We start from the raw sequence: 57,671 nt of genomic DNA, 5'->3' as shown, positions 1-57,671 counted from the left end.
CCAGCCAAGCGACACGCCGTTCCCGGACGGGCTCGATATCGACAGTCCGGATGATGACGGCGTCTGGATCGGTACGGACCGGTCGGACGGGCCAATCGCCACCGCAACCGGGCCGATTTGGCTCTCTGACGAGCGGGATTCTGACGGTCAATTCCGGTACGGAAACCCGTTGAACCGACATCTTGAGCGGGAGGTCGCTGAATCATGGCGGAACCTGTACGTCGCATTCACTCGCGCGGCCGATCACGTGTTCTTCGGCGTCTGTACTAACCGGATCTACAACGGCGAGCACACCACATGGATGGCGCCCTTGCGGGATACGATGCGTCCAGACACTGGCTTCACCCCCGGGACGACAACGGTGACGCCAACCGACGAGCAACTCAATGATCTCGCTGGACGACCCGGGAACGCCCACTCTCCGTTCACGCTCGGTATTGATGACATCCCGCTTGACTCGCACGCACAGGTGTCTCACGACCCTGATCCGCTCCCTGATGTCGACGAATTCCTGACCAGCACGCCATCAACGGATGCGATTGACGCCATGCCGTTGCGGCCACAGTCATTGACGGCCACGGCCGTTCACGACCTGTTGTCTTGTCCTCGCCGCTACCAGTATCAGCACGTGCAAGATGTCACCCCGATGTCGCCGCCTCGTGACCAGGATATCTCGCCACCGGCCGATCTCGCACCGGCTGAATGGGGCACCATCGTCCACGACGTGCTCGAAGCACACGTCGTTGCCGGCCGCGACCTTGATACTGAACTCGCAACTGTCCAGGCCCAATACGGAGACGAGGTCGTCGATGAACTCACTCACACGGTGATCCCGAACTTCGATGCAACCGAGACTGGCGGCCGCTTGCAACACGACGTCGCTGATGCGGACGTTCTCGCCGAGGAGACGTTTGACCTGACGTATAAAATCGGCGAGATGACCGTCATGATCAGAGGTGAGATCGACCTCATCTACAACTATGATGGCGAGTGGTATATCGCGGATTACAAAACCGGCGGGGTACGGGCCGACACTGAGTACGAAACTGCACGCTACACCACCCAGCTACAGGCATACGCGTGGTTGCTCACGGAACTCTATGACATCGATATCGTCGGCGCACAGCTCATCTACGTCCACGACGGCGGGACGACATGCGAGGTTCCGGTCGATCCTACCGCGTTCGAAGCATCACTTGAACGTATCCCAGATCAGCTCTCGTTGACCCGCGATAATGACGGTCGGATCATGCTCGCAACCGATCCAGCCCCCGATCCTGAAGTCCATCCAAATCGGGCTGAGCTCAATACGACCACTCGGTGTGGATCCTGTCCGTTTGGAGCGAGTAAAGGAGGGCCGTGTAGATTCGGATAGCGAGTGAACAGTGCGGCACGCAAATCTTCAGATGAATATGAATGAATGCACTCGCGTCACCAGCTTAGTAGTGCAACTGTTATCCCTCCTCAATATAGTTCGCTTCAACCGTCACTCCGCCTCTTTCTACAGAGAAGGCGAGGCGAGTGCCTCGGGGCGTAACCCCGAGGCGGTTCACAGCACCAAACAAGACCATCCCAGCTGGTGAAGTGGTGTTGATAGTGTCATTCAATTTGATGATTGGTGAAGTATTTGATTCAATAATTTACACGTACTTTGGTTGCGACCGAAACAATTTGCTTGATTTACTCAATTAACCTAGTGCCGCTTCAACTGTGAATCGCTAGGTTCATCCGCTACAGAGTCTCTTAGTTGATTGTAGCTGATCAAGCTTGAAGCAGCACTAGCCATCAAAAATAAACAACTACGGGTCGGATGGTTCGTGGAACTCTCGCTGGTTCTTTGGAGGCTCGGGTTGACGGATTGCCGGAATGTGCGTCCTGCCCGTACGACAGCTACATCGCCAAACGCCAGAGTCACTGCCGTCATCCACTTTCACTTCGGTTACTTGAATTTTATATACTCGCGCTAACACTTACTAGTAATGCCTAGAACACGTATCCTCCACATCAGTGACACCCATCTGGGGAAGCGACAGTACGGATCAGATATTCGGCGTGAGGATTTTACGAACGCATTCGAACAGGCGATCGAAGTCGCAATCGAGCGGGACGTTGATGCCGTGATTCACACGGGAGATTTGTTTGACGATCCGGTTCCGTCGCTCCCGACGGTGATGCGGGCTGCTGATGCGTTGAAACCACTCGAAGAACACGGAATTCCGTTTTACGGGATTGTGGGTAATCACGAACGGAAAAACGATGAGCAGTGGCTTGATCTGCTGCGGCGAACGAGCGCTGCTGCTCGACTCGGCAAAGAGCCGACGATGGTCGGCAATGTTGCACTGTACGGGATCGATGCCGTTCGTCCGAGCGTATGGGACAACATCGACTTGGAACTCGAAGAACCGCCTGCGGAAGCAGCGTGGACGATCCTGTGTATGCATGAACTCCTCACGCCGCTTGTTCATGGGATGGGGCGTGTGTACCCCGCCTCTGAAGTTATTGAACGGGCTGGGATCAATCTTGATGGGCTCGCGCTCGGGGATCTTCATCAGCCGGCGAGTTCGGTTGTGGATGGGACCGATGTCTGGTACGCGAGTGCGACGGAACGCGGCGGGAAAGATCAAGAGGAGACGGGCGTCGTACAGCTCCTCGATATCGACAACAGCGGGATTCACCGCCGGCAGATTGAGTTGGAGACGCGACCGTTCGCGGTGTTTGAGATCGCATTCGGTGAGGACGACGGGGCGACCCATGCCCGTGACGTGCTTGAGAGACATGACCTTGAGGGAGCTGTGGCGAAGATTGAGTTGAGCGGCGACCGGGCCGCAGTCACCGCAAACGAAGTGACGCAGATGGCACGTGAAGCCGGTGCTGCTGTCGTAAGCGTCGACGATAATCGTGGACGCGTCGACCTTGACGTGGAATCAATTGAGGCCATGTCGCTACAGGGACTTGACGGGGCCATTGAGGAGAAACTCGCGGATGAGGACTTTTCGACGGTTGCGCTCGACGTCGATCAGCAAGTTCGGAAAGCGGATGAACTCGACACGAACGTGAATCGTGTCGCGGACAGCTTTGCTGAGTCGCTCCGTGATGCACAGCGCGAAGCGTTTGACGATGCCGGGCCCGAGGAAACACCGGTGGGCGTCGAACCGATGGAGGCCGACGAATGAAAGTCACTGATCTCCACCTACGGAACATCCGGAGTTACGAAGACGAATCGATCGCATTCCCCGAGGGAACAATGCTCGTTCACGGGGAGAACGGTGCCGGGAAGACGACACTGCTCATGGGGATTTTCGGTGGACTCTTCCTCTCGAATATCCGGAATGTCGGGGCGAACGATTTCAATCTCGACGATATCGTCAGGCGAGGCACGAGAGAAGGCGAGATCGTGTTGACATTCGAGGTGGCAGGGACACCGTACACCGTCACGTGGTCAATCGATACGGAGGGCCAAAACAGAGCAGAGCTTGACTCGCCCGCCCTCTCGGAGCCCATCTCAGGGATTCGTGATGTCAGTTCAGAAGTCGTCGATGTGGTCGGGATGGACGAGGACAGTTTCTCTCGTTCAGTGTACGTACAGCAGGGAGAGGTCGATAGCCTGTTTGACGACGACGCTCGGGCAGAACTCATTGATGACCTGCTGGGACTCGATCGGATTGATCGATATGAGCTTTGGGCAAAAGGGGCTCGTCGTGCGATGGGTCGCATTGCGAGTGAGAACGAGCAATCCGCTGAGAATCATCGTGAGACCATCGATGAGCAGTTCGATCATGACGTTGAGGGCTACGAGGCTGCCATCGCCGACAAAGAGGCGGAGATCTCGGAGCAACAAGCAGAGATTGAAGAAGTAGAGGAGTTCCTACAGGATCTCCGGGACGCAAAAGAGGACGTCGAGCAACGGCTTGAGAATCACGACGAGTTACAAACCGAGCTTGAACAAGCCAAAGATGAGCGCGAGGAACTCGTCGAAGAGCGAGCAGCGAAACAACGTGAAATCGAAGACGCCCAGACGGCAATTGCGGAGACTGAAACGGAGGTTGACACACTCCACGGTGATATCGATGAGAAGCAAGAAGCACTCGACCAGCTCGATGATCCATCCACGACAGATCCGATAGATGCCGATCTGTCGACGGAAGAGCGTGCTGAGGAGGCGCTGAGTGCCGCACAAGACGCGGTCGAGACGGCACAGATCGAACACACAGATCGGGAGGGAACGCTTGACCGGGTGGAGACCGAGCGAGACCGACTCATCGACGAACGAGATGCGTTACGCGAGGAGGCGGAAGAGCTCGAAGCAGACCTCGATCACCTGCTCGAAGAGAAGGATAGTATCTCGGATGATGTCGAAACCGCGGAGGAAGACGTTGCGGCTGCTGTCGAGAAGCGAGACGCTGTAACCACCGATTTCCTCCCAGACGAGTCCTGTCCGGACACAATTGCTGACGAGACGCGGGAGACTATCGAGACACGCGTTGAGGCGTTGACGACAGAAAAGAATGAACTGTCAGAAGAGCGCGCAGCGGCAGAGGCGTCTCTTGAGGCAGCCGAATCAACACGTGAACAGATGCAAGCAGCCGTCACAGACGCACGTGACGAGAGAGACCAGTTGTCGGACGACATCGCAGAGGTGGAGTCAGAGCTCGAAGCCGCACGTGAGGCGAAAACGGAGGCAGAAAATCAATTCGACGAGGAGCTACAGAGTCTTGATGCTGATCTCGCCACCGTTGAGTTGAGTGTGTCGGGTGACACGCTACAGAGTCTCATCGACAACCAGATCCCAGAAGCAAAAGGAGAGATACAGGACGCAATCGAGACGGCGAACACGACAGTCACCGAACTCAAGGCCCGTCAAACGGCGCTTGAGGAGGACCGCGAGGAGCTACAGGCACTCGATGGAGTAGCGACGTGCCCCAAGTGCGGCCAAGACGTCGATCCGTCTCACGTTGAGACCGAACTCGCGGACATTGAAGCCGAACTCACCGAGATTGAATCCGACCTTGCCGAGGCGAGAAAAGAGCGCGATGAACTCCTCGACCGGCGGGACGCTCTTGACGAGTGTCGTGAAGAGGCGATCGAACTCCGGGGCTTCCGTGACGACATGGTTGAGGTGAAAGCTGAGCGCGTGAGTACACTCGAAGACGAGTGTGAGTCGTTACAGGACGATCATACTGAAGCCGAGTCCGAGCTCGCCGACGCTGAGGCCAAGCTTGAGTCTGCAGAGTCGGAGGTCAACGATCTTGAACACACGATCGCTGACCTCAACTCTGACATCGAGTCGCTCGAAGCGGAGATTGAGGACGGCGAAGAGGTTGTGGCGGCCTTCGAGACCGTCGAAGAACGTCGACAGGAACGGGACGACCTTGCGGACGAGCTTGCTGATCTCGAAGCTGAACGAGAGGAGCTTGAAGCAGAGATCGCTGACGCTGACACAGAACTCGACGACTACGACGAGCAGATTGAAGCGCAGCGCGATGCGGTCGCTGGGGCCAAAGCAGCGCTTGAAGACGCTCAGCAAGCAGTTCACACCGCGATGAAACAGCGCGAACTCGTTGTAGACGTGGTGGATGCATACGACGAGATCGACGAGTTAGAGACGGCGATCGCAGGCCATCAGAAAGATATCGGTCATGCACAGGACACGATCGAGAATCTCAACGCACAGATCGCTGGCGTTGAAGACAACATTGATGAACTCACCGAGGAACTCGGATCGATCGACGTCGAAGCACAGAGAGACAAGTTAGAAACGGCATCACGGAAGATTGAGGAGCGCGAGGCCACGGTCGAAGAACTGAACGCCGAACTAGACTCGCTCAAGGAAGCGCGGACAGTGCTCGAAAACGATCTTGAAAATCTAGAGTACTTCCGCGAGCGACTCGCACTCGAAGAGGAAAAACGCAAGTGGGCGGAAGAGCGTTCTGACGAGTTCGATCGCATGATGGCGGTGTATCGAAGTACGAAGGCGGACCTCCGTGAGCAGTACCTCGCCTACATCAACCAGTACACGAACGACATATTCAGCGACATCTACAAGAACAGTAGCTACCAGCAGGTACGCATCCTTGAGGAAGGGCCTGATGGGACGCCGTACGCGATTCAGTTGCTTCGTGACGACGGGACGCTCGAACACCCGAGTAACGCCAGCGGCGGGGAACGCGCCATCGTCAATCTCGCGCTCCGAGCCGGTATCTACAAACTCATCGCCGAGATGCGCGAGGGTGACAGCGGTCGCCTCCCACCGTTCATCCTCGATGAGCCGACGACGTTCCTCGATAAGGGCCACATCGGACGTCTCGAACAAATGCTTGACAGCATCGCCGAGTGGGATGTGCCGCAAGTGATCGTCGTCTCCCATGACGAGCGACTCATTCAGGGTGCTGAACACGAGATTGAAGTCTCAATCGACGAAGAAACGAACGCCAGTAGAGTTGACGTACATCGAGGTGGACGCATCCCAGGTGACGAGTAAATGGACGAACGCGCTTTCGACGTGGTGCGACAACTCGCCGAACGCGTTGATGCTGGTATCCCACGCGAGGTGGACGATCAGGCCGCACACGCCCGCGATCTGTTCAACCTGCTCACCCATAACGGGGGGACGGTCGAACCGATCGGTGAGCCGGAGTATTTCAAAACCCGCAAGGCGGAACTCGGGACGTGGACTGATGACCCGTGGAGCGAGCCGACATACGGTGTTGATGCTAGCACGACCCGGCCGTTGGAATACAACAATGGACTCGTCGTCGACACCGCACACGCAAAACTCGGGGTAAGTGGTGCTGACAGCGATCGAGATGCCGAGCGGCGAGGGACTGTGATCACTGGGGTGTATCTCGAAGACGACGACGTGACGCTCCACAACGAACAAACCGAGCGCGGGAGTGTCGAAGGAGAGATTATCCGCATCCCCGAGATGCGCCAACGGGCGAACGTCACCTCGATACTCACGTCCACCGTACAGCGGCTTGCAGAAGGGAAACACGCACGGCGGTGTCTCGATGTGGTGGACGGCCCACTATTTCTCGACGGCTCTGTGTACCCGCTCAGCGTTATTTATTGGACGCTGCTCGACCGTGCCGGACAAGGCGCACCGATCGGTAACTGGGACCTTCCCACTGACGTCATCAAAAACTACGTCACAGTCGTTGATGCATGTTTTGAACGCGATGTCCCAGTGTTAGGCGTCGTGAAAACCTCGTCCATGGGTGAGCTCACAGACTCACTCCGAACGAAGATCAGTCGGCACGATCTCCGAGGCCCATACGGGACGCTACACGACGTTCCATGGCTCCGAGACCACCAGTTCATCGGAGAAGTACTCCGCGATGACAGCCTTGACCACCTCACGTACACCTCCTGGTTCGTCCAAACAGACGTCGAACTCCGAGGCAACGCGTACGACCTGCTGACAGCCGTATCCGACGAACTCAGCCACGGCCAACCAGACGCATACCGGCGGGCGTTCGCGTATGTTCGCACGCCGAAAACGGGGAACGTGTTCCGAATCGAGACGCCAGCACTGTTCCTCACTGACGACGACCGTCGAGAGCAGATCCTCTTAAAAGCGCTCAAAGAGATCGCTCGTCAGAGCGACGTACCGCGAGCCGTCGCGCGTGCCGACCGCATCGCACGCATCAGTCCCGACAACCGCGAAACGATCCGCGACACGCTCCAAACCGTCGAGTCTGCGTTTGACTACAACCGCGACGGCCGTTGGAGCCACCTCGAAGATTCCCGAAGCTATGAGTGACAACATCGACGACATTCTCGACAACGACCCGGTCGCAAACGACTCCGAAGAGTCCGAACAGACACGAACTGACGAACCAGGTGCGACGGACACCGAGTCAGACAGCACTGCGGTGCCGGAAAGAACGGTCCCAAGTGGCGTGTCCACACCTACAGATGACGAACTCGGGCACGTCCTCGCAAGCGAGGAGATACACGTCAGCAGACGTGACTATCAAGTGAACGCGTTCATTCGTACGGGCGCGAGAGAGGGGATACGCCTCGGTGATTACGTACAGATCCCGTATCCGGACGATGGGAGTGAGTTGTTCGCAGTGACGGATTCGCTGCGCTATGAGCCGTACACTGATCTTGACGACAAATCTGACGCGCACAACCAGATCAGCGCGCATGTTGACCTTGACGAGTCAGAGTTCGTCCAAGTTGCGGAGTTGGAACCGTTGGCTATTCTCAAAAACGTTGGCTCGGATGACATCGAGAGCGGCATTGTCAATCGGATTCCGAAACCGAACTCCCCAGCACGGCTGGCTCGTGATGAAGACTGTCTCCGAACGGGACTGAACATTCCGGGCGAGGGGATCTTCACCGGATGGCTCTCTGTCGGCGGCGAGCCGATGACGGTTAACAACGACAACTTCCCATACTACCTCAGCAACCCCGGGATCGATCGAGAGACGGGAGACGTTGAGGACGGTGAGCCCGCCGTGTTCAGACACGCTCTCGTTGCGGGTTCGACCGGGAAGGGGAAGACCCATTTTACGAAGAACGTGTTGCGACAGTTCGTCTCTGAGAAGCGCTATCCAATTCGCCATCACGAGACAGGTGAAGAAGAACAGCGACGGCTCAATCTCGTTATCATCGACCCCGAGAACGAGTACTGGGAGATGCGCGAGGACAGCGACGCTGTCGTGAACGATGACGCGATACAGCGAGAACTCCGCCGACACAACATCAAACACGGCGGCGTCGACGACCTCAACGTGTTCGTCCCGCAGGTTGCCGGCACGAACGCCCCCTCGACGATGGAGAGTCGTGAACTCTCGATCCCCTTTGAGATCGTTCGCGGTCGGCCGGAAATGCTGATGCCGTACACGCCGACCGAGGTCACGCGCGGCGCAATCGAAGACTGCATCAACGCGTACTTCTCGTGCTTCGATTCGCAGGGTGGCTACCCGGACCGCTCCGTGGACCGTCCGAAGTATATTGATTTCCTCGAGTTCCTCGACGAGCACGATGACGATGAGAGCCGACTACGCGAGGAGAACAACATTGGCGGGGGAACGTGGAGTGCAGTGAACCGGCGTGTCGACCGTGACACGTTCCGGCAGGTGTTCGATCAGGGGACTGCGTTCCTTCCAGACATCTCCGATACGGTGTTCCGCGAGGGGCAGGTGACGGTGATCCCGACGAGTCACCTCAACGGCGGGAAAGAGAGCCTGACCGTACTGTCGATCCTCTCATACATCATCGAGAACAAAATTGATGATTATCAGGTTGATCCGGCGGTTCGTGACACGCCTATGCTCGTCGCGGTTGACGAAGCGCATAATTACTTAGCGAGTGCGAGCAGTCTCCGCGAAGAGTATATTCTCCGACGGGCGCGCGTCGCCGTCAAGCAGGGTCGAAAATACAAGCTTGGACTGTGTCTCATCACACAGAACCCCGATGACGTGGATGACGACGTAATCAAGCAAATTAACACGAACATCTTCCTTGGACTGAAGGCAGAGGTCGTCGATGACGTGCCATCAATCCCTTCTGAGTTCAAAAAAGATCTTCCGAATTTCGGCAAAGGACAAGCCGTCGTGAAAGCACCGGATGTAGAGGCTGTTGAAGTGAAAGGCCTCCCGTACTGCGTCACCCGACACGGTAATTAACGATTCCGGCCAGTGGGGTGTTGGTGGTTCGTGAAAGTGGCGTCAGGTGTTGTGTGTATTTGGATGCCGATCCCACCGTCGCTCCCAGTGGGTGTTGTCTCCCCGGATTTCGAGGTATTGGATGGGTAAATCTCCGGTTGTGAACCATCGGATGTCGATTCTGGCGCCAGCGATCGCGTCGGGATATCATTCAGGTGTACTGATAAACACTCGCCAGTCCCCGCAGGTAAGAATATCATTCCAAAGGGTGATATACTTATGTTTCATACGTTGACTTGATGCCAGACTCTGCGCCGGCGTTCGATGATGTGAACGAGCGCGCCAAGAAAGACTGGAAGCGTGAGACCAGTCCTTTCGACCGTGTGCGATCAGTGATGCGCACGGCGTACGAACCCATGAGCGCGGCGACCGTTGCCGACAACGCCCTCACGTCAGAGCAGACAGCCCGCAAGCACCTTCGCTCGTTAGCCGAGCACGGCTACGTGGCAGAGACCGCGTCGCCGGACTCGACGGGGACCCTGTATCAGCGAGCCAAGGACTCAATCGCTCTCGAACAGGCTCGGCGTATCCTCGACGAGACGGACACCGAAACGCTCTCGGCACGCGTTCTGGAGATGCGCGAGGAGCTTCGAGAGTACGGCGATCGGTTCGGCGCTAACTCGCCCGATGACGCCGTCCGATCCCACGCGGATATCGACGCAGAGACGCTCCTGGAGTGGCGAACGACGCGGCGGAACCTCGCATTCGCGGAGGTGGCGCTCGCGCTCAGCGCGGTCGAAAATCCCACTGATGCCGCAGAAGCAGTTTGATGCAATTCGACGATGGAGACGGCGAGTCTCACACACTTCGAGGTACGATCGACGTGACGAAACTCGATGCGTTCCGAGAGGCATTCACTACCATCGAACCGATGGCTTCAGGCGAAATCGATGATCGACTCAACCCGCGAGAACTCCGGCTCACGATACCGTATGCCGTCGGGGAGGCAGAGACAACGATATTCACGGTTCGATGGACGACGGCGAACGACTACAATATTCACTACTCAGATACGTCCGGGCGCAACCTCCGGTGGGATATCCACCCTCACGACTTTACAGCACCGTCCGACGATCGACACTTCCACCCACCACCAGACGCATCAAGCGCGGATACCCACGTAGAGCAATCGTGCCTCAGGGAATACTCAGTTGATGTCGTTGCCCGGGCAACTCATCTCTTGTGGCGACAGGCACTTGACGAGGGGTCAATGACGAACATAAACGCTGGAACGAACCAGCCCTGAACAATGTCATCGACCGGGAGACGACGGGACACCGGAAATCGTGCCCGATACGCTTGAGTTGTATCCACTAGATGCCGTTGGCTTTGAGCCCACATATTGCTGCACGTGCGGGGTGGAACTCGCTTCGTGGCATGATGTCCTAGCACACTTCAAAGAAGTCGTGAACAGCGGTGAAAGTTCTGGCAGCCGGAAAAGATCCAGCGAACGGGAGATCCCTGGGGAGCAGGCAACGCTCAGCGATATTTGACAGGCATCGTTGTTGCGATGCCTGCGAGCGTAAGCATCCCGAACTCGGTTACACACAGCTCTTTTTTCAACGTAAACGTCGCGCGTGAACACCCGTTGAACAAATAAAATTATAAAATCATGATTAGTAAAATCCTGATTTAGATATTCGACATTATTATGGATGGTGCCAACGTGGGAAGCATATGGTACAACCACAGTTCGTTGACCGGCGCGACGAACTCGATTTACTCCGTTCACGCTTCGAACGTGAGGAAGCAGATCTCATCGTTATTTACGGGCGCCGTCGTCTCGGGAAGAGTGCGCTCGTTCGAGAAGCGATCTCCGACCGCGACGGCGCAGTCTACTGGCAAGCGACCGAAGAGACCCCTGAGGTACAACTCGCCAACTTCGTCGATATAGCGAGTGAGACGTTTCCTCTTCTCGGAGACATTCAGCGGGACTGGGAGGCACTGCTCCGTACGCTCGGCCGTGAGGATGCCGTCGTGGTACTTGACGAATTCCCGTACCTCATTGAGTCGGACGACGCCCTGCCTTCGAAAGTCCAGCGCGTCTGGGATCTGCATCTCGCGGATACCGAGATGACGCTCGTGCTCGTTGGGTCGTCGATTAGCATCATGGAAGAGAAGGTGCTGGGTGGTGGTAGCCCGCTTTATGGACGACGGACCGCAACAATTGATCTGCCACCACTCGACATCAGGGACGCCCGAGCGTTCTATCCGAGCGACGATCCCGATGGCACCGTCCAGTCGTGGGGCGTCTTCGGTGGAACTCCCTACTATCTCCGCGCCCTCACGGCCGAAGCGTCGCTGGCGGAGAACATCCAGACACACGTGCTCTCCGAACACGGTATCCTCCACAACGAGCCCGAATTCCTTCTCCGGACAGAGTTCGGTATTCGAGAGCCACAGACCTACTACACGGTCCTTCGGGCCATTGCCACGGGCCGACGCGCAGCAAACGAGATCGCGGATTTCGCAGGTGTCGATTCGAACGCGCTCGGATCGTACCTCTCGAAGCTTCGCCGACTCCGTCTCGTCGAACGCGATATTCCGGTGACTGCGAATCCGAACGCTACGCGGAAAAGTCGATATCGGTTGAAAGAGCCGCTGTTTCGTTTCTGGTTCCGGTATGTGTACGGTCAGGAGGGGAAGATAGCTCAGCTCGGTGAAGAGGCGTATGAGGAGCTTGTCGCTCCCTCTTTCACAGAGTACATGGGACCGATGTTCGAACTCGTCTGTCAGAACGCGCTTCCGGACCTTGTGTCGAAGACGTATCGTGGAATCGGTTACTGGTGGCACAGAGATCACGAGCTTGATGTTGTCGGTCTCGCAAGCGACGACACGCTCGTCGTCGGCGAGTGCAAGTACACGACGCGGGAGATGCACGAGGGCGATCTCGCTGATCTTGAACGGAGCGCCAGGCAAGTAGACTGGACACCACCAGAAGGCGGGGAGCCCGACTATCACTACTGCTGCTTCTGTCGCTCCGGATTTTCCGACGGGTTGTGCCAGACAGCTGCCGACCGCGACGATGTTTCGCTGTTTGTACCTGAGGATATCGTCGGAGAAATCAACAACAGACTCTGAACATTCCACCCAGACACTCCAACCTCCGGTCGCTTCTTCATATAGATGCCAAACATGATATGAGTCGTCCCAATGTCAGCAGCTCCGAGGACAACCTCTGACGAATAGAATCGGTCAACTCCGTCGTCAGCGGTTGAAGACTGACCCATTCTGCGCCTCGGAAGGATCCTTCGGGTGAATTTTCCGGTGGGCTTCGTGAACGACATGAGTAGCCGAGGTACTCGTCAGGGCAGTGATCGAGAAAGTCGTGCTACGGGCTAATCGTCGGAGTTGACGCGAGTAGATTAGGAGCGAAGGCTCCGTTGATTGTCCTTGCGGGATCCGTGCGATCAAGTTCCGTTGTGAGTAGAAACGGGTGAGGGAGTACCAGAAGCATCGATCCACTCAAGGAGAGCACGGAAACAGACTGATGAGAGAGACTTACAACATGTTCTCCTGACTGGGAGCACGATTGTATCGCCGAGCAGCCCCCGAGTTCTCATTTGTGGATGGCGGAACTCTGACTTCCTTACTGAGCGATGGTATCCAAGATGAGGAGTCATGTCGATTGGAGCCTGACCGAGACGCGAACGATTCGTTGAACGTGTTGCAGAGAGGTTTCCAAATGAGGACTGGAGTGGTTGACTCAACATCTGTGCGGGCTGCGCTGAGTACAGGCGTCGAGGCCCGGAAGATCCGTCTCTAGCATGTCGGCTACGGTGCGGTAGCCGCCGTGTCGTCGGCTTCTGGATCGAACGGCAGGTTGATAACGAGTTCGTCGAACCAGACAACCGGTCGCTTATTCTGTCCGTTTTCCTCGAAGAAGATGATGCCCAGTTGGGCGAGCCGACTGAGTTCCTCATGGACGTTCTTCACGTCCCGGTCAACGACCCGTGCAGTTTCGTTGATACTGGCTGGTTCTTCTTGGCGGACAGCTTCGATGAGATCGAGCACGCGCGGCGTCAGCGTCTTCATCAGATCGTCGTAGCTGGTGAACGAGAGCGTCGGCGTGGAATCGACCGCGTCCCCCTGTTCAAGCGCCTCGATCCCGTTGCTAACGCTGTCGTGGAACTCGTTGGATGACTTTACAGTCACGACGAGGGTTGATTTGGCCCGCAGCTGTTCGCGTTCCATCGGGTGCATTGGTGGGGTGGTATCAGTCATGGGTATCACTGTGGTGTGATGGCTTCACGTGACATTGAACTCGGGTTTCGAAATCTCGCTCCAGAACCGGTCCCAGAGTTCGACCATCCTGGGAAACTTGATGATGTCTGGGTTATGGTTTGGTGCCACGTGTAGTTCGTGCCCTTTGGTGTCCTCGTGCGAGTTGTCATACCGACGAATCGTTCCATCCTCAAGCGTGCGGGGCGGGTCCGGCTCCGTTGCGCCGTAGTGGAGCTTGACGCCCATTCAGACGGGTACGCGTCACGATTCGTCCGCATGCAGAACACACGGACGACCGTCCCGTCGGGGTATGCTCGTCCCTCACTCACGCCATTAAGCTCGTCGTCGGTCAGTGAGCCCATCCTCGTTTATTGGTAGACAGACCAATGCAATAAGATTATTGGTTCAAATACCAATAGAAAGTGTTAGCGATTATTCGAGCAAGCCCCGAAAATTTTCCTCACTGAATACCCCCAGTAACTGGGACTCTTGGATAACGTGCCGATCGAAAAAGTCGTGCTACGATCCAATCGTAGGGGTTGACGTGAGTAGGTTGGTTGCGAATGACCGGAGTACTGCGACATCTGCGGTACGTAGGTCGCCACCGTTCAGGTGGGTGATGTCGTCAGCGATACCGTCTGTGGAATAGCCATTGGTTATGAGAAGACTGGTGATCGGCACGTTTGGGTTGTCGACGATGTAGCCGTCGTAGTGAGCAAACCGGCGGTAGGTAGCTAGCTCTTCGAGACCTTGCCGGAAGGTTTGCGCTCTGGATGAGTACTTGACCTCGCCGATAAGCACCGCAACCAGTTCGTCGTTTGAGGAACTCGTGTCGTAGATCTCGATCACGATGTCAGGCCGCCCCCGGTACAGCACAGGATCTTTCTCGGCACCAGTCAATCCACGGAGCGCATCAGTATAATCGACGAGCGCGTCCTGATAGCGTCTAAACGTCGAGTGCTCCGGCACAATTTCCGGGTTAAGAGTTTCATGGAAGTCGATCGCGCCGTTCTGGTCATGGTAGACTTCGATACGTCGGTCGTCGGTTTCGAGCTGGGCCAGAGCAGTGGTTTCACCAGCGATTGGGTGCAGTTGAACGCCTGTAGTTTCGTCGTTAAGATACCGGAGAATGCGGAAAATACAAAATAGTTCGAAGAGCGTTGGCTCGGATGCAGGTATGATGAGCGTCTCGGTCAGTAGCTTGGTGATGTCTGGATCGAACCGGTCGGCCTGTAGTCGCTGGTATCTGTCGAGCAGTTCGTAAGCGTCCGTGTACAGGTCAAGCCGGGAGCGCCGCGCCGCCGTGAGATCTTGGTCGGTTACGGTGATTTGCTGCCCGGCAGCGATCCGGTTCAAGTGGACGTTGTGCTTGTAGAGCCGGTCAAAGCGGTCGATTTGGTTACCGGTCCAGTACTGGCGACGCCAGTCGTACTTGACACCGCGAAGGTCGGTCGTGACCGTACGGTGGATATGCCAAAGTAGGCGTTTCAGTACCCGATTTTCCGCGATGTCGTACTCGGTATAGGGCGTATCGCAGACGAAGCGACTCCGATCAGCGTAGCCGGTGTCTGCCCACGTTCGTAGCGTCCCGCTCCAGTTGATCGAACCACGGACCTCACCTTGGGTATTGACGTGCTGGCGTTGGTTTTCGGTTTTGATCCGGCGAACGCGTTCCGGGAGCTTGGCGATGAATTCGTGAACGTCCTCGCTTAGGCAGAAATGAATGCGTTTGAGTCTCGCCCAGTCGTCGATGTCGAGGCCTTCGTAATCGAGCGACTCTGCAAGCGCGCGTGTGTTGATCGCGCCGCTTCGAAGGTACGTAGCGAGTTCTTCGGTCGTGGCGTCGACGAGCTCGTCGGCAGTCAGGCTACGCGTCATCGTCGAAACTGATGCCGAAGAAGTCCGCGGCTTTCGTCTGCAACCGCTCCTCGTCCAAATTAAGATCAACTTCTCCGTCTTCAGTATCTATCCCTGTACCAGTGAGCGACCGGATCAGTCGTTTTTGATCCTCGGGGCGCATCCCTTCGAGTTGTGGGTACACGAGTGAGACGATAGCTGACGAGAGCGCATCACGCTGTGTTCCGCCAGCGTGCTCGTAGGAGTCTAGGTATCGCATGATGTCGTAAACGATTGACGGACCGATCACGCGGTATTCGTTGATACGCTGCCACAGAACTGCGATAGTTGGATATGCTCTCTCAAGTACGGGGCGAAGATCTGGGTTATCGACGAGCCACGCAGCCGAATAATTGTCATCAGCATCCGGGTCCAGAAGCGAGGTACGGACTGCGCCGTCGTCGGTCTTCAGTGGCGGGACGCCGACGTGAATGAAATTGAAGCGGCGCATGAACGCATAGGACATCTCGTACAGCGAGGTTTTGTCGTACGTATTCATCGTGGCGATGAGCCGCCACGACGGCGTCACAGGGAATGCGTCCGGGTTCGCAATAATCTCTGAGAGTTTATTTTGGCTTTCTTGTCCGGTCACGGAGAGCAGTTTGACGGTGCGTTCGCGTTCGTATGGAAGTTCCGGCGAGTCACCGGATAGCACCGAGAACAACTGCCCGAACGCTTTGTCGATGTCGGACCGATTGATTTCGTCAATGATGAGCCACTCGTTGACGATACGGTCCTGCCGAAAGCACTTCAGGAACAGCCTTGGTTCAAACAGGAGCTCCTGACCACCATCGCTCGTGGACGGGACGTACCCACCGATCGTGTCGAAAGCGGTCCATTCTGAGGTAGCCGTGGTAAATCGGTACCCGTCTACTTGCTTGTAAGCTGTCGCTTCGTTACAAACCGCTTTGGCGAGCTTGGTTTTCCCGGTTCCTGGCGGCCCGGTGAAGATGATGTGTTTGCCAGAGCGGAGCGATGCTTCGATTTCGCGTCGCAACCGGTCGTTGTCTTCGAAGTAGAGTGTCTCTGGGATCTGTGCTTCAATCTGCGGTGGGGTGAGCTTCTGTTTGAACCGGTCAAGTACCTCTTGAGTAACACCGTCCACTGCAGGCTTTGTTGGCGGCGTATTTTCATTATTGCCAGTAAATTGTTGAGCTCCTGATTTGTCATCTTTATTATCTTCCCTTGGAAAATCCTGTTGGTTCATCCAATTGAAGAAGCTATCTAAGTGACGGAAATCATCTTCAAACGGATACTTCTCTTTTACTGTCCAAAATTTACTAGTGTCTTCAACGTATTGATTTAGCCGACTAGATATTTCGAAATCAAAATATCTTTCCATTGCATTCCGTGATCGCTTGTTGCTTATCGGATATTTTTCTGGGTGGATAAAATATAGAATGGCAGATATAATTCCAGCTTGGATTCCATCTATGTTCAACGAAGCAAATTCATTGATTGCTTTGTCAATTGTTTCCTTGTCATCGGATTCAATTACTTTTTTAAGAAATTCGTAGGATTCCTGCTCATATCCTTCTATTGGCACCGTAAATCTCCCTTTTCCTACGATCCCTGTTCCCGCATCAATACATTGTTTTATTTCACTTTTGGCGTCTTGATCGATCTCAATATTTTCAATCCGCTCTTTCTTTTTTTCTGGAGTCAGTGCGCGGTCATTCTGACACAGATTGTAGACCGTTCGCATCGCATACTCGTCGATCGATCCAGTATCGACAATAGCGCGGACAAGGGTTTGTACAGCCTCGGATGTGTTCCTGACATGTGCTTTGTCTTGCTCCCAGTCTTTTTCGCTAGTGTACTCCTTTACGAGAGCGTTAATGTCGAGCGGTGAGCCAGCCTCGCTCATTACACACATTGAACACGAGGAAGTCATAAATACGTACCTGTAGATCCACGAGGCTATCGTGGCTGAGTTCAATAGAAGAGATAGTGGCGAGGTTTGCTGAGGGTGATCGTGTCCTAGTCGACATCCCGGACGAGACAGATCCAGAACACTAGCAAATATGATAGGGAACATGGAAAGGAAGTTACGGTTCTTAATGATGACGCAGAGGTAGTTACTCCGGACGAACGGGATTCTCAGCTGTATCGTGTCGCGCTTGAAAACGGCGAGATAGTCGACTTCCGTTGGCAGGATCTACGGTCACCGTTCGATGAATCGGTGTAGGCGTGATATAGCCCCTTATTTTGTTGACACAGTATTAAAAACCTACATCGGCTGTCTCTGTCAATAATAACCAGGAGACCGTTGAACCGAATGCGGCCTATAACTAAGAAGTAATTTCCTTGAGTGCCCACTGGGCCATGTCTCTTGTTTCAGGATGTGGGTCGTGTTCAGCAAGTCGTTCAAGGATCTCCGTTGGGACTGTCGGTTGAGCGTTGCCGATCAGGACGCAGGCGTTTTTGCGAACTTCTGGCTGGTCATCAGTTAGCGCGTGTACGATCTGGTCGCTTTGCTGTCGAATTGCGTCAGGATCGGCTTCACCGGATCTGACGAGGGTGATTGAGGCATTTCGGCGAACGTGAGGTTCCTCGTCGGTGAGACACGCAGCGATTGTAGCTGCATGCACGACCACGTGACGCTGATACTCTTGTGCAGTATCACCGAGCAGGCCGACAGCGTTCTTCCGGATTATCGGATTGTCATGGACGAGTAATTCGGCGATCTCATCTACCAGCCCAGCTCCGACGTGTGGGTATGCAGAGACGATTCGTCCCAGAGCTGCTAATGCATTCACTTGACTCTCAGGACTGTCTCCAGTTGCCCCGTCAATGAGTGTATCAAGAACCGGAAACAGCGCATCAGGATGAGTTTTTGAGAGAGATGAAAAATAGTACATGATCCACTGCTGTGTGTCCTCTTCGGCTGTAGTATACGAACTCGCCACGAGCGGCAGTGCCTCAAGCGCTTCTTCTGGTTCAGCAGTCGCCAGCATCGCTAGATACTTGATGGCTAGCGAAGACCACGGGGGTTCGTTTACGAGCTCGGCGATCTGCTGTATTTCGCTGGCGGCCGTCTCAGAGTCAGCATCGATCGATGCTCCCTGTATGATCAGGTTTCGAAGCCTCTCTCGATCCGTCTCAGAGTGTTCCGAACCGATTTCGACAACTGGGATATCATTGGGAAGCGTCTCATCCCGGTGGTCCACTGGTGATAAGTCTGGATCGGTATTCTGGTTTGCATCCGCTGGTCGGTCGTCCGAAGTGATTCGCGGACGAGATTCGCGGGGTTCCATCAACCCATGTCGGACGTAAAATTCGTTGAGTGTGTCACAGTCGTAGTGATCCAGGAACGTTATCCAGCCGCCGAATCGGTACCGTCGCCAACACTTGTGGCCATCAATGAACACGGGGTTTTCCCCATCGTCAGGCGGTTCCACGGATGTTGACTCGTCCATCTCTGCTTGTGTGTCCGGGGGATACCCTGTCCAGGGCGTCTCCCCATCTGCATTCACCGCCCGCTGATCGCACTCCTCACAAACCTCTACAGGAAACTCACCACGTGGTCTCATCGGGCCGTCACGGCAGAGCGGACAGGGCATAACACTACTTGTGTCGTTACAGTAATACATCTTATCCGGCATTCACTATGGAACGGATACGGGAAATTTTGTGAGAAGGAATAAATTCAGACGAATTGAAAGGTAGGGCATGAGCGATGAAGATGATGACGAGGATGATGGTGAAAGAACACTCGAAGATGCGCTCGAACACATGCGGGAAAATGCTGGGAAGGCACCTTCGGATGCTCCAGAAGAAAATAACGAATCTCGTTCCACACTTGATCGTGTCCGTGACGCAAAACGAGCGGCATCACCTGACACGGGGTATCGTCTCGCCGAATGGGATATGCTCAAACCACCGGCAGAGCGGATCGGGCAAACGAGTCGATGGTGGCTGAGACTCTCCGACGTGTCTATTCCACCAAGTTCCGAATTCACCGACTGGTCGGTGTTCGATCGGTATACGAACGACTACGTGAGCCGAGATTTTCAAAATCTCCCGGAAGAACCAGATCCAGAAAGCGTCTCGGAAGCGGTTTCGACGATTGAAGACGGCGACACCAAGGATGTGAGGATCGAGTTAGTCCGTATCAGGCGGATCGCCGAGCAGTCTCCTGGCGCTTGCGAACCAGCCATCCCCACCCTCGTCAACATACTGCCGTCAGCTGACATTGCAGTGCAGGCGGAAATCCTCGGGATCTTTCAAGAACTCGCCGACGAAGAACCGGAACTCGTTAGCCCGGTGATTGACTCGCTGGGTGGGTTTCTCACCGCAGAGATCGATGATCGGCTCCGTAAAGACGCTATCACGATACTCAACACTATCGCTGAGAACGACTCATCTGTCGTTACTGATGTGGTTCCGAAACTTGAGGTGTTACTGAAAGATAAGACGAACGAAACCGGAGCGATACTGCGGCTACTGTCACGAGTCGCCAAAGCCCACCCGGAAGCTATCCTTCCCATTGTTCCGACCTTAATCGACCAGGTAACAGACGTGTCTCGTGATCATCGTGTCGGTGCACTCGCGGTACTGGGACACGTTTCGAAAGCATACCCGAACGTAGCTACAGAAGTCATCCCGACGGCCCACGAGTTACTCTCGGCAGACAACGACAGACTTCGAGCAAACGCAGCCGGGTTGCTTGCGGATCTAGCCGGTGAATATCCTGAACACGTACAACCGGCCGTTCCTGATGCGATCGAGTTGCTCAGTGACGAGGACGACTACGCGCGGTATAATGCCACGTCCATCCTCGCTCGAGTTGCGAACGAGAACCCGGAACCAGTTGAGCCTGCGACCGCGGCACTCATCGATGCCCTCAACGTGGACCGTCCGGAAGCACGCGAGAATGCTTGCTGGGCTCTCGGGTATCTCAGAGCAACGACGGCCGAGCAAGCGCTTACCTCACTTGCTGAGTCCGACCCGAATGAACGAGTTCGTCACGTCGCATCACAGGCGCTTGACGAAATCAGAGGATCGTGAACCCATCCGTGCTGGATCCTGAGCAGTATCACTCCTTAGCGGATTCAAGCCGCTGTAATGCTCTGTGGTATCTGATTTGACGCTCAGCAGTCTCTTGAGTAACGTCTGAAAGCCGTGTGAGGTCCATGTTATCTTTGATGTCTGCCTCTTTGACTCGGCGAGCGATCTCATTCTGTGCGCATCGTGAAATAAACTCCTCAATGTACGCCTCACCCTCACGTTTCGTCAGCGCATCGACAGCGTCACGCACATCTGGCCCGAATTCATCCTCGATGTCTTCGAGTTCGTACTCGGAATCCTCAACTACGTCATGAAGGACCGCGACGATCCGCTCCGTCTCGGAGTCCATCTGTTCCATGAGGCGAAGTGGATGTCGGATATAGGTCGCACCCGCTTTGTCGGTATCTCCGGTATGCGCAGTCAACGCGATGTCAATTGCACGCTCCAGATCGTTCATACCGGAATATAGACACACAGTAGCATAATTGATGTCGTGCATATTGGATGCCAATCGTCGAAACGCAGTGTCATGATCCAGTTTCGAGAACAGTCACACTGAATCTGTGTCATCTAACTGCAACCAGTTCTCGTATATGTGTGATGCATACAAAAATATAATAGAGTATAGCAGGTACTCTCGTGTATGACTGACTCTGGTCTCGGCTCGTGGAGTGATGATCTCTCGGCTCGGGAGCGTGTCAGAGAGATCGCCACGACGCTCACTGAACCTCGTTCCGTTGAGTGGGTTCGGAAAGAGGCGCAGATCTCGTCGTGGCAAACCGCGAAAGATGAGTTGGAGATGCTCGTCGAATTCGGGCAAGTGCAGGCCGTTGAAGGCGACGACGGGAACACAAAGTACGCACCGAACTACCAAATTCGGTACTTCACTGAAGTAGCCGAGTTAATCAATACCCACACGCGTGAGGAACTTCGTGCAGAAATCGCATCCATCCAAGAGCTGATCGACGAGTGGAAGGACGACTTCGCCGTTGAATCACGAGACGAATTAGAAGAAACACTCACCGATGATGGCCTCAACAGCGAAGCGATCCGAGAACGCAACCGTGTGCTGCGGAAGTGGGAACGGTACGAGGACAACAAACGCCTGCTCAAACACGCGCTAGAGCTCTACGATGACGCCCGCGAACTCTCCCCCGGACAGGATAATCCACCGGATTCCTCGGTCTCACTTTCCCAGTAACCCTGCCTGATGATTTTTCTCGCCAATCGCGCCAATCTCAATAAACGAACGCTACTCACCCGCATCCACAACCGGTTACAGACACAAGCATCAAAAGCAGCGTCTCCCGTTGAGCGCGTCTGGTATCACACGTCTACAGGGAACAAAACCGGTGTTCGAGCGACACTGACACCGGAGACATTTCTCGATACGTCCTATCCAGTCGCTGAAGCGGAGCTGCACGTCTCCTTCGATTTCCCACAAACCCACGCGTACAATTTTTACAGGATCCAGTGGGTCGAACCTGAACGGAACCTCATGGTCGGGTGGCATCAAGACGAGACGCATATGGATCTCGGTGAATGCCACTTCCAGATCGACCACCACGGAGAAACAGTCCAGCGAGAGCCAGCAGAATTTCTCGACACACACCCATTGAACGTATTCGATCAACGAATCGATAATCTCGTGGACGTCCTCAATTCCCTCACGTGGGAACATACGGCCCCACGAGTCCAAAAACAAGCTATACGCTGATCGAGAAGCGTATCACAAATCCCGCGGAGCGACGCTATTTCAACTCTTCGTAGTTAAGAGCAGTAGTGTGCTGCACACAGCCCAAATATAGCAAGATCTTCGCCCACATCTTCATCCATAGTCTCGCTCAGTACGAATACCCTACTTACGAATACTAAGCGTCTATCAGTCAATGGGTGAGTTCGTCGTACGATTCGACGATTGAGAGATCAGCTTCGATTTTCGGGGTGAGTTTCGGACTGCGGACGTCGAGTTTGACGCGCTCGTGTTGCCAATCAAGTTCGTCTTTGCCCCGCCACACGCCGTGGATGGTGATGCTCGGGACGTCGATCACGCCGAACACGACCGCCAAGTGGTACAAGAGGAGTTCCAGTTCTCGCCATGAGGCGGTCGCCGTGTGTGGGAATGCGCTGGGGAACTCGACGTGCTGACCGAGCATGCGGTGGGCTCGGGCGCGCTCAACGAAGTTCCGGTCGTTGCTGAACAGGATGATTTCGCTTCGCTGATTTTGATCGTAGTCGTCGTACGCGTCGATGATCGCTTCATCGCCCTCCTCGCTTTGGACTTCGACGGCTTGTTCGATATCACGGATTCGGCGGTAGGTGAGCAGTCCGAGCCGACCGATTCGGGCGGAGCCGAGCGGTTGGTTCCAGTACTCCTCGAATGGCTGCCCGAACGCGTCGGTGAACGGGTCGGTATTGTGGCATTTGTAGTCCCAGTCGAGTTCATCGCGGACACCGGTTGCGAGGACGAATCCGTTGACGTAGCCGAGTCCTGAGTCGGGGTCGTGCAGCCCGAGAACGCGGTCAACACGCCACGGCATGAGGTTCGTGTCGAACCCGGCGAAGACGGGGGCATGACCGGCCATTAAGTCCGGATCACCGTATCGATCGAGGAACGCTTTGATTTCGTTGCGATTGGCGAAATCAAGGATCCCACTGGCGATGACCGCGTTCCGGAACGCCGACACTTCCGGTACATCGCTTGCAACGGTGTCTCCATGCGCAAGCGCGAGTTGTTGCCGGTCCGCGGCGTACTCATCCATGTCTGTGACAAACTTGACCGTACAGTCGTCGTACGCGTCAAGCGTGACACGCAGAAGCGCACCGATCTCGTCGGATGGGTGGGAGATCGTGAATGTCTCCTCGCCGCGGTCGTACAGTCGGTTCAGCAAGACTGTGAGGTGATCGCGTCTGATCCGCATCAGATTACCTCCGTAAAGTCGATCAGTTCAACGGCGGTCCGCGGAATCGTCGGGTAACAGTCCCCGAAGTACTCCTCGGTTTCCACGTGCGAGTAGTAGATGTGCTCAACGTCGTGTTTCACGCCGGCTTGGAAGCTGATCACCGACCAGAATCGGCGGCCGGGTGAGATATCGACGGCGATCGTGGCATCGGCTTCCTGGCCTGCCTCTAGCGCTGATGTGAGGTACGTGATGATCCGGTTGAAGTCGGTTTCTTCGTCGATCGTTTCGACCGTGATGTCCGGCTCGTCGCCGCCGTGGGCGGTGACGATCGTTTTCATTAGCGATGTGGCGCTGCGGGTAACGTCGTCAATAACGGGGTTGTTGAGGATGTAGATGTGCGTCGGGAGATACTCCTTGTGACAGGCCGCTGCTAGCGGGTTCACGATCGGCGCGATACTCGTTGACCCGTTTGTTATCCAGACCCGATCCATGTCCCGTCACTCACGACCTGTTCGTATCAATCTATCGTACACTTTACGCGCTGTGAGCGGCGCAAGTTTCAATTGACTGTTGCGTGTGAGTGACGTAATGACAGCATGCCGGTTGTTTTCTCAGAGGACTCCTTCCAGTAGCCGGTCGGCGGCGTTAAACTGGGCAGCGACCCGTTCCACAGGCTCGCCGCGATCGGTACTCTATCTCGAACCATCGGCCTCCGACGACGACGCAGTTGCCGACCAATGGGAATCGTTTGGGACACCGATCGAACTCCACCGTGAACGGTTTGGAACACTCGTTGACACCCTGTACGAAGCGGATACGTACGCGGGACCGGCGACACACGTTACAGACACGGAACGACGATGGATCGTAGAGGAGGCGCTCACCCGCATTGATGACCCCGATAATCCGTTATATAGCGAAGATGCGCCGTCTGTTGGGCTGATTACGCAGGCGGAAACCCTGTTAACGCTGCTTGAGTTCGCTGATGTGATTACGAGCGACGAGGTGGCACGCCGTCTTGAGAGTGTGGGACTTCCGGGGCTCGCGCGAACGCTTTCACGGTTCGTTGCGCTCGTCCATGACGCTCGTGCCGACGGATTTACAGAGGAGAAATCGTTTCGTAGTGAACGGTTCAGGCACGTGCGTGATGGTGGACAACCGCTCTTTGACTCGGTGCTGTCGGCAACTGATGTCGTGATCATCGGGCCGTTCCGAACGCTCTCACCTTTAGAACGGGATGTGATCGGTGTGCTTTCGGAAACCTTCGACACCGGGGTGGCCCTGACGCGTGTTACGGAGCGTTCCGAAGTTAGTGGTGCAGACGAAGCCATCCGACGGCTCAAAACGTGGTATGACGAACTCGGCTTCACACCTCACGAAACGAGTCACCAACCTGCGTGTTCCGCGAGAGAGCGTGCAGCAGCCACACTCTATCGACACACCGAGGATCTGAGTGATACCATCGAGCTCGATACCACGGTTTCGATGACAACGTACCCGTCAGTCGAAGCCGAAGTGCGAGCGATAGCGAAATCCGTCAGATCGCTTATCGGGTCCGGCGTGGACCCGAGCGCAATCGTTGTCGCCCCGTTCGATGAACAAACGTACGCCGATCAGATTGTCAATGCGCTCCGAGACGCCGAGGTACCGGTGTCGGTGACTACCTCACGCTCGTTTTTCACCACACTGACCGGGAACCTGTTCGAGGCAGCGATCAACCTCGGTGTCGAACCGGACCGGCAGGAACCCCTCATCAGACTGATGTCAAACCCACTGGTCGCTCCCGACCAGCCAATCGTCGTTCGTGACATCGTTCACACTGCAGATCTCCTCGAATCCACTCGCGTGTCAACGTTGATTGCACACCTCGACGGGAACGCTGAGGCGTTGATTCACGATGTCGTGAGCGCGTGTGAACGATTCGTGCACGCGACCGATCTCGATACGGAACGACAGGCGCTGTTCGACGCGCTTCACGTACCGGTCACCGACGGGACGCTCACGGACACGGTCACGTTCTCACGGTCCGTCAGGGATCAAGAACGCCAGGCGGTCGAAAAAGCGATCGAGGTGTGTGCATCGCTGACGGAGCGATGGACCACTCATACGCAGGGTACCGATGAAACGTCGGATATCGAGGCGGTTCGGCGTGCCTTCGAACAATTGTCGATCAGTACTTCGACCGGCCGGGACTCGGATAGCGTGCGTGTACGTGTGCCGACCGAAGCAACGGCGACACACGCGGAGTACGTGTTTCTGCCGGGATTGACGACCGAACACACGCCATCGCCGCCGCGGCGATTAGCGTTCGCACGACCACTGAACGAGGCACACCCCGAGTTCGCGGCTGCGGACCCGGTCGCCGGGATGCGGTACGCGTTCGCACAGTTTATTGCCGGTGAGTCCACGCTCTCGATCTCCACTCCCGAGTACGACGCGAACGGTGATCCGTACGTTCTCGCTGATCCGCTGTTGGAACTCGAACGCATAACCGATCTTGAAATAACGAGTGCCGGTGAGGACAGCACACCAGCGACGCGAACGGACATTCACCGGTCGCTCGCTGCGGCGCTGAACACGGATGTACTGACACCTGACGAGATCGCTTCGAACGTCGATACGTACGACGTGAGCGTACCCGGGGCGAACGCGCCGACACGCCTCTCGAAAGGTGTGACGGTCGCTGCCGCACGCGCCGAAGACGACGTCGGCGAACACGATGGTCAGGTAACATCCAGCGTCGTCTCGGCATTGCGTGACAGCGACAGGCCCTATAGTCCCAGCCGGTTGGAAACCTACGCCGACTGCGGATTCAAATACTACCTCAAATATATCCTCAAGATCGAACCGGACGACGAGATTTCGCTGGAACTGAACGCGCTCGCTGCTGGTACGTACGTTCATGACGTTCTCGAACGATTCTACCGTGAGTGGCGAGACCGCGGACACGACGGTGTGACCGACGACACCATCGCGGAGGCACAAGCGGCTCTGTATACGGTTGCCGTCGAGGAACTCGCCGAGCTTGACACGCGCGAGACCGCGTTCCACGACAGATGGACCGCCGCGCTGTTCGATGGACTCAACGTGCCCGATAACCAGTACGGCGACCCAGAGGCCGCACCCGGCGTGTTCAAACGATTCCTCACGGCTGAAATTGGACTTACCGCTCGGGATGCAACGCCAACGTACTTCGAAGCCCATGTCGGACTCGATCCTGATGAACCTGGACCACCAGTGATCGCCGATGACCCCATACCGGTACCGGGAACGGACGTCCGGCTTCGCGGGAAGATCGACCGACTTGACGTAACCCCGACTGGCGGAATCGTCGGGATGGATTACAAAACCGGGAGCACGCCGAGTGAGCGCGACACGATTGACGGCCACGCGTTTCAACTCCCTGCCTATCTATTAATGGCCGAGACCGCCCTCGATGGGGACCCCGTCGGCGCGTCATACTATCAGGTGAAACCAACCAGTTCGATCTCACCACACGCCGGAACGATCGGGAGCGAGGCTGACGCCGCACACGTGTATTGGGGAGCGGACGATCCCGTCCCACTGCGACGGTCTCGGACGTTAACATTCGGCACGCGCGACGAATTCATCGATTTCCTTCACGGGACGGTTCCGAACCGGATCGACCGCATCGCCACCGCGATCGACGCCGGCTCGTTCCACCCGACCGTGCTTGATCCGGGAACCGCCGGCTGTGAGTGGTGTCCATACCGGGACGCGTGTGATGTTCGACATCATCGACGACACACCATTCACCGAAAACTCACGGACGCGAACATCCCACAGTACGCCCCGGGACTCGATACGGAGGATCACCAATGACCGATGATACATCCAGCGACGATGCGGAACTCACGCTCACTCGTGCACAACAACACGCAGCCCGCACCATCGACCGGAACGTCACCATCGAAGCCGGGGCTGGAACGGGAAAAACGACCACTCTCACGGAACGATACCTCACCATTCTCCGCGCTCATATCGACGGCCCAGATAGCCTCACCGCCGGTGACGAGGAACCACCGTACCACGTTCCGTCCGATCTCACCCGAATTACCGACCCTGAAGCCGCGCGACGGCTCCCGGAACGCATCGTCGTCACAACTTTCACTGACCGCGCGGCGGAGGACCTGAAACGATCGATCCGTGAGAAGATCCGCGATCGCCTCGCTGACATCACCGATCCGGATCGGTGGGCACTCTGGCGTGCGGCGGCCGACGGCGTCGAAGCCGGATACATACACACCACACACGGCTTCTGCAGCCGGATACTCGAAGAGTACGCCATCACGCATCCCGCGGTTGACCCCGACTTTGAGGTGCTGGAAGGCACCGATGCCGCGCAACTCCGATCCACTGTTGCCACCGAACTCGTTGAGGCTGAACCGCCAGGGACGCGGGAGCTCGCATCCCTGTTCACCCGATCAAAGCTCATCAATGTGCTCACCGGGTTGCTCGCCGAGTACGACATGACGCAAGCCTGGATCGAAGACATTCGAGAATTGGAAGATCCGGACGCGTATGAAGCACACCTTGTCGAGTTGCATCCACTGGATACCGATCCACAGCGATTGCTCAAATCCGTCATCGATGACCTGGTAATCCTCTGTGAGTTCTATGCGAACGACAAGGTAGCCGACCAGCTTGGCGCGAACCCGATGAAATACGTTGGAAACGACCTGCTGGCACTACAAGATGAACTGGCCGGGACGGATCTGGATGCCGCATCACCGGTCGAACACCTGTCGCTCTGTCTCCGAGTCTGTGATGTGTTCACGAACGGCGATGGCGATCGATACGGTGACGGCGCGTACTACGGGAACAAGTCGTTCCGTGAGAGCGATGGATCGACTGCAACACAGTTCCGTGCCGCGATGGATACCGTTCTCGACGCGCTTCAACCCGAGGCGCAGCCTACTGACACTTCGCTCGACCCTGACCGTGACGCTCACCAACTCTTGCTCTCTCTCGCAGACGTGAGCGAAGCCGTCCTTGACGCGTACGACGATCGGAAACAGCAGCGCGGCGTCCTCGATTACAACGACCTGATCGGTCACACGCTTACGTTCCTTGCTGACACCGATCATCACGCGGTCACCGATCTTCGAGCGAACCTCTGGTACGTCATGATCGACGAGTTTCAGGACACGAACACGCGGCAGTGGGAGCTCGCACAAGCACTCACAAGCGGTGCGGAGTCGTTCGATGCGGACAACGTGTGCGTGGTTGGTGACGTTAAACAGAGCATCTACCGCTTTCGTGACGCCGACGTCACCGTCTTCGACGCAGCCGCCACCGCGATGCACACCGCAAACACCGCCAACGGAACGACCGAGTGTGACCCGGAACTCATGACCAATTTCCGAACGCTTCCCGCGACACTGCGCGCCATCAATGGGCTGTTCGACCGCGTGTTCGCGTACGGCGACACCGAACCGTACGAAGCAGAAAGCGGTCCACTCGCCGCCGGACGCAACACGCCTACTCGACTCACATCGCTCGTCGAATACCTCCCTGTCCCCGTGGAAACCGGGCTTCGAGAGCGATATTTAGGAACCGATCATGACCTCACTGATCTCCCGGAATCAGAACCCGCAGACATCGAAGCCGGAGCACTTGCTGCCCGGATCGCTCGACTCTTGAACAGTGACACGCGTGTCACCGACAAGACGGACGCCAACGCTGACACCCGTCCCATCGAACCCGAAGACATCGCAGTTTTCATTCGATCACGAAGCGATCTGAAAGATTACGAGCGTGGGCTCAGGACGGCAGGAATCCCGTACACCGTGATCAAAGGCGAGGGTTTCTTCGAAACCCCTGAGATCCGCGCGTTCACCGCCCTATTGAACGCACTCACCGATCCGGCTGACGACATCTCACTTTACGCCGCCGCACGATCACCACTCTGTGGACTCACGGATACCCAACTTGCGTCCGCACACGATCCGGACGCATCGCTGTGGATCTCACTGCAAACGAGCGACGATCCCGCGATAGAACGCGTCGTGACCGATCTCGAACGGTGGCGTGAGTACGCTGGAACCGCCGGTACGGCTGGACCCACCGTCAACACGTGGGAGGAACTCGCCGATCGGATACTCGAAGAGACCGGGTATCTCACGGCTATCGCCGCCGACGAACGCGGCACTACGGCGCTCGCTAACATCGACAAACTCCGGCGTAAACTTCGAGAATTCGACCGGAGTGGCGTCCCCAGTCTTGACCGCGTCACCGGTCGATTCACCGCGCAAGCTGCACAAGGCCGAACGGAAGCGGAAGCCAACGACGCGACCGGTTCGACCGGCGTCCGAATCATGACTGTTCACGAAGCGAAAGGGCAAGAATATCCTGTGATCGTCGTTCCCGGGCTTGGCAAAGGCTTCAATGATAAAGCTCGGATCAGCAACGGGAGTATCGAGTTCGAACGCGTTCCTCTCTCAGGGGAACGCCGACCGATCCTCGGCGTCAATGTACCTACGGACGATCGTACCGATTCCGAATCCACGCTGATGCGGTATGTCGCCCGTGATCGCCGCCGCGCAGAGGAGCGCGCTGAAGAGAAACGCATTCTGTACGTCGCAGCCACTCGCGCCGAAGATCACCTCATCCTCACCGGTCGCCACACCGCCGACGAGGAGCATGAAACCGGTATCAAACAACCCACCCCGAATGATCCTTCCTCGTACCGGGACTGGCTTCAACCCGCTCTTTTCGGCACTGACGACGAGGCCGCTGCCGCGTGGTCCGACCTCGAAACTACCGGGTCGTTCACCACAACCCTCGATTACGAGATGGATGGAACCACCGAACACGGCACCGTCACCGTACGTCTCCCGCCGGAGCCTGACCCCTATGATGACGACCCGGACCCACGTCCTGCCGTGACTCGCCGGTCCCCGTACACGTACGAACAACCGTGGGAGTTCAGGCTCTCAGCATCCGATTTGAGCCGCATCCCAGCCGGTGGGGTTGAACTGAGACAACACGACGACACCCGGCAGATAACCGCTGCTGCAACACCCCGTTCCAGCGAGCACGCCAAACTTGAGTCCGCCGACCGTGGAGACGACGACATCCCGGCTGTCATATACGGTGAGGCCGTCCATCGCCTGTGTGAAACCCGGCCACCGGCCGGGAAACGCCGCTTCGTTATCGATCAAGCCATCCGTGAACAACAGGATCGAACGGCTGGACGAACGACCGTCACGTATCCTGACTCGGTGTACGACGCTATCGAAGCCGATGCCGAATCGGCGATCGCCTATCTTGATGAACTCCACGCTGACCCTAGCGTCCAACACACCTTCGACGAGTACTACATCGAGTTCACGCTTGAGACAGGCACGATCAGCGGGTTCATTGATCATCTCATCGTCACCGACGACACCTATCATATCATCGACTACAAGACCGACCGAAAACCCAACATGCAGTCTACTGACGAGTTCCTTGATGAGCGAGCAGCTCACCACCGCCCACAGCTCCACGCGTATGCCGCCGCACTCACACAACAAGACCCAACACGTGACGTTGTCATGACGTTGTATTTCACCGAGATCACCGAACCGTACACGTGGCACTCACCTGATCGGAGCACCACGATAGCCGACTGTGTACACCATCTCGAAACGCTCCTCAGCCAGACACCGATCCAGCCGACGCTACCCGACACGTAGCGGCACGTGACTGCACCCAATCGTGTGCCTGATCTCGCTGCTCGTCACTCTTCCCAGTCAGTTCATAGAAGATGCATCTAGGACCGCAGAGAACCTACCAACTTCATGCCAACAGACGTAGCACATTCTTGTATCGAACCTCATCAATAGACTATGAAATCAGATCAGGCTCGCGGTGTGCTGCTCGGATTGGCGTGTGGGGATGCGCTTGGTCGTCCGGTCGAGTTCAAAAGCGCCGCAGCGATCCGTGCCGAGTATGGCACGCTTGATGAGATGGTCGGCTATGGCACGTGGAATCAGCCTGCCGGAACGATCACGGACGATACGGACCAAGCGTTATGTATCGCACGAAGCGTCGTGGAACAGCACGGATTCGATCCAGCGGATATCGCTGCTCGATTCGTGGGATGGTATGATGGTGGTCCGTTCGATATTGGAGGCATGACGCGGCGGGCCTTGGACCGTCTCAAACATGGTGATGCGTGGGATGAAGCCGGACAGCACGTGTGGGAGGAGAGTCCGGAAGGGCAGAATGCGGGCAACGGGAGCGTGATGCGGTGCCCGCCGCTTGCGATTCCGTACACGACGGAGTGGGATCATCTCGTCAAAGTGAGCCGCGACTCGTCACGGATCACGCACGCTGACCCGCGATGTACGGTTGGCTGTGCCGTGTTGAACCTCACGATAGCTGGCCTGTTAGCACACGCTGATACCCCGTTTCGAGACGCACTCTCGTACGTCGAGCCAGATGCACCCGACGAACTGGTGCAGGCGCTCAAACCCATCGCGCGTGGTGAATCGCCCAAAACGTTGGAGACATCGGGCTACGTGGTGCATTCGCTTCAAACGGCGCTTCATGATGGACTGTTCGCTGAGAGTGCGACGGACGCGATCGTGATGGCGGTGAACAGAGGCGGTGATACGGACACGATCGGCGCGATTACCGGGGCAGTCGCTGGCGCGCGGTTCGGAGCCTCACAACTGCCCGAGCGGTGGCTCGCCGCGATCGACGAAACGAATGAAATCGAAGCGGTCGCGGACGAACTCGTTGCGTTGGGGTAACTGGTTCGCCGTGTCTTCCTGCTGTGTCCCGGTGTGTCTGACCATAGTCTGGGATGTGCAGTAGTGGTGACTGTCCGGAAACCCGGAAGTCCCCGCAGTCTACTTATTACATCGTTCGGTCTTTCAGATTCGTATGACAGTCACCGTGGAGCATCACTCCGATTCTACCGATGCTTGAATCCGGGATTCAACTGGTCGATCACACCCTGTTATCGGCCGGTAATGCCTGCTGGATCGGTACCGGAGACCGCGCGCAATCCGAATCTGGAACGAAACCAGACATCAACACCAGATCGTGGCCTACGAACGCTCGCTATCACCGACCTCCCACTAGGAGTACCTGAAAGCTCGGTGACCGCGATCGACGTTGACGGAGAGCACATCACTGGTTATCCCCTGCATGTTCTCGGAGTCCTGTCACCAGTGGTGCAGAACGATTCACCAAGATACTGAGAACGTTTCACGTTCTTCATCAACGACGACGGTATCGATCGGTTCACCGTCGATAGTTACCTCGACTTCAATCGACTCTTTGACGGCCCAACTTGTCATCTCCAGTTCCAAAGGCCCATCAGTGGGCTCTTCAGTAACAAGGTACATCGAGGTTGCCGCCTCTTCGGTCCCGAACCATCGGAACGTCGTGTCGGTCGCGTCCACCTCTGGATTGTGCGCTCCGTACTCAATGACGAGTTGCTCGTCGTCATCGAGTCCGTATGAACGCTCAGAGTCCCCAGTGTGTACGGTGAGGTCAGATAGTGCCACAGCCAAGTCTCGGGCGTCTTCCTCGGGAATATCCGGATTCACTTCGGACTCGCTGATAACCGTGTCAAACTCAAGTGTCACGTGGATCATATCCGCTCCGCCGATGAACGAGACGTACTGCTCCATGATGGACGCGAAGGACAGCTCAAACTCCTCAGGGTTCGATAGCAGTTCCTCGAAGAGATACCAACGAGTTCCGGGCTCACCGGTCGGATCGATGAGGTACCAACCGATCACATCCTCACGATCCGGTCGGTCTCCGAAGGCATCCTCCAACTCGCTTTCGGAGGCGTAGGTGTCAATCCGACCGTCAATCACGACCTCGTTATCGAACAACGTCCAATACAACAGGAGTGGACAACCCCACTCTAACGCCGGTGGAACGACCCGAAACGCCTGCATCACGTCGAGATAGTCATCCCGGACCTCTGGCTGTCCAAATTCGCTCAGTATAACGGGCCGAACGTCATCGCCCATGACCGAGCGAAGATACGGATTCGGGTCTGGAGCGTACGCTTCGATGTAATCGAGCGTCTCAAAAACACGTTCACGAACCGCGTCACGATCACGGAGAACGTGGCCTGCTTCGTGGTCTATCTGACCATGTGATGAGAAGCCGATCAGGTCAACATCGAGTTCAGGTACGACCGTGTTTATTGCCCACTCCTCCCCATCGTCCAATGCGGGAAAGACGTCCACGATCTCACAGGCCCCAAGGACGGCCACGTCACTCTCAATCGACTCCCGGGCGTTGATGATACCACGCTGTCTGGCGTTCAGCCACGTGATCGTATCCTCAACCACCGTTGGATCCCACGAGCGGGCCCCACCGGTCCCTGCAATAATGTTGTCAAGTTCCCAGTTCATGAATATGAACTCCGACCCAGTTCCATCGTACGTCTCAAGCAGATGGGCGGTCACATCGAAAAACTCGTCTTCCTCCGCAGCTGCATCCTCTTCGGAGATTCCATAAATAAAGTATCCGCCGCTTTGCCTCGTTGACCCTTGATGAGAGTTGGCGGTGAGAACGTACGTGTCGAAATCACGTCTAAACAGTTCATCATAGTACGGATGCTCTGCTGCTTCCCGGAGCGAACGAACTGGCTCCCAATCAGTGGAGAGGTTGTAATAAATATCGGGTTCATGTAACCAACAGGAAATGACCGACACGCCGAGTTCCTCAAGAACTGCTGCACCTTCATTTAATACGTCTGTGTCTGTATCGAATCGATACTTTGGACTGACGTGGTTGGAGCCGACGCGACGCTCAATAGGGCGCTCGGGTATTGGCGTGCCGACAGGTGGATCGATTTCATCATCGTCATCGGTGTGAGTCGGTTCTTCACTGCCAGTTTCGTCATCATCAGTTCCGCTGCAGCCAGCCATCCCACTGACGGTCGCTCCCCCGGCAAGTTGTAAAAGGCGACGACGACGGAGAGACATAATTTGTGATATTCGATGGCCACATATAATTGTGACTCGGCTATGATTGGGGTGTCCAGTAAGATTTTTTACACTGTTATTTCGTAGTGATCCATCCGAGGGTTGCTCCGATCTCGAACACGTCGTCTTCCGCCACCAAGATTTCATCAAGCGTCCCGTCGACGGGTGCTTCAATGTCAATACCTACCTTCTCGACCTGTATTTCACAGAGCGTCTCACCGGCCTCAACGGAGCGGCCTGCACGAACGAACCAATCGACGACGATCCCTTCTGTCTCATCGATATCCGCTTCCCATTCGCCAGTCGCACGGATGGCGACCCGCATCCCGGACCCACCGTCTGGAACGAGTTTTCGCGGGTTCATTCGTCAGCTATGACGCTCCGGACGTGCGCTTCGATGTCATCGCTATCGGGAATCACTTCGTTTTCCATCGGACGGGCATACGGGATCGGTACATCTGGGACCGCCACCCGCTCAACCGCTTCGAGGGCACCGAGATCGCGGTCAGCGACCCTCGCTATGACCTCACCGGTGACACCGAAGGACTGGTAATCCTCGTCAACAACCACGAGTCGGCCGGTCTTTTGGACTGACTCGACGATCGTCTCTGTGTCCAAGGGAACAAGCGTTCGGAGGTCGATTACCTCTACGTCAATCCCTTCTTTCGAGAGTGACTCAGCTGCTTTGAGGGCACGGTGGACATGGAGTCCCAGCGTAACCACAGTGGCGTCTGCACCTTCGCGTTTCACGTCCGCCGCTCCGAACGGAATCGTGTAATCCGTCTCTGGTACCGGTGTTTTCGGGCCATCGGGTGCGGGCATCCACCCGATCCCCATCAACCGCTTATGGAAGAGATACAGTACCGGGTCGTCATCGCGGATCGCGTTGTGCATCAGGCCTTTGGCGTCGTATGCGGTTGACGGGACGACGATCTTCAAGCCGGGAAGATGCGCGAACGTTCCATACAGGGTCTGTGAGTGTTGGGCGGCGTCGTTGTAGGTCCCCCCGACAGCAGCTGTTAAGACGAGTGGAACGTTCACGGCGCCGCCACTCATGTAGGTGTTTTTTGCGAGTTAATTGTAGATCTGGTCCATTGCGACGCCGAAGAAGTCGACGAACATCAGCTCCGCGATGGGACGCATCCCATCCTGTGCGGCACCGACGGCGGCACCGATGTACGCCGTCTCGCTGATCGGGACGTCCATGATCCGATCACGGCCGAACTCCTCAAGCAGTCCCTGTGTGCTATCGAAAATACCGCCATAATCTGCGACGTCTTCACCCATGTAGAACACGTCGTCGTTTGCGCGCATCTCATGGGCGATCGACTCGACCATCGCCCGGCTCATCGTGAGTTCCCGATCGATGACGTGGTCAGACTCACTCATCGGTGGTCACCTCCGCGAGTTCGAAGTCAGGCTCTTCTGTTGTCACGCCCGAGGGTGGATTGACAAACACGTCTTCGTATGCATCCTCGGGAGCAGGGTGCGGCTGCTCTTTCGCCCACGCAATGGCGTCATCCACCCGCTTTTCAGCCTGACTTCGTAGCTCTGAAAGCGTGTCTTCGTCAACACCGTGACTGAGGAGTCTGGATGTGAGGCGCTCTATTGAGTCACGGGCGAGTGCTGCTTCTTCGTCCTCTTCCGGGCGGTACGTTTGCGGATCCCACATGAAGTGTCCCATTCGACGGTGAACCTGTACCTCAAGAAGCGTTGGACCGTTTCGATCGCGTGCCCGGTGGATCGCATCACCGGCCGCCTCGTAGACGGCGAGTGCGTCGTCATGATCGACACGAACGCCGGGCATATCGAATCCAGCCGCCCTTTCAGAGCCGTCCTCAACGTCAGTGACGCGTTCTTTCGGCATGCTGATCGCCCAGTCGTTGTCCTCGATGACGAACACGGCTGGGAGGTTGTGAACGCTGGCGAAGTTGAGCGACTCGAAGAACGCACCCTGGTCTATCGCGCCTTCGCCAAGGAATGCGACGGCTACTGAATCGGTGTTGCGTTTCTTTGCTGCGAGCGCTGCTCCGACGGCCGGCGGACAGCCCTCGGCAATGATGCCGCTACACGCGAATTTCACGTCGGGATCGAACAGGTGCATGTGTCCACCCTTCCCGCTGCTGAGGCCGGTTGTTCGCCCGAATATCTCGGCGGTCATCCGTTTCAGATCAACGCCTTTTGCGATGGCGACATGGTGTGGTCGGTGAGGTGCTGTAACGGTGTCATCCGGACGGAGATGATGGCAGACACCGACCGCGGCTGCTTCTTGACCGGCTGCGAGATGGAGCTCCCCGGGAATTGGTCCGGCGGAGATGTCGAACGCTGGTTGCTTGCCCTCTAGATATTCCTCTTGAAGGCGCTCTTCGTAGTACCGTGCCGTCACCATATCGGCGTACAGATCCAACATCGTGTCTTGTGATAACATGCCTCTTTATTGTACATGGTTAATCATATTAGTTCATTCGGGTGAAATGTACGGATTCAATTCTCATGGCTCGCTCGATGATACAGAACGTCAAGGAGAGGGCCGACGGCTCTACTCGTAGGTGAACGTCAAAAGACGATTAGGCAGATGATTCGTGCACGGACGCAGGCAGTACTTCTTGGAGGAATTCGTCCCTGGATTGTGGTCGTCGTCCGTGTTCCGCGCGGTGTTCACAAGCCAGAACTACGGATTTATAGAGCTGTCCGGCAATACGCTCGTAGAGTTGCTCGTGTTCTTGTTTATGAGAGCCGGGTGACCCCTCGATCAGTTTTCTCTGCTGGAGAGTATTTGCGAGTTGATTCGAGATCGTCTTACTGACAAACGTCCGGAACGCTTTCGGGCGGAGGTCTGCTGGTGATAGATCTGAGAGATACGTTGATCTGTACAGTTCGTAGAGCGCGTCCTTGAACTCGTTCGTGTCACGAAGTTCTCCTTGCCATCTAAATTCGAGCGTCGATTCGTACCTAATATAGGTGTAGGACCAAGTATCGAGATCAATGAGGCGATTATAGTATTTGGCCCCACGATCCGGCTGATCTTGGCTCTTTTCTCCTTGTTCCCACTGCTCGTCAGAACGTGACGTTCTGGAGTGGTCGTCTTCGCTGGCCGTTTCCACGTTGATCGTTCCGTTGTCGTTTACTGAGTCTGTCATTGTTGAATTGTGTCGTCTGTAGCTCGATGTGTTCAGCGGACTGGATCGGTTTGCTGCCAGTATGATAAAATATTAACTGCATTGACTTAAACGTCTGGGAAACTATGTAGTATTCTGCATAATGTCGACTTTTCAGACCGTATAAACCTGATTTCATGTTAAATCTAGATAGATAGATTCGATATAGAAGCAGAAAAAATAAACTAAAGATAATCATACCGTCATGAAATTATTACTTTAAACGCAAGTATAGATTAACTATTTAGTACCGTGCCACTATGATCTTCACATAAGAGCACCGATAACATCTTCAAGCGTGAATAGTCGAAGGGAGTCCTCTTCGTCGGCTGCCTCTCGAACTGACTGTTTGAACCCGTTTCGGCTGAACAGTACGTACTCGTAATCGGGCTTCCCACCAGCTGGCGGCGTCCAATCGATCTGCTTGGCTTCTTCCTGTAGTCGAGAAAGCACGGCGTATCCAACGGGCTGATTGGTGAACTTCACTTCTCCTGCGAGAAGTGTTCCCTCGGCAGTGAGCCCAACAACATCAATTTCGTGTTCTCTGTGCCACCAGCTCCCCGGTTGCTCGGTAAACGTGAGATCTGAATACAGTGCGGGGACAGCCTGCTGGCACAGTTGCTCGAAGACATCACTGACGAAGTTCGGGAGTTCAGGCTCGACGAGTTCACTATACGCCGTGTCACCGTACATTTCGTATCGACCACCGCGGCCGTGAACGAACCGAAACCAGAAGCGGAAGAGGTGATCACTGATCCGATACCGACGTTTCCGACTGCGCGTCGGATCCGCCGTCACGGGGTAGTCGGGTTCGATAAGCTCCAGATCCACCAATCGGTCGAGATAGTAACTCGAACTGTTCGCCTCGATACCCGCATCACCAGCGATTTCATTCCGCGTTCGATTCCCTTTAGCGATCGCTTCGAGAATAGCGAAGAAGCGATTCACCTCATCAACTTCCATTCGAAGGATCAGTTCTGGCTCCTCGTGAAGGCTACCCTGTTGATACAGCAACGTTCGCGTAATGTTCTCGCCAAGTGACTGCGTGTCATCGACCGCCTGGAGATAGTGAGGGACACCCCCAAACACCCCGTACGCGAACACCTGTTCCTCAGGACTGTAGTTGGGGAAAAACTCCATCGCTGCCCCGAAATCGAGTTGATTGATCGGAAACTTCCCGCTGGGATTCTGTGAGATACGGCCGTATAGTGGAGCCCGTCCATCAAGCGTAAGGTCGTACATCATCCCGATCGCTGATCCGGTAATGACGAGCGTCGCTGCGGAGTCCTCGACGTTGTGGTCCCACAGTCGCTGAATCAACGATGGGAGTTCCTCATCAGCGTCTGCGAGGTAAGGGAATTCGTCGAGAACGATGATCGCGTCCTGATCGATGAGATAGTCCAGAATTGTTTCCCAGTCACGTTGGAGACGTTCGATGTCAGGATACGTCGCACCCGCGTCGGTCACGAAAGCGTCGAGTTGGGCCTTCGCGGTTGTTTCTGTCGCCTGGTGATACACTGCGTCGTCCCGCTCGCGGATCGATTCTGCGACCAGTCTCGTCTTACCGATCCGGCGACGCCCCCATACGACGGCGAGTTCCGCTTCGTCACTCGCATAGAGGGCTTGCAAACGCGCGAGTTCTTTTTCCCGATTGACGAACTCCACCATGAGCTATTCTTCGTTTTCACCGGAGATATAGCCACCGATAGTGTAGCCTCAACTAGTGTAGCCTCAACTATTATAGTCCAAACAATCTCTTTAACACGTGTCTGGAGGCACTGTCTCGGATCCAGCCAACAGTACGTTTAGCACTCTCAACTACCTTGTATCCGATATGACTACGTCGATTAAAATTAGCAAGGAAACCAAGCGGAAACTCGAAGTCATTAAGCGTCCCGACGAGACGTTCGACGAGTTGCTGTCTCGCCTTATAATCGAAAGAACTGAAGATGATGTCGAAGCACTGGCTGGCTTCGCTGACAACGATATTGAACAGCATATGGATGATGAGAGAACAGCTTTCAGTGACTCTCTCAACGATCGGACCGATCGGACCCACACACGGTTGGATCAGTCCTGAGTGTAAGCAAACAGAGCGCACGTGGCGTCCACAGTCTGGATTGTTCTGCGGTTTGCACAACGATGAGATCTGTCGCGTACGTTTGCCGTGCATGATACAGGACAGCGAAGACTTTGAGCCAGTTCGGAACGTCAGAGATCCCACTCGTTCTCAAACACTGAATACGCGCGGATGACCTCAACGAGCTGGCTTGTGTGCGAGTTTCTCCACGTTGGGAAACGGGTGAGACAGTATGGGAAGGGTCGACCCCCAACAGCGGAACACGGTAGCTGATGGCGTGTGGTGTCGATTGTGAGCACGACTATATCGCATACTTGTGTGTGGTGTTGAAGCGATCGTGAGACCGAACGTCCGTGGGTATCGGGCTCGTGCACTGCCCGGTGCAGGATTCAAGCGATATTTGGATGATACCCCTGGTTGGTGTCCCGTCGCCTGTGTTCTGTGAGGGTCTCGCTTGCTGGCAGTGTGTCTGGGTAGATCCACCCTACCGCTAAGGCAATTAACTGGGTTTTTTATAACCTTCCAGTTCCTATAATGACTCAGACGGACGAAAATCAGCATCTCAGGAGTTGAACCATCTCTGTGGGTGGTTTAATGACGATTAGGCGAGGGTTGTACTCTCGAGGCAATGACCGGGGTTCAAATCCCCGCCGGAGCATTCACACCCCGACGCCTTCTGCCGGTTTTCGGTCATGCACTAACCCGAGGTAAACGCATGATCGAGGGCAATTACATTCGGAGAGTGCATCGACCCCGACGCCGTCCGGCGATTTCCGATTTCGAGTGGGCAATACGGTTAGCGGGGGAAAACCCGCCGCCGTCTGGCGATCGGCAAAATCGAGGGGCAATGATCTGGGTTCCCGTCAGGAGGGTCAGGCAATGAAGAACAGCGACCAGGCAACCGACCCCTTGGATGGCATCAAACTCATCCCGGAACCATCAGAGAAGTTACTCAACGAGCGGCAGTATCTCGACTATCGGAACGAGCGCGAGCGGTGTCTCGAATGGTTGCTAACCTTCGGCAAGGATCCTGAAAAAGCAGAGGGGTACGCCAAAACGACGGTGAGCAACCGAGCCTACCGGATGGACCAATTCTACCGATGGGTGTGGGAGTACGAAGACGGTTACACGACAAACCTCACACACGAACACGCCGACGAATACCAACGGTATCTCGCCGGGACTGAGACATCGAACGCGCACAAAAACACGTGTACGAAAGCGGTGATGATGCTCTACAAATGGCTGCATCACCAGCGAGGTGCCGACAAGTGGGAAAAGGAAATTACGTTCTCGCGGAAGAACCAGTCTACAACGCCACGGGACTACCTGACGCGTAAAGAGCGAACGAAGATTCGGAACGCATCGCTGGAATATGGGAGTGTACCGAGCCGGGAGAAGGTCTGGGGTGAAGAACGAGACCGATGGGTTCGATACCTCTCCCAGCGATTCGAGAAGCCGAAAGAAGCGGTCACGGAAGAAGACTGGGAGCGAGCGAACAGCTGGAAAATCCCGAGTCTCATCGCTACGAGTCTCGACGCCGGATTGCGCCCGATCGAGGTTGAGCGAGCACGAACGACCTGGGTGGATACCGAAAACGAGGTGCTTCGCATCCCGAAAGAGGACTCGTCGAAGAACACGGAAAACTGGATCGTCGGGCTACAGGAGCAAACCGTCACCATGCTTGATCGGTGGCTCCAGCAACGAACGGCGAAGGAGAAGTACGATGATACAGACGCATTGTGGCTGACGAGACGAAGCAATCCCTACCAGTCAGCGACGCTCGGTCGGTTGCTCAGAAAGCTCTGTGAAATCGCGGACATATCGACAGAAAACCGCCAGATGAGCTGGTACGCTATTCGCCACTCGACTGGCACCTACATGGCGAGAGAGGAAGGACTGGCTGCTGCACAGACGCAGCTCCGGCACAGAACTCCAGAGACAACAATGAAGTACGATCAGGCTCCAGTTGAGGACAGACAGGACGCACTCGATCGGATGGGCTGACGGTCCCTGGCTCGGTCAGTCGCTCGATTCCTCGTTGAGAATCTGGCTTGTAATATCAACTCTCGCTCCCGTCGTATCCGGAATCACTGCATCTACATGGATGCCGCCACCGTTCGTTCGCGTGACAGCCCCTTCGTTCCCAGCTGTCCCGTCCTTAGTGTTGGCCGTTGACGTAGCGTTCATTGGGGTGGCCTCTTCCTCGAACGGGTTATATCCTGGATCGTCTTTCGCTCGCTCGGCCTTCCGATGGGTTTCATTGAGTCGAGCTTGACGTCTTTCGACGGGTGTTTCGTTATAATTCCCTTGGGTTGTCTCCAATCGATCGTGTCGCAGCTGGTCGTTTGCTTCCGATAGTTCGCCTTCGTCAGTGACATTCCTGCCCATGGTCTGTCTGAGCGAGTACCAGACGATTTTTCGACCTTCGACGGAAATCCCCGCCTGTCTACAGAGCTTTCTTATGAGTCGGCAGAGACTACCGGACTCGTAGGGATTCCCGTTCCGGTTGAGCCAGATCTTGTTGCTTCCATCATATTTGCTCAGATGACGGCGCTCCTGTAACCACGTGCTCAGCGCTTCAACTGAGGGGTCGGACAGGGCGACCTCCTCCTTTTTGCGCTCTTTGCAGGCGTATTCGGATGGAATGCGTAGGACCTTGGACTTCGGGTTGTACCAGGAAGTCTCAGCATTAGCAATTTCGATAGGGGCCAGCCCGGCGTCGTATCCGACCACGACCATGGCGTAGACTTTCTGGCTCCAATCTGCGTGCAACCAGTCCTCGCGCACCACTTCCTCTTTTGCTTTGCCCAAGCGTTGAGCAACCAATCCGTTGATCGTCTCACGCTCCTCTTCGGACGTATTATAATACGAGGGGAGTGAGCCGTACGATTTGGCTTCGTCGAACAACTGGCCGAGTTCTTGGTAGGTGAAACGATCCGCCGAAGTGCTGTTTCCGTCTGTGAAGCTGATCTTCGGTTCCCACTCGTAGTCTATCGTCTCTTTCTCGTAATAGTGCCATCTGAAGTAGATCTCCAGTGTATTGGCGAACTTTCGTTTGGATGATTCGCTGTACTCTTCACCCTTGTTCGAGCCATGCTGTTGGGTTATCTCTCCGCGGTCGATCAGGCGTAATACCTCATCCGCATGCTCAGTATCGATGCGAGTCGGATCGTCAGGTTCGAAATGCTGGATGACAAGTCGATGGAGCTGATCAAGGCGAGGCATGTAATTGTCTGCCGTTGACCGCTTGATACCCTTCCTTCGACGTGGGTTCTTCCCTTTACTCAACATCCACTCATACAGCTCATCGTATTCTTGCTGAACGACTGACGCCTCATCGCCGAGCATATCCCTCAACGTCATCGTTATGGCCGCTGGTGATTCAGCTTCTGTCATATAGCGCAGAGCGGCATATGAAATGGATATTTAAAATGGTTAGGGCCTTATCTGGCAAATTCCCTTGATAGAATCCTTGTATCTGGTGAAATCAGATTCACAGCATGGGTATCAGACTGACAACACGACCATATCGCCAAATGTGACACATTCCCAGTTGACGTTCCCACATCCCAGCCCCAGATGATCGATTCTCTTTCCTTCCGCTGTCCGGGGATTCAGCATAAACCGTTGCAATACCCGTATCCCTGATTTGAATCTATTGCGCCAGATAAACTACCTACATGCTCTCTAAACCTTGATGCAGCCGGATTCTATGAAGTATGCCTGCCGACGTTGCAACGATCCATCGAAAATCGAGATCCGGTCTGGAAATATCTTACCAGGGCTGTTGAACGAGATCCCCGATCTCTTGTTACGCATGTCTACTAAGACTCATACCGTCTCAACGAGCTTGACTGCTCACACTGCTACGTCTTCGTCGATCGTCGTTTTGTAGAGTCGATCGATCGTTCCAATCAACTCCGGATTTGAGACAACACCTTCGTCAATCGCACGCGCTAACGCAGCCAGATACGCCTCAAAGAAGTCCCCGTGTCCGTCAGTCTTTATACCATATTCCCCGCGGAGCACATTGGACTTGTTTCCTGTCACTGTGAAATTCGTTCCAGCAATCGTCGCTTCGATTTCATTCCGTGCCTCAGCGAAGCGGTCCGCGAACCCGTTGTAGAAGTCTTCGTGACCAGACGGAGCATTTCGAACGTACACGATAAGTGTATGATCGCGGACCGCATCCTCTTGGTTCCTTTCTAAGCGATGGAGGAATCCAACTCTCGCGTTCGGTTTGATGGCATTCGATACCGGACGATCCTCGTCCAGCTTCCACCACCACTCCCGTGGGAACATCCACGACCAGTCCGACTTCCCCTGGCGGAACGTCCACTGCCGTCGTTCATCGCCATTCATCTCCAATTCGACCGCTGCGTACTCATCAGGGACATCTGGATCGTCAACCAGTTCGGCCGCATCGAGCGTCTGAGCCAATCGCGTTCCCCACGTCTCTTCGAACGCCGACCACGCATCGTTAAACGCGGCTTCTATATCCGCGATGATATCGTAGTTTTTGACGTACAGTTCAACCATCTCTTGTTGATTCTCCTGATAGTCGGTCACGGTGAGTTCACTCCGAATCGTATCGATGAAATCACGCAATTGTGCTGTCGTCCGCGCTGGATATGCGTCGTAACTTTCCGCGAGGAACGTCTGGAGTTCCGATGCTATCCACTCCCACGACACTTGCACAAAATCGTCTGCAGCTGGTGGTGACGCCTCGTCTGGTGTTAAATAGACGTAGTGATGACCGTCGCTGGGAATCTCTGACTTATCGAGGTCGATCCCATCGAACGCGTCTACATTAACGTACCTGACTGTCTGATCCTGCCCTTCCGATGCTTCTATCTTCAATTCCCAGCACATGAACCACTCCTCAGGCACCCACAACATGACATCTGGAATGCCTTCTGACGTCGAAACCTCCTGTGCGATTTTGATGTCATTAATCTCGAACCGCGAAAACGAATACTCCAACCCTTCTCGATCAGCCAGCGCTGCCAATACGTGTTCGAGCACCGCGTGATCGAGTCCATGTGCCTCGCGTGGGGTCAAAAAATACACCAGAAACTGCTGCCAGTCTCGTTCCTGTGTGCTCCGTCCGAGAACCTGCAGCGACGTGGGCGGGGGTTCTTCCGCTTTCGGTAACACGGCGAGCTGTTGTCGTATCTCCGCCAGCCGAGATTCGATACGTTCTGCCACATGTTATGGTTTCTCACGCGGGAAATCAAAGTATCCTTTTTCAAGACGCTACCAAGCGGCTTGAGTTCATTTTTCGAAACGAATTTCAGAAAATCCTGTCCAAGCGATCCGCGGACGCTCAGAGGGCTTCTTGAACCTCTTCTAATGCTTCGATCGCTGTCTCTAGCTGATTTCGGACCACCACAGCGTTACGATCCGACTGTGTCGTTGTGCTTACCTCGTTGGGAACGTCCCCAGCACCAGACACACCTACAGTTTCGGCCTGCTTGCGGGCTTTATTAGTGCTGTCAACGACCGCGTCCAATTGCTGCTGCTCGTCTTCTGCCGTATCATCCGCCCTATCTGAAGGCGACTTACGATCATGATCGTCGCCTCCTCTTTGTGGTCCACCTCTGCTGAACGCTTCTAAGGGAAACCCGTACGCACACGCACGCTTCTCTTTGTGGAACGTCGTTCGACGAGACACACCGAACACGTCCATGATTGAGTGTCGGTCGCATCCACGCTCTAACGCTTGTCTGACCTGTTCATCTTCCATGCGTTGCAGCAACAGCTGTGGATCATCTGGGATGTGTCCACGCGCCGACGTCTCAATCTGTCCGGTTAATCCCCACTCACCAGTTTCAATATCTTTATCGACGATCTGCCGGTCACGCGACTCGACAATATTATCTAGCCCCATCAATACCCACAGGCGTTCTCGAACAGCTGAAACCGACAAGTCCGCCGTCAATCCGGCCGCGATATCCCCTGTTCTCGCCGGCCCATCCTCCGCCAGGAATCGCAACATTTCGATATCCTGCGCTAGCAACACCGTCAAGTCATCTTCTGACAGTGAGACTGGCGACTCGTCCGGCGACGCTTGCTGGTGAATCCAACTGTGACACGACCTGCACAACGTTGTTAGATTCCTCGGATCATCCTCATCCATTCCATCTGGATCACGCTCAATATGATGGATATGCAGCGTTGCCAATCCTCCACGCTCCGGGCCACATCTCCCACACACTTGGCACCGATGTCCGTCTCTCTCCAGCGCCTCCGCTCGCGTCTCCGAATCTACCGTTTCGTGACACTCATGTGGATCACGGACGTCTGCCTCTTCGTCCGCGTCGCCAGCTGCTTCTTGTTCACCTGAATCTCCACTGTCGCTTCGATCTCGTGGCTCAGTCTGTGACATGATTTCAGAGAGGTTGCTTGCAAAGTTGCTCCTCGCCAGTACGCCGTCCGAGCTGGTTTCTTAATCGGCTGACACGGTTACCGCTCATCTTTCCCTCTGATCTTCCTCGGAGAACGCTTCTGCTGCGGGCCGAATGTCATCCGCAGGCTCCTGAAGCTGATTTATTTCGGTTACTGCCTCGTTGACATCACTCCCATCTTCCTTACCGGCAACGGCAGCCTCAATTTCCGCCGTCGATGGTCCACGAATTTCCTGCAACTCCTCTACAGAGTATGCCTCCATCGCCTCTGACGGGCTCACCAACGCAATCTCAGGATCCAACAACACCTTCCACGATGCCTTCTTCCCCGCATCTAGCACTCTCCCAACACGCCCGCGAACAATCAGCTCGCGTACCCCACGCGACCATACCACAGAAAACTCATTTTCGTGTTCTTCACACAAGACGAATCCAACCTCGAAGCCCGGCTCAGAAGCTGGTCGGACAGCGTACACCGTTACCGACTCACCCTTTCGGAGTTTAGCACTGCATTCCTGACAAATAGCAGTGTCAGCCCCGAACCCGATGCAGTGGAGTTGGTGTTTGTCATTCCCGATCGATTCTTCGATGGTTTCTTCGTTCGACGTGTTCGAATCGTACATGGGTTCTCGAATCCTCATGGAGAGCCCGGTCCGGATGTGCTGGCATCCGGGCGATTTCATCACCTATGGCCGCTAGACCGGACTTCACGCCATAGGTTACTACATGTGGTCATATAAAGGTTACTGTAATTGGTAATGTGACTGTTTACAGTACCTTTGTGACTGTCGGTAGTAAGAACTTCTTTGGTGAGTCGTGCTCAATCGGGGATATGGTTGATGATCAGTATCGGGGCCTCCTCACAGAGCGGGAGCGCGAAATTCTGCGAGGTGATGCAGATGTCTCGGATAACTATCGATATCGGGTGGTAAGTCGGATTCGAACAAAGATAGAAAATGTAGACGAAGACGTGGAGATTCTAGCCGAGAATCGAGAAGATCTACTCGAAGAACTGCGTGAAGTCGTTTGCGAAGACTAGACCATCCGTCAAGCGATTCATACGTTTCAAACTAACAAACAGAGTTTCATACTATTCACCTGGAACCTCTATGTGCCAACATCGCCGTATAGTGCTTCTGCCTGGTGCACGATCGGATCGATTAATGGTTCGTATTCTCCGTGAGAGAGACCATTTTTTCGGAGAAGACCCTTGACCCGGACCTTGAGTTTGGAACGCATTGCTTTTCGATTCGTCCAGTCGATATTGACGTTCTCTTTCAACATCTCGCACAATTCCTGTGCTATTTCTTGGAGTTGCTCTTCGGAAATCTCTTCCTCAGTATTCGTCGCAACCGCATCGTAGAAGGCGAGTTCTTCGGCAGTCAGTCCCAGCCGTTCCTTTCGTCTATCTTCCTGCTGGAGTTCATTCGCGTATGCTTTCAGCTCCTCGATCACTTCCTCTGTAGTCAGGAACTGGTTATTGTACTTGTTGAGGGTCTCCTCTAACTCCTCTTCAAAAGATTCGTACTTGGCGAGGTTCTGTTGTTTCCGGGTCGAAATCTCACTACGAAGAAGCGACTCAAGCATCTCCACCTGGAGTTCCGGCTCTTCGACTCGTTCGACATCAGAAAGGAACTCCTCGCTGACGATCGGATCCTCGGACTTCCACTTATCGAACCCAGCAACGGTCACGACGTCATCGGCGGTGATTCCTTCGGCGATGAGCTCTTTCATCGCCGATTCGACGTCCTCATCTTTCGTGGTAGAGTCTGTCTCTAGAGATCGAAGGCTGTCACGGACCGCTTCGAAGAACAGCAGGTCCGAGCGGATCTCACTCGCTTCATCGTGAGGCGTCACAAGCGCGAATGCTTTCCGCAGTTCCGTGACAGCCTGCATGAACTCCTCTTTCTTCTCTTCAGTTGCGATCACCTCGCTTTCGGCTCGATGGATGAGTCGGGAAAGCTCCAGGTCATCCAGCTCTTGCCAGTTCTTGTAGTCTACCCTGTTGAAGAAACTAGCCACCTCGTGGTACTTCTTCCACATCACCTCGACGGCTGTTTCGACGTCAACCATCGCCATGTCCTGGATGTCCGACGTGTACTTGTCCAGCGCCTTGCGGAGGTCTTCAGCAATCCCGATGTAGTCTACGACGAGTCCTCCTGGCTTGTCTTTGTAGACGCGGTTGACTCGACCGATGGTCTGGAGGAGGTTGTGGTTCTTCATCGGTCGGTCGATGTATAACGTGTGCAGCGGCGGACAGTCGAATCCGGTCGTCCATTTGTCGCAGACTACGATGATCTTCAACGGATCGTCGGGATCCTTGAATCGACGCTTGAGTTTGTCTTCACTGACGGGGTCGTCGATGTACTCGTCAGGATCCGAGATTACGACGTCAACCTCGGGGGCGTCGGGTTGCTGTTCGATGAGTTCCTTGTATCTGACCGCTGCCTTCCGGCTGATGGCAACGGCCATCGCCTTACCTTCGATCTCACGGTCGTTGAAGTGATCGACAATGTCGGCCGAGATCTTCTCTAACCGGTCATCCGCGTTTTCGATGATACGGCGGAGGTTGGTCCACTTCTGAACGAGTTCGCCTTCGAGGTCCTCCGTTCCTTGGTCGAGCAGTTCTTCAACTGCATCGCTGATCTTGCCTTTGTTGAGTTGGAGCTTTACGAACCGGGATTCGTAGTAGATCGGGACCGTCGAGCCGTCCTTTTCGGACCGGTCGATCGTGTACGTGCTCACGTACTCTCCGAACGTCTGCCGCGTTGCCTTGTCGCCCTCGTGGATCGGTGTTGCAGTGAATCCGAGGAACGAGGCGTTCGGGAGTGCGGTTCGAAGATTCATCCCCAGATCCTCGGTCTGGGAACGGTGCGCCTCGTCAGCGATGACGATGACGTCCTCCCGCTCGTTGATGACTGGATGGTCGAGTTCGTCACCTACCGTCTGGAACTTTTGAATGGTCGTGAAGATGATGCCGCCAGTCGCACGATCGAGTTCGTCGCGGAGGTCCGTGATGCTGTCCGCCCACTGTACGTTGAATCCAGCGTCGCTGAACGTGTGTGTGATCTGTTCGTCCAGTTCGTTGCGGTCGGTGACGATAACGAACGTCGGATTTCCGAAGTCGCTGCTCCGACGGATCTTGCGGACGAAGTAGACCATCGAGAGCGACTTCCCGGACCCCTGGGTGTGCCAATAAACGCCGATCCGTCCGAGATCACTCCCCATCGTCTCCTTTGCACTTTCCACGGCCTTACGAACGCCGTAGAACTGGTGGTACCCAGCCATCATCTTCACCAGTTGCCCATCGTTCTTGCTGAAGACGATGAAGTTCTCAATGAGGTCCAGCAGACGCTCTTTGTCGAACACACCGCGGAGGAGGACCTCCTGTTCAGGGAGGTCATCGCGTTCGTCGCCTTCTCCCTCAATATATCGCCATGGGCGGTACCACTGCCACCCTGCATCAAGGCAGCCAATCCGGGCCTCATTCAGATCCATCAGTCCAATTATTTCATTGTAACGTAGCAAAGGGGGTATATCGTTCCGGTAACGCTTGTTCACCTGATTGTATGCGTTTTCCAACGTAGCTTTCGGATCTGTTGGACTTTTGAATTCAAGGACACCGATCGGCAACCCATTAATGAATACTATCAGATCAGGACGGCGTCTAGGATTTTCACCCACTTGAACCGAGAATTGATTCGTTACCAACCAATCATTGTTTTCTGGATTGCTAAAATCAATCGGATTAACAAAACGCCCTATCTGTTCACCTCTTTTTTCATATTCGACCTGTACGCCGTCAATTAATTGGATGTGGAAATCCTGGTTATCTTCTAAAAGGTTCGGTGACTGTGTACTGGTGAGCGCACGGATCGCTTCCTGAAGGCCCTCTTCAGGGATATTTGGATTAATCCGATGAAGACTTTCTTTCAATCGTTCATATAGTATAACTTGGGAAATTGTAGCTCGTTCAGATTTAAGATTCTCTGCGGAGATATACTCATACCCAAGTTCTTCGAAAGTTTTTATCGCGGGTCGTTCAGAGAGTCCCTCTTCATCCATTCCCATTCTCTATTGGATTTCACTTGGAACTGTCTTACAAGTGTCGGCACTGAACCGTATTTCTCCTGACAACAGCTTAGGGAGGATCGTATCTCGTAGCTCATGGAGCTTTATTGATTCGTGAATATTATTCACTATTTTCTGGAAAAACGGACGAGTTATTTCACTAAACTCTTTGACAACGTCTGATTTTGGGAGAGGTATTTCATATTCGCACATCTCTTCCCAACCTACTCTCGGCATTCGTGTTCCTGTAGATACATTGTCGCAGTAATCAATAAAGGACTGGTCACTCAGCTGACAGAGCAAGAATTCTCGCCACTCCGACTCTTCTTTTGGTGTGATAACGAATATGTCTGTAGAACAAACTCCATCAACAGGCGCAATCCCAACTTTACAGAAATACGGTCTCAATTTACCGAATAGAATATCCCCTTTTTTGAATTCTGACTTTCTACTTGACACATCTTCTGTATTATCCCACCGCTCCAGCGAAAGGGACTGTTCAGGCATATGCTTCAGACTGAAATATGGAGTAGAAGGAGACATTTGTTCAGGATCGATCTTCTTTGATTTCTTTTGCATTATATCCCCTAAAGTACCCACACTCCAACCTTTCGGGATCTCGCCAAGATCTGTATCTTGGAATGATGTATATGGTGAGAACTCTTTGAACCACCCTTTATAAAGTGTACGAGCAGTTTTTTCCAATTTTTCATTTATTTCTTTATTCTTCTGTATTTTAGTGTCGATTGCATCCAATAACTCAACTATTTCTTTTTGTTCCTCAATGGGTGGGATTTTGATGGTTAATTCATCAAAAAAATCTGTGGAGATTCTCTGCCGTCGAGCGGTGCTTCCAGTCGCCCAGCTCAGCGCATGTTGCCTAATGTCTTCTCGCCTGACTGTATAATACACAAACTTAGGAAGTACTTCTTCGCCTTTCGGGCGCATAACCATGAATTCGGTAGAACCGAAGGCGACTTCATCTTCCTCTAAATTATTTACATATGCCGTCTTTCCAATTTCAAGGCAGCGCGACATCTTCGGAAAAAGTGTATCACCGTTTTCGAACCGGGGTGCCGAATACTTGTACTCCTTCTGCTCAGTGCCTTGGATTTCTCGCGTACTGGGTCGAAGTTGTTCCATTGCCACATACGTTTGCTTTTCTCCCTTTTCCAGAGATGGATAATTGTTTATTTCAATGATATCAGAGAAGGTTCTTTCCTCCCATTCTCCTAAGGAGTTATCCATATTTCCATCCATGAATTCAGTTAGTTTTTCTTGGTCGCTCAAAATCCGACCTCCCGAATTTTCTCATCGATCTTTTTTTGCAGTTCGTCACTTTCTCTGAATTTCTGGCGAAGTTCAGATGTGACTTGCTCCATTTTCGGTTCAAATGGAACATCATTCTTTTCAATATCTTCAATACCTACATACCTGCCAGGAATCAGTATATAGTCATTTTCAGCTATCTCATCAATATCTACAACTTTACAGAAGCCGGGCTCATCCTCATAGTTTTCATAGCCTTGGCGGTATGAGCGAACAGTGGATGCAATCTTATCGATGTGTTTTGGCCTTAGAATTTTCTGTTTTATGTCTTTCTGCTCGTATATGTCACGAGCATCAATAAATAGTGTTTCTCCCTTTCTTTCTCTCTCATCCGTTCCTTCACCTTTCGATTTGGACAGAACCCAAATAGACACCGGAATTTCTGTAGTGTAGAACAGTTGATCTGAAAGCACAATAATAGCGTCCAATAAGTCATCCTCTACGATTTGTTTTCGAATCTCGGCTTCTTTACCACTTGATGAGAGTGAACCCTTTGCCATGACCGTGCCGATCATACCATCCTCTGAGACATGGTATAACATATGCTGCAGGAATGCCAAATTGGCATTACTACTGGGAGGGAGACCATATTTAAATCGAGGATCGTCTTCAGAGACCGTCTCTTTCCCCCATTCGCTCATATTAAATGGCGGATTGGTAATAATGGTGTCTGCACGAAGGTTTGAAAATTTATCGTCTCTAATACTATCTCCAAGTTGAATGTTGCCGTCAATTCCCCGTAAATAAAGATTCATCTTACAGATACGCCAAGTTGCCTGATTCACCTCTTGCCCATAGATGGAAATCTGACTCTCGTCACCACCTTTCTCCTCAAGGAATTTGTGGCTTTGCACGAACATCCCACCAGATCCACAGAATGGATCGAATATCCGCCCCTCAAAGGGTTCCAGAATCTCTACCAGTAACTCGACTACGTGCTTTGGTGTGTAGAATTCACCGCCACGGTGCCCTTCTTGGCGGGCGAATTCCTTAATGAAGTACTCATAGACCCGACCAAAGACATCCTCATCCTGCGTGTCTTTACCATTTCCAAGATCGAGTTCAGAGAATTCGTTAAGAAGGCCTTCAAGAGTATCCTGTGGGATTCGAGAATACCGCTTCGGAAGCATTCCGTCGAGCCGATCCGGATTTTTGTCCTCGATAGCCCGCATCGCATCATCGATTTGCGCACCGATGTCTGGATGCGTAGCTCGCTCCATCAGGCCTTCCCAGCGAGCTTCTTCGGGGATGTAGAAGACATTTTCCTCGTGATAGGCGTCAATGTCCTCCAAAATGAACTGCCGCTCCTCATCGTCGTCTCCACAGTAGTACATCGACTCCTCGTCGTACGTCAGCTCTCGTAGTTCGTTCCGACGCTGTTCGAACGCGTCGGACATGTACTTGAGAAAAAGAAGGCCGAGTACGATGTGCTTGTATTCTGCAGACTCAACCGGCCCACGAAGGCCTTCCGCAGACTGCCAGAGGCTCTTCTCAAATTCCCCGTTGTCGCCGTTAATACTCACACTCAAAGAAGAATCTGCCACCAACTTCAAATTTAACTATTGCGATTGTCGAGTGTGTTCGCTTTCTCGGTTGGTCTACATCGGAAGATTATAACTCGTATCCCCGAAGACACCTATACGACAGGTTCGATGGTCGAGATCGTCAACGTCGTCTCATCTGGATCTCTCGGTCTGGAGTTAGATCTATCCGCTGTGTCCCGAGACTTAGGTGATATTGCCGAGTACGACCCTGAAAAGTATCCTGGCGCGTACGTTCATCTTGACGAAGATACTCCGCTGATTACGCTGTATCGAACAGGGAAATACATCATCACCGGCGCAGATTCAGAAGGAGAAGCGGAAACCACTCGTGAAGAGTTCCTCAGTACCCTAACCAGGTGTGGGATCCTTTCTGAGCCTGATGACCAGTGGTTCGATATCCAGAACTACGTGTGTACCGCAGACGTGGGGGAACAACTGAATCTCTCGGCGCTGGCCATCGGACTTGGACTAGAGGTCACGGAATACGAGCCGGAACAGTTCCCCGGATTAGTGTATCGCCCATCGGAGCACGATTGTGTTCTCTTGGTATTTGGTTCAGGACAGGTAGTCATAACCGGCGCAACCGACATCGAGTACGCAGAACAGGCGTTTTCAGATCTCCAGACACGTATCGAGGACTTGTTTTGAAAGACTATTGCTCGCTACGTCCTAATTCAGGAACGTAGAAGCCTTGGCACATCCTGTGGGCAATCCCAAGAACGAAGCGATCAGGACTGCAGCTTCGCTGAGTTACTTTTCCGCGGCCTCTACGAATCCCTGTTGCCGGAGATTTCGGTCCCAGCGCTCGATGAAGCCGTTCAGCTGAAGACCGTCTTCGTCACGCTGGTACACTCGTGGATGCTGCGTGTATTCGATCGGGACCCACTCACCGTTTTCGACACGGAAGACGATCTCGGGATCACACATCAGATCACATCGCTGGACGTAGTGATGAGCCACGCTAATTTGCTGTTGGCCGACTTTCTCGATCGTCAAGTCGTTGTACCCAGGGACTTCGACGGTATAGCTCTCGTTGACGTCCATCTGCTCGATTGAGTGGATGCCAAATTGGGCGAGAATCTCTTGTACTACCTTCATTCTGGGACCGTAGTTGGCCGCGTTATCGCACAAAAGGCTCGGCACGATATATTCCGTCTCTTTTATAATACGACAGAATTCCCAGTAATCCTGTCACCCATTATTATAAAAAAGAAATGGCAGACTGTTGAACTGATCTATGGTCTGGCGATAGTTGATAATTCTCCAAGCCAGGTTCAGACTGTAGATTAGATTGACCAATCGAAAGTTCTGTGACGATATACTGGCCAGAGAGCTAAATAGACGAGCGCCAGCACGAGTATGAGATTCACAACTATAATCCCAATTAGAATGCCGACAGTCTGCTGAGTCGTTAAATCCACCTCAAGAATTTCAAAGAACTGTGCGAGCGGCCCTATATTTATTACACCAATAATAACAGCAAAGATCCGGACGAATGGACCCAAATCTTGCCGAGATTCGGAAAGGTTGTTGTAATCATTGACGTTTCCTCGCATGCGATCTCGGCTTGTTTCTATGACTTCAGAGCTTGTGACATCTGATAACTTACCATCAGTAAAATAATGGAAGTGCCAGTGTTCCGGATCAGAGTCACATTCACAAAGCAGCGCTCGTGAATTTTCATTTTCAGAGGCAACAAAATTCACATCTTCAATATCAATATAATCATCAACTTCGTGGCAAACTAGCTGGGGTTGTTCGGAAACGTCCCATCCAACACCTTGGAAGTAGTTTTTCAACTCATCTTCAATACTCTCCGCATTAATTTCAACAGCTGCTGTTTCCTTCCGACAAAGGCGAAGTGAAAGTGGGTTCTGTAGTTGTACTAGTTGGTTGTGTAGTCCCTTCCAGAATCCTACATCTATGAACTCAGTCCAAAAATACGCGTACTCTTCTTCATCGGCATGTTTACCATTCACAAAACCAACAGACAATCTTGGCTTCAGTGGATCTGGTGAATGATTCTCGAACCTTTGACCGTCAAAGAATATTCGGAATATAATCGTTCCTACGCTATCTGACTCTGCAATCAGTCGCTTATTTAGATTATCAATTGATTCGGTGGTAATTTCAGTAAACCAGTTATGATCCTCGATCCGTGCTGCCCACTCTCTGAAAACATAATCTGGATCAATAAAGTAGACTGTGGAGACGTGATTTTGGTCCGAGCAAGTACATTCAGAAACACTTGCTCGACATGAGGTACAGACCTCTTGGTCCACTGATTTGAAGAAGGAACGCCAGTTTGAACTTAGTGTAGTCTCGTCTACGCCTGCTTGATGCAGAAATTCATCCATTTCAGGCTCAAAAAATCGGTAATCAGTGACGTTTCCATGCGCTGGGATCTCCGTCAGTACACGATTAAGAAACTGGGTATCCTCATCTGAGAGCATAATCATCAATGGCTTCTTCTATTATTTCAAGTGGCGTATCCCAACGTTGATGCAATAGCGCATGAAGGTGACTTGAGAGCTTATCAAAATCTGGGCGGGTAGTCTCTTCGGCAGTTACTGCGTACTTCTCAAAGAACTCTTCAATCCTGCCATCCTGATATGGGAGTGTCTCGTCTTCATCAACATTTGGATAGGAATCATCTTCCAGATCAAGTTTCGACAATTCGATTCCGGTATTTGCAATTATCGACTCAAATACGTGTCGTTCTTCATCCTGATAGTCATCCTCATCAAAGTAATTGTTTACCAAGCTACTGAATGCTCGATTGACCCTCTCTCTGTGGACTTCTTCAGGGGAAGCGAAAGAACCGCCGAAAGCTTGGTAAACGTATTCGTCAATCAGGTCATCAAGTGGATCAAGAAATTCTCTGTGGTCTCGGATTGCAGCGAGATGTCCTTCTAACTCATTCAGAAAGTCTTCTTGAGTGGGTTTTGTCGTGTTGATGTGGCCGTCATTATATGCCTGGACTTGGACGGGTTTTTCAACCGTGCCATCATCATAATCAACATAGAACCGAACCTGTGTGATTCTGCCTTCTTCATGCGCTGGTTCTAATACCGGGGAACCATACAACGACTCTGACCGATCTCCGCGATATCTGGCTGTATTCACACTCGAATCACGGAAGTCGCTGTAATCTAGACCTGAGTTATCTCCTCGCATCAAATTTTGAAGCATAAGGAGATCGGTTTCGCGTAGCTCCAATTTATCGTGACTCATGTATTGATCCCCCAACGCTTGACTGCATCTTTGATTTCGTTTTGAATTGAATCACGTCCTACTGAATTAGAGATGCCAACGAACCCGTCATCAACATAGGCACGAACCTCTATTGTATAACGGTTTTCGCGTATCAGACGTTCAGCATCTTCTAATTCTGTTTCACTTAGATCAATGAAGTCACCGTCTTCTGTCATTGCCCTTTGTAGCCCCTCTGCTTCGATATCTTCCGGATGGTCTACCACCTCAAATTGCAGATCGACTATATCTTCACCAGCGTCTGTTCGTACCTTACTAAGAGTGGTCGGCCGTCGAAAGTCCTCTCCTTCTAAGTACGTCAATTCATCACCTTCACGTTCGGTTGCTTTATCAACTAACAAATCATATTCAAGTTCATCAACCACATAGAACTGGATATTGAATTGGTCGCCTTTCTCACCGTGTTTTTCAAACATTGAATCAATGAATTGATCGAACCGATCCTGCTCTACACGGTCCGAGATCTCTTCGAGGAAATCCCACTTCTCATTCTCTAAGAGATAATTAATATCCAGATCTGCTTCTTCCAGAATCTCCTGTACAAGAGGCTCTTCCTCTGTTCGGAATTTACCGACCCGGATCCGATCAATCTTTTCATCACGTTTATATTCATCTCTGAATAGATAGCGGTTGTCAGCCATCGTTTTCACCCCCTTCAGACGGTAAAACCGGATCTTCATCAATCATAGACTGAAACTCATTCTGATATTTGTTTAGCATCTCACGAGCATCAACCAGCATCATATGTGGGTGGACCAATTCTTTGAACGCTTCTCTCACATCTTCTTCTTCAATCGTCTTTACATTACGCTCCCGTGCATTTTCTGCAGCTATATGCCAAACAATTCGCGTAGTCTCCTCTAACTGAACTTTTAGATAATCAAGTGACTCTCCACCTACCTGCATGTCCTCTTCTTGTTCTTTCACAAACTCCCAAAGAGGTGATTCTTTGATTGGATCTGCTTCTTCCGATGAATCTCCCATGTCAGTGAGAATATAACGAAATTCCATAAGTGCTGTGCTAATAGGTCTCTACACCATTCGTATTCGTTTAAGCCCCCGCATTGGCGGTGAGGTCACTACACACCTCCTCTAACAGCGTTTTTCGACCGGGAGAGGGTTGTTTAGCTTC

At 53.9% G+C, this 57,671-nt stretch carries 42 protein-coding genes and 2 pseudogenes (1 of these 44 running past the window's edge); 17 read left to right on the top strand and 27 right to left on the bottom strand.

From position 1 onward, the window contains the following. The 8 genes from CHB65_RS13075 to CHB65_RS13035 all read left to right on the top strand — a co-directional run. Positions 1-1,375, top strand: partial view of a UvrD-helicase domain-containing protein gene (locus CHB65_RS13075; protein WP_089385518.1) — the final stretch only. It extends 2,369 nt beyond the left edge of the window; 1,375 of the gene's 3,744 nt are visible here — the last part of the coding sequence; its start codon lies off the left edge, out of view; its stop codon occupies positions 1,373-1,375. A 604-nt stretch (positions 1,376-1,979) separates the two neighbouring features. Beyond that, positions 1,980-3,173 carry a DNA repair exonuclease gene (locus tag CHB65_RS13070; protein WP_089385517.1) on the top strand — a complete coding sequence of 398 codons (1,194 nt, stop codon included), beginning with the start codon at positions 1,980-1,982 and terminating at the stop codon, positions 3,171-3,173. Then, entirely contained in the window at positions 3,170-6,478 is a 3,309-nt protein-coding gene (locus tag CHB65_RS13065; RefSeq protein WP_089385516.1) for an AAA family ATPase, read from the top strand. The genes CHB65_RS13070 and CHB65_RS13065 overlap by 4 nt, the downstream gene beginning before the upstream one ends. After that, entirely contained in the window at positions 6,479-7,759 is a 1,281-nt protein-coding gene (locus CHB65_RS13060) for a DNA double-strand break repair nuclease NurA (RefSeq protein WP_089385515.1), read from the top strand. It begins immediately after the preceding gene. Further along, on the top strand, positions 7,752-9,635 hold the full coding sequence (locus CHB65_RS13055) for an ATP-binding protein (RefSeq protein WP_089385514.1): 1,884 nt from the start codon (positions 7,752-7,754) through the stop codon (positions 9,633-9,635). The genes CHB65_RS13060 and CHB65_RS13055 overlap by 8 nt, the downstream gene beginning before the upstream one ends. Before the next feature lie 278 nt (positions 9,636-9,913). After that, a complete protein-coding gene (locus tag CHB65_RS13045) occupies positions 9,914-10,444 on the top strand; it encodes a DUF7342 family protein (protein WP_089385513.1) in 531 nt (176 codons plus the stop codon). Further along, positions 10,444-10,920, top strand: a complete 477-nt coding sequence (locus CHB65_RS13040) for a hypothetical protein (protein ID WP_089385512.1) — start codon at positions 10,444-10,446, stop codon at positions 10,918-10,920. Before CHB65_RS13045 ends, CHB65_RS13040 begins: the two co-directional genes overlap by 1 nt. A gap of 431 nt (positions 10,921-11,351) precedes the next feature. Further along, entirely contained in the window at positions 11,352-12,755 is a 1,404-nt protein-coding gene (locus CHB65_RS13035) for an ATP-binding protein (RefSeq protein WP_089385511.1), read from the top strand. Positions 12,756-13,448: 693 nt separating this feature from the next. On the opposite strand, the gene CHB65_RS13030 is transcribed toward CHB65_RS13035, so the two are convergent. From CHB65_RS13030 to CHB65_RS13005, 5 genes and pseudogenes are all read right to left on the bottom strand, one after another. Further along, positions 13,449-13,898 carry an HVO_A0114 family putative DNA-binding protein gene (locus CHB65_RS13030; RefSeq protein ID WP_179213664.1) on the bottom strand — a complete coding sequence of 150 codons (450 nt, stop codon included), beginning with the start codon at positions 13,896-13,898 and terminating at the stop codon, positions 13,449-13,451. A 24-nt stretch (positions 13,899-13,922) separates the two neighbouring features. Next, positions 13,923-14,260 (bottom strand): annotated as a pseudogene (locus CHB65_RS13025) (toxin-antitoxin system TumE family protein). A 157-nt stretch (positions 14,261-14,417) separates the two neighbouring features. Continuing rightward, a complete protein-coding gene (locus tag CHB65_RS13020; RefSeq protein WP_089385510.1) occupies positions 14,418-15,776 on the bottom strand; it encodes a hypothetical protein in 1,359 nt (452 codons plus the stop codon). Further along, positions 15,766-17,661 (bottom strand): MoxR family ATPase, encoded by a 1,896-nt coding sequence (locus CHB65_RS13015; protein WP_089385509.1) that lies wholly within the window; start codon positions 17,659-17,661, stop codon positions 15,766-15,768. The genes CHB65_RS13020 and CHB65_RS13015 overlap by 11 nt, the downstream gene beginning before the upstream one ends. Positions 17,662-18,085: 424 nt before the next feature. Further along, positions 18,086-19,327: a HEAT repeat domain-containing protein gene (locus CHB65_RS13005; protein WP_179213663.1), complete on the bottom strand. Its 1,242-nt coding sequence runs from the start codon at positions 19,325-19,327 to the stop codon at positions 18,086-18,088. 139 nt (positions 19,328-19,466) lie between these two features. Between CHB65_RS13005 and CHB65_RS13000 the strand changes: the two genes are divergently transcribed. After that, the gene (locus tag CHB65_RS13000; protein ID WP_089385507.1) at positions 19,467-20,804 is read left to right on the top strand and encodes a HEAT repeat domain-containing protein; all 1,338 of its coding nucleotides are present in this window, start codon (positions 19,467-19,469) and stop codon (positions 20,802-20,804) included. Positions 20,805-20,832: 28 nt separating this feature from the next. On the opposite strand, the gene CHB65_RS12995 is transcribed toward CHB65_RS13000, so the two are convergent. Continuing rightward, a complete protein-coding gene (locus CHB65_RS12995; protein WP_089385506.1) occupies positions 20,833-21,261 on the bottom strand; it encodes an HD domain-containing protein in 429 nt (142 codons plus the stop codon). Positions 21,262-21,447: 186 nt separating this feature from the next. Here CHB65_RS12995 and CHB65_RS12990 point away from each other — a divergent pair, with 186 nt between their 5' ends. Then, entirely contained in the window at positions 21,448-22,005 is a 558-nt protein-coding gene (locus CHB65_RS12990; RefSeq protein ID WP_089385505.1) for a DUF7342 family protein, read from the top strand. A 90-nt stretch (positions 22,006-22,095) separates the two neighbouring features. On the opposite strand, the gene CHB65_RS17485 is transcribed toward CHB65_RS12990, so the two are convergent. The 3 genes from CHB65_RS17485 to CHB65_RS12975 form a co-directional block, all read right to left on the bottom strand. Further along, positions 22,096-22,485: a hypothetical protein gene (locus tag CHB65_RS17485; protein WP_179213662.1), complete on the bottom strand. Its 390-nt coding sequence runs from the start codon at positions 22,483-22,485 to the stop codon at positions 22,096-22,098. A 205-nt stretch (positions 22,486-22,690) separates the two neighbouring features. Then, positions 22,691-23,725, bottom strand: coding sequence for a hypothetical protein (locus CHB65_RS12980; protein WP_089385503.1), 1,035 nt, complete (start codon positions 23,723-23,725; stop codon positions 22,691-22,693). After that, the gene (locus CHB65_RS12975) at positions 23,725-24,198 is read right to left on the bottom strand and encodes a hypothetical protein (protein ID WP_089385502.1); all 474 of its coding nucleotides are present in this window, start codon (positions 24,196-24,198) and stop codon (positions 23,725-23,727) included. The genes CHB65_RS12980 and CHB65_RS12975 overlap by 1 nt, the downstream gene beginning before the upstream one ends. Before the next feature lie 97 nt (positions 24,199-24,295). On the opposite strand from CHB65_RS12975, the gene CHB65_RS12970 reads away from it, so the two are divergent. The 3 genes from CHB65_RS12970 (at position 24,296) to CHB65_RS12960 (ending at position 32,469) form a co-directional block, all read left to right on the top strand. Further along, positions 24,296-27,550, top strand: coding sequence for a PD-(D/E)XK nuclease family protein (locus tag CHB65_RS12970; protein WP_089385501.1), 3,255 nt, complete (start codon positions 24,296-24,298; stop codon positions 27,548-27,550). After that, on the top strand, positions 27,547-31,407 hold the full coding sequence (locus tag CHB65_RS12965; protein WP_089385500.1) for a UvrD-helicase domain-containing protein: 3,861 nt from the start codon (positions 27,547-27,549) through the stop codon (positions 31,405-31,407). The genes CHB65_RS12970 and CHB65_RS12965 overlap by 4 nt, the downstream gene beginning before the upstream one ends. A 153-nt stretch (positions 31,408-31,560) precedes the next feature. Further along, positions 31,561-32,469, top strand: a complete 909-nt coding sequence (locus CHB65_RS12960; protein ID WP_089385499.1) for an ADP-ribosylglycohydrolase family protein — start codon at positions 31,561-31,563, stop codon at positions 32,467-32,469. Positions 32,470-32,907: 438 nt separating this feature from the next. Here CHB65_RS12960 and CHB65_RS17480 read toward each other — a convergent pair whose 3' ends face one another. The 6 genes and pseudogenes from CHB65_RS17480 to CHB65_RS12925 all read right to left on the bottom strand — a co-directional run bounded on the left by CHB65_RS17480 (position 32,908) and on the right by CHB65_RS12925 (position 39,500). Continuing rightward, complete coding sequence (locus CHB65_RS17480) at positions 32,908-34,674, bottom strand: hypothetical protein (protein WP_179213661.1); 1,767 nt, start codon at positions 34,672-34,674, stop codon at positions 32,908-32,910. Between the two features lie 76 nt (positions 34,675-34,750). Continuing rightward, positions 34,751-35,038 (bottom strand): lipoyl domain-containing protein, encoded by a 288-nt coding sequence (locus tag CHB65_RS12940; RefSeq protein WP_089385495.1) that lies wholly within the window; start codon positions 35,036-35,038, stop codon positions 34,751-34,753. Continuing rightward, positions 35,035-36,063 (bottom strand): annotated as a pseudogene (locus CHB65_RS17975) (alpha-ketoacid dehydrogenase subunit beta). The gene CHB65_RS12940 and the pseudogene CHB65_RS17975 overlap by 4 nt, the downstream one beginning before the upstream one ends. Next, on the bottom strand, positions 36,056-37,075 hold the full coding sequence (locus tag CHB65_RS12930; protein ID WP_089385521.1) for a thiamine pyrophosphate-dependent enzyme: 1,020 nt from the start codon (positions 37,073-37,075) through the stop codon (positions 36,056-36,058). Before CHB65_RS12930 ends, CHB65_RS17975 begins: the two are co-directional and overlap by 8 nt. Positions 37,076-37,241: 166 nt before the next feature. Then, on the bottom strand, positions 37,242-37,814 hold the full coding sequence (locus CHB65_RS16985; protein WP_143420422.1) for a hypothetical protein: 573 nt from the start codon (positions 37,812-37,814) through the stop codon (positions 37,242-37,244). A gap of 285 nt (positions 37,815-38,099) precedes the next feature. Further along, positions 38,100-39,500: an ATP-binding protein gene (locus CHB65_RS12925; protein WP_089385494.1), complete on the bottom strand. Its 1,401-nt coding sequence runs from the start codon at positions 39,498-39,500 to the stop codon at positions 38,100-38,102. 166 nt (positions 39,501-39,666) lie between these two features. Between CHB65_RS12925 and CHB65_RS12920 the strand changes: the two genes are divergently transcribed. Together CHB65_RS12920 and CHB65_RS12915 are read left to right on the top strand one after the other, a co-directional pair. Beyond that, entirely contained in the window at positions 39,667-39,912 is a 246-nt protein-coding gene (locus CHB65_RS12920) for a DUF7557 family protein (RefSeq protein WP_089385493.1), read from the top strand. An 879-nt stretch (positions 39,913-40,791) separates the two neighbouring features. Further along, entirely contained in the window at positions 40,792-41,919 is a 1,128-nt protein-coding gene (locus CHB65_RS12915; RefSeq protein ID WP_089385492.1) for a tyrosine-type recombinase/integrase, read from the top strand. A 15-nt stretch (positions 41,920-41,934) separates the two neighbouring features. On the opposite strand, the gene CHB65_RS12910 is transcribed toward CHB65_RS12915, so the two are convergent. The 4 genes from CHB65_RS12910 to CHB65_RS12895 all read right to left on the bottom strand — a co-directional run bounded on the left by CHB65_RS12910 (position 41,935) and on the right by CHB65_RS12895 (position 46,945). Beyond that, positions 41,935-43,311 carry a site-specific integrase gene (locus CHB65_RS12910; protein ID WP_089385491.1) on the bottom strand — a complete coding sequence of 459 codons (1,377 nt, stop codon included), beginning with the start codon at positions 43,309-43,311 and terminating at the stop codon, positions 41,935-41,937. A gap of 462 nt (positions 43,312-43,773) precedes the next feature. After that, on the bottom strand, positions 43,774-45,123 hold the full coding sequence (locus tag CHB65_RS12905) for a PD-(D/E)XK nuclease family protein (RefSeq protein WP_089385490.1): 1,350 nt from the start codon (positions 45,121-45,123) through the stop codon (positions 43,774-43,776). Positions 45,124-45,241: 118 nt separating this feature from the next. Next, a complete protein-coding gene (locus CHB65_RS12900) occupies positions 45,242-46,303 on the bottom strand; it encodes an HNH endonuclease (RefSeq protein WP_089385489.1) in 1,062 nt (353 codons plus the stop codon). 84 nt (positions 46,304-46,387) lie between these two features. Further along, positions 46,388-46,945: a hypothetical protein gene (locus CHB65_RS12895; RefSeq protein ID WP_143420421.1), complete on the bottom strand. Its 558-nt coding sequence runs from the start codon at positions 46,943-46,945 to the stop codon at positions 46,388-46,390. A 209-nt stretch (positions 46,946-47,154) separates the two neighbouring features. On the opposite strand from CHB65_RS12895, the gene CHB65_RS12890 reads away from it, so the two are divergent. Beyond that, positions 47,155-47,361 carry a hypothetical protein gene (locus tag CHB65_RS12890; protein WP_089385487.1) on the top strand — a complete coding sequence of 69 codons (207 nt, stop codon included), beginning with the start codon at positions 47,155-47,157 and terminating at the stop codon, positions 47,359-47,361. Positions 47,362-47,429: 68 nt separating this feature from the next. On the opposite strand, the gene CHB65_RS12885 is transcribed toward CHB65_RS12890, so the two are convergent. The 3 genes from CHB65_RS12885 to CHB65_RS12875 are packed head-to-tail and all read right to left on the bottom strand — an operon-like array spanning position 47,430 to position 53,245. Continuing rightward, a complete protein-coding gene (locus CHB65_RS12885; RefSeq protein WP_245809974.1) occupies positions 47,430-50,393 on the bottom strand; it encodes a type I restriction endonuclease subunit R in 2,964 nt (987 codons plus the stop codon). Positions 50,394-50,396: 3 nt separating this feature from the next. Next, positions 50,397-51,683 (bottom strand): restriction endonuclease subunit S, encoded by a 1,287-nt coding sequence (locus CHB65_RS12880; protein ID WP_143420420.1) that lies wholly within the window; start codon positions 51,681-51,683, stop codon positions 50,397-50,399. Further along, positions 51,680-53,245 carry a class I SAM-dependent DNA methyltransferase gene (locus tag CHB65_RS12875; protein ID WP_089385484.1) on the bottom strand — a complete coding sequence of 522 codons (1,566 nt, stop codon included), beginning with the start codon at positions 53,243-53,245 and terminating at the stop codon, positions 51,680-51,682. Before CHB65_RS12875 ends, CHB65_RS12880 begins: the two co-directional genes overlap by 4 nt. 129 nt (positions 53,246-53,374) lie before the next feature. Here CHB65_RS12875 and CHB65_RS12870 point away from each other — a divergent pair, with 129 nt between their 5' ends. Beyond that, a complete protein-coding gene (locus CHB65_RS12870) occupies positions 53,375-53,914 on the top strand; it encodes a TATA-box-binding protein (protein ID WP_089385483.1) in 540 nt (179 codons plus the stop codon). A 102-nt stretch (positions 53,915-54,016) separates the two neighbouring features. On the opposite strand, the gene CHB65_RS12865 is transcribed toward CHB65_RS12870, so the two are convergent. The 5 genes from CHB65_RS12865 to CHB65_RS12845 form a co-directional block, all read right to left on the bottom strand. Beyond that, complete coding sequence (locus CHB65_RS12865; RefSeq protein WP_089385482.1) at positions 54,017-54,364, bottom strand: DUF6908 domain-containing protein; 348 nt, start codon at positions 54,362-54,364, stop codon at positions 54,017-54,019. A gap of 188 nt (positions 54,365-54,552) precedes the next feature. Next, complete coding sequence (locus CHB65_RS16980) at positions 54,553-55,719, bottom strand: hypothetical protein (protein WP_143420419.1); 1,167 nt, start codon at positions 55,717-55,719, stop codon at positions 54,553-54,555. Then, entirely contained in the window at positions 55,706-56,500 is a 795-nt protein-coding gene (locus CHB65_RS16975; RefSeq protein WP_143420418.1) for a hypothetical protein, read from the bottom strand. Before CHB65_RS16975 ends, CHB65_RS16980 begins: the two co-directional genes overlap by 14 nt. Continuing rightward, entirely contained in the window at positions 56,497-57,180 is a 684-nt protein-coding gene (locus CHB65_RS12850; protein ID WP_089385479.1) for a hypothetical protein, read from the bottom strand. The genes CHB65_RS16975 and CHB65_RS12850 overlap by 4 nt, the downstream gene beginning before the upstream one ends. Then, the gene (locus tag CHB65_RS12845) at positions 57,173-57,523 is read right to left on the bottom strand and encodes a Cdc6/Cdc18 family protein (RefSeq protein ID WP_089385478.1); all 351 of its coding nucleotides are present in this window, start codon (positions 57,521-57,523) and stop codon (positions 57,173-57,175) included. The genes CHB65_RS12850 and CHB65_RS12845 overlap by 8 nt, the downstream gene beginning before the upstream one ends. Positions 57,524-57,671 lie beyond the last annotated feature (148 nt).

The organism is Halorubrum vacuolatum, from assembly GCF_900188065.1.
Classification (GTDB): domain Archaea; phylum Halobacteriota; class Halobacteria; order Halobacteriales; family Haloferacaceae; genus Halorubrum; species Halorubrum vacuolatum.
This window is presented reverse-complemented; position numbering and strand designations above follow the sequence as displayed.

What these genes read in the sequence shown, in the direction of transcription:
- CHB65_RS13070 (WP_089385517.1), top strand. Translation starts at nt 1,980, where the DNA reads ATGCCTAGAACACGTATCCTCCACATCAGTGACACCCATCTGGGGAAG.
- CHB65_RS13065 (WP_089385516.1), top strand. Translation starts at nt 3,170, where the DNA reads ATGAAAGTCACTGATCTCCACCTACGGAACATCCGGAGTTACGAAGAC.
- CHB65_RS13060 (WP_089385515.1), top strand. Translation starts at nt 6,479, where the DNA reads ATGGACGAACGCGCTTTCGACGTGGTGCGACAACTCGCCGAACGCGTT.
- CHB65_RS13055 (WP_089385514.1), top strand. Translation starts at nt 7,752, where the DNA reads ATGAGTGACAACATCGACGACATTCTCGACAACGACCCGGTCGCAAAC.
- CHB65_RS13045 (WP_089385513.1), top strand. Translation starts at nt 9,914, where the DNA reads ATGCCAGACTCTGCGCCGGCGTTCGATGATGTGAACGAGCGCGCCAAG.
- CHB65_RS13040 (WP_089385512.1), top strand. Translation starts at nt 10,444, where the DNA reads ATGCAATTCGACGATGGAGACGGCGAGTCTCACACACTTCGAGGTACG.
- CHB65_RS13035 (WP_089385511.1), top strand. Translation starts at nt 11,352, where the DNA reads ATGGTACAACCACAGTTCGTTGACCGGCGCGACGAACTCGATTTACTC.
- CHB65_RS13030 (WP_179213664.1), bottom strand. Translation starts at nt 13,898, where the DNA reads ATGACTGATACCACCCCACCAATGCACCCGATGGAACGCGAACAGCTG.
- CHB65_RS13020 (WP_089385510.1), bottom strand. Translation starts at nt 15,776, where the DNA reads ATGACGCGTAGCCTGACTGCCGACGAGCTCGTCGACGCCACGACCGAA.
- CHB65_RS13015 (WP_089385509.1), bottom strand. Translation starts at nt 17,661, where the DNA reads ATGAGCGAGGCTGGCTCACCGCTCGACATTAACGCTCTCGTAAAGGAG.
- CHB65_RS13005 (WP_179213663.1), bottom strand. Translation starts at nt 19,327, where the DNA reads ATGAGACCACGTGGTGAGTTTCCTGTAGAGGTTTGTGAGGAGTGCGAT.
- CHB65_RS13000 (WP_089385507.1), top strand. Translation starts at nt 19,467, where the DNA reads ATGAGCGATGAAGATGATGACGAGGATGATGGTGAAAGAACACTCGAA.
- CHB65_RS12995 (WP_089385506.1), bottom strand. Translation starts at nt 21,261, where the DNA reads ATGAACGATCTGGAGCGTGCAATTGACATCGCGTTGACTGCGCATACC.
- CHB65_RS12990 (WP_089385505.1), top strand. Translation starts at nt 21,448, where the DNA reads ATGACTGACTCTGGTCTCGGCTCGTGGAGTGATGATCTCTCGGCTCGG.
- CHB65_RS17485 (WP_179213662.1), bottom strand. Translation starts at nt 22,485, where the DNA reads ATGTTCCCACGTGAGGGAATTGAGGACGTCCACGAGATTATCGATTCG.
- CHB65_RS12980 (WP_089385503.1), bottom strand. Translation starts at nt 23,725, where the DNA reads ATGCGGATCAGACGCGATCACCTCACAGTCTTGCTGAACCGACTGTAC.
- CHB65_RS12975 (WP_089385502.1), bottom strand. Translation starts at nt 24,198, where the DNA reads ATGGATCGGGTCTGGATAACAAACGGGTCAACGAGTATCGCGCCGATC.
- CHB65_RS12970 (WP_089385501.1), top strand. Translation starts at nt 24,296, where the DNA reads ATGACAGCATGCCGGTTGTTTTCTCAGAGGACTCCTTCCAGTAGCCGG.
- CHB65_RS12965 (WP_089385500.1), top strand. Translation starts at nt 27,547, where the DNA reads ATGACCGATGATACATCCAGCGACGATGCGGAACTCACGCTCACTCGT.
- CHB65_RS12960 (WP_089385499.1), top strand. Translation starts at nt 31,561, where the DNA reads ATGAAATCAGATCAGGCTCGCGGTGTGCTGCTCGGATTGGCGTGTGGG.
- CHB65_RS17480 (WP_179213661.1), bottom strand. Translation starts at nt 34,674, where the DNA reads ATGTCTCTCCGTCGTCGTCGCCTTTTACAACTTGCCGGGGGAGCGACC.
- CHB65_RS12940 (WP_089385495.1), bottom strand. Translation starts at nt 35,038, where the DNA reads ATGAACCCGCGAAAACTCGTTCCAGACGGTGGGTCCGGGATGCGGGTC.
- CHB65_RS16985 (WP_143420422.1), bottom strand. Translation starts at nt 37,814, where the DNA reads ATGACAGACTCAGTAAACGACAACGGAACGATCAACGTGGAAACGGCC.
- CHB65_RS12925 (WP_089385494.1), bottom strand. Translation starts at nt 39,500, where the DNA reads ATGGTGGAGTTCGTCAATCGGGAAAAAGAACTCGCGCGTTTGCAAGCC.
- CHB65_RS12920 (WP_089385493.1), top strand. Translation starts at nt 39,667, where the DNA reads ATGACTACGTCGATTAAAATTAGCAAGGAAACCAAGCGGAAACTCGAA.
- CHB65_RS12915 (WP_089385492.1), top strand. Translation starts at nt 40,792, where the DNA reads ATGAAGAACAGCGACCAGGCAACCGACCCCTTGGATGGCATCAAACTC.
- CHB65_RS12910 (WP_089385491.1), bottom strand. Translation starts at nt 43,311, where the DNA reads ATGACAGAAGCTGAATCACCAGCGGCCATAACGATGACGTTGAGGGAT.
- CHB65_RS12900 (WP_089385489.1), bottom strand. Translation starts at nt 46,303, where the DNA reads ATGTCACAGACTGAGCCACGAGATCGAAGCGACAGTGGAGATTCAGGT.
- CHB65_RS12895 (WP_143420421.1), bottom strand. Translation starts at nt 46,945, where the DNA reads ATGTACGATTCGAACACGTCGAACGAAGAAACCATCGAAGAATCGATC.
- CHB65_RS12890 (WP_089385487.1), top strand. Translation starts at nt 47,155, where the DNA reads ATGGTTGATGATCAGTATCGGGGCCTCCTCACAGAGCGGGAGCGCGAA.
- CHB65_RS12885 (WP_245809974.1), bottom strand. Translation starts at nt 50,393, where the DNA reads ATGGGAATGGATGAAGAGGGACTCTCTGAACGACCCGCGATAAAAACT.
- CHB65_RS12870 (WP_089385483.1), top strand. Translation starts at nt 53,375, where the DNA reads ATGGTCGAGATCGTCAACGTCGTCTCATCTGGATCTCTCGGTCTGGAG.
- CHB65_RS12865 (WP_089385482.1), bottom strand. Translation starts at nt 54,364, where the DNA reads ATGAAGGTAGTACAAGAGATTCTCGCCCAATTTGGCATCCACTCAATC.
- CHB65_RS16980 (WP_143420419.1), bottom strand. Translation starts at nt 55,719, where the DNA reads ATGCTCTCAGATGAGGATACCCAGTTTCTTAATCGTGTACTGACGGAG.
- CHB65_RS16975 (WP_143420418.1), bottom strand. Translation starts at nt 56,500, where the DNA reads ATGAGTCACGATAAATTGGAGCTACGCGAAACCGATCTCCTTATGCTT.
- CHB65_RS12850 (WP_089385479.1), bottom strand. Translation starts at nt 57,180, where the DNA reads ATGGCTGACAACCGCTATCTATTCAGAGATGAATATAAACGTGATGAA.
- CHB65_RS12845 (WP_089385478.1), bottom strand. Translation starts at nt 57,523, where the DNA reads ATGGGAGATTCATCGGAAGAAGCAGATCCAATCAAAGAATCACCTCTT.